We start from the raw sequence: 53,943 nt of genomic DNA on the forward strand, positions 1-53,943 counted from the left end.
AAGCCAAATCGGAAAAAACACGCGGTTTCTCCCTACTATTTCAGCGAGAAGCCGCTAGGGTGACGTAAAACCCATCCCGTTTTTTAACCTTAAGGTGCTTTGCCTTATTCAAAGCGATAAGACAAGGTGGCGCCGCCACCCCAGTTGCGCCCCGGCGCCGGCTCGAAATAGCGGCCGTTGCCTTCGTTGACGATCACCGAACCGACGTATCGGCGATCGAAAACATTGTCCACCCGGCTGAACACGTCCAGCGCCCAGCGGTCCCAGGTAAAGCGATAGCCGGCGTTTACGCCGGCCACGGTGTAAGCGGGGGCCTGCGCGCTGTTGGCGTCATTGGCCTGAATGTCGCTCATGTAGCGCAGTTCCGCGCCGGCGTGCCAGCCTTCCGGCGGCGCAAACGCCAGCGAGGCGTAGCCCATGTTGCGGGCGATGCCCGGCAGGCGATTGCCGGCGGGGGGGCAGCCGGCTTTGCCGCACATTTCGCTGCGGTAGGTGGCGTCCAGCAGCGTCCAGGCCATATGCAGCCGCCAGTCCAGCGCAAACTCCTGATCCAGCGCCAGCTCCAGGCCGCGCCGCCGGGTTTTGCCGGCGTTGGCGTAGCTGGTGCGTCCGCCGCTGCTTTCTGCCACCACCAGCTCGTTGTCGGTATCGGTCTGGAACAGCGCAGCGCTCACCAGGCCGTTGCCGAGGCGCAGTTTGCTGCCCAGTTCGACGGTGTCGCTGGTGGATGGCTGCAGGCCGATATTGAGGCCCGCCTGGCCGTCGGGGCGGTAGGAGAGTTCGTTGATGGTCGGGGTTTCAAAGCCGCGGCCGGCGGAGAGATAAACGTTCCACGCCGGGTTGATCTTGTAGTTGAGCGAGCCCATCGGCAGCCACTGGTGGTAGCGTTTGCTGCCGCTGTCGTCGCCGTTGCGCGGCGTGATGTAGTAATCGGTCGAGTCGAAGCTGACCGTGCTGTAGCGCAGGCCGGCGTCCAGCGTCCAGTGTGGCGTCAGTTGCCAGGAGGTTTGCAGGTAAGGATCCAGGTTCCAGATGCGGTTCTTCTCGTTGCGCCGCTGGTCGCCTTTCTCGCCGTAGTCCACTGTGCCGTCTCGCAGAATAAAGTTTTCGAACCCCTGGCGGCGTTCGGTCATGGTTTCATAATCCAGACCGCCGATCAGTGTTACCGGTAACGATGCGAGAGTATCCTCATGCTTCCAGCGAGTGTCAATGCCCTGATATTTTCTTTCCAGCACGATCACCCCGCCGGCGTGGGTGGGGTTGAGCTGCGGCCCCATCGGGATCGATTGGTACTGCGTGGTGTGGCGTTCGCCGTGGTAAGCGGTCAGCGTCAGTTCGTCGCGCTCGCTCATCTGGCGCTGATAGCGCAGGCCGGCCTGGGTTTGATCGAGCGATTTGCGGGTGTTGTATTGATCCGCGCGCGGCGCCTGGCGCGGGTTTTCCTTCCATTCCGCTTCGGTCAGGCCGCCCGGATCGCCGGCGTCAATCGAGACGCTGTTGAACATCAGCGTCAGGGTGCTGACGTCGTCCAGCCGCACGCCGAGCTTGCCGTTGCCGAGGTTTTTCCGCGCGGCGCTGTGATCGCGGTAGCCCTGAGTGGTGAAGCGGGTACCCGAAATGGCGTAGTTGACGTCGCCGGCCTGGGTGCCGTCGCCGGTGGCGCCGGTCGCTTTCACCCCGTAGCGCCAGGTGTTGTCGCTGCCGAAATAGCCGCCGGCCTCCAGCGTAGGCGGCTGGGTGCCGGTAATCGTATCAACATTGATCACCCCGCCCGAGGCGTTGCCGTACAGCGCGGAATAGGGGCCGCGCAGCACCTCGATGCGTTCGACGGAATTGATGTCGATGTTGGAGGTTTGTCCCTGGCCGTCGGGCATGGTGGCGGGAATGCCGTCGACGTACATGCGCACGCCGCGCACGCCGAACATCGAACGGCTGCCGAACCCGCGTATCGACAGCTGCAGATCCTGCGCATAGTTTTGCCGGTTTTGAAGCTGCAGGCCCGGCACGCTGCCGAGGTTTTCCGACAGGTTAATCTGCGGGGCGGCGTTGCGCAGGTCCTGGCCGTCGATCACGCTGACGGACACCGGCGATCCCAGCTCGGTCAATCCGGTGGGTTGCGCCATCACCACCAGGGTGTCGCTTTTCTCTTTATTATTTTCTGCCGCCAGCGCCTGGCTGGCAAACATGGGATGTAGCAATAGCATTGCAGCCGGGGTCAGCACGGCGCTTTTCTTATTGGTCATGGGATAAATCTGCCACTGGTATTGAAAGGGAATCGCAGGTCGATTCAGAGTTAGCCATCTGTCGCTCCATCTACATGACGCTAAACGAAAAGGGTAAGGCATCCTGACATCAGTATAGAGTATCTCGGGCAGGAACGTTCCCGCAAAAACGCTGGTCCCAGCAACGGTTAACGGATTCATGAGCCTGGTTCATAAGCTCAAGCGTATTTTGCCCCATAGTCATGGCGGCAGCCGCCTTTTACAGTCACCACACCGGAGCGGCGCCGCGTCAGGCGGAGCCGGTATCATTCAGTGGGAGAGTGAAGATGCAAACACGCAAGTTAGGGCGAGAAGGGCTGGAAGTATCGGCGTTGGGTCTGGGCTGTATGGGGCTGAGTTTTGGCTACGGCCCGGCCACCGACAAACGGCAGGCGATCGATCTGATCCGCGCCGCGGTTGACGAGGGCGTGACGTTCTTCGATACCGCCGAGATTTATGGTCCGTTCACCAACGAGGAATTGTTGGGCGAAGCGCTGGCGCCGGTGCGCGATCGGGTCGTCATCGCCACCAAGTTCGGTTTCGATCTGCCGCAGCCGGCGGGGCAACAGGTGTTGAACAGCCGTCCGGAGCATATTCGCCGGGCGGTGGAAGGTTCGTTGAAGCGCCTGCGGGTAGAGACGATCGATTTGCTGTATCAACATCGCGTCGATCCCGAAGTGCCTATCGAGGAGGTGGCCGGTACGGTGCAGCAACTGATTCGCGAAGGGAAAGTGAAGTACTTCGGCTTGTCGGAAGCCGGAGCGCAAACCATCCGGCGAGCCCATGCGGTGCAGCCGATTACGGCGCTGCAAAGCGAATATTCGCTATGGTGGCGCGAGCCGGAGCGTGAAATCTTGCCGACGCTGGCGGAACTGGGCATCGGTCTGGTGCCGTTCAGCCCGCTCGGCAAGGGCTTTCTCACCGGCGCCATCACCGAAGACACCGCCTTTGACAGCGGCGATTTTCGCAACCTGGTGCCGCGCTTCAGCGCCGAAGCGCGCCGGGCCAATCAGGCGCTGGTGAGCGTGCTGGGGCAGATAGCGCAGCGCAAGGGCGTGACGTCGGCGCAGATCGCCTTGGCCTGGCTGTTGGCGCAACAGCCGTGGATCGTGCCAATCCCGGGAACCACCAAGCGTCATCGGCTGCAAGAGAACCTCGCGGCGGCGTCGGTGGTGTTGGCGGCGGACGAACTGGGCGAGATTGAGCGCGCGCTCTCCGCTATCGACGTGATCGGCGATCGTTACCCGGCGCATCTGCAGAAAAACGTCGGGCGTTAAGCCCCGCGCCGCAACGCCTCAATCAGCAGCGCAAAGGCGGTGGTGTGTTGCCTGCGGCTTGGATAATAGAGGTAATAACCGGGAAACGGCGGGCACCAGTCGTCCAGCGCCATCTGCAACCGCCCGTCGGCCAACGGCTCGGCGACGCTGTCTTCCGGCACAAAGGCGATACCGAGGCCGAGCTGCGCAGCGTCGATCCGCTGGCGCAGGCTGTTGAAGGTCAGTTGCCCCTCCACACGTACTTTGATCTCCCGGCCATCGCGGGCAAATTCCCAGGCGTACAGCCCGCCGAGGGTGGGCAAACGCATGTTGATGCAACGGTGGTTTTGCAATGCCTGCGGCGTGGCGGGGAGGCCGTGACGGGCGAAATAGGCGGGTGAGGCGACGGCCACCATGCGCATGTCCGGCCCGATGCGCACCGCGATCATGTCCTTCGCCACCTGTTCCCCCAGCCGGATGCCGGCGTCGAAACGCCCGACGACGATGTCGGCCAGACTATTGTCGACGGTGATTTCCACGTTGATGTCCGGGTAATCGATGAGGAAAGTGCGCAGCACCGGCCACAGCACCGCATCCACCGCATGTTCGCCGGCGGTAATGCGGATGTTGCCGGCCGGGCGATCGCGCATTTCACCCAGCGCGTTCAGCGCGTTTTCTATCTCCGCAAAGCGCGGACCGATGCTGTTTAGCAGCCGCTCACCGGCCTCGGTAGGGGCGACACTGCGGGTGGTGCGCGTGAGCAAGCGCAGCGCCAGGCGCTCTTCCAGCCCGCGTATAGCGTGGCTGAGCGCCGATTGGGAAACGCCAAGCTGCGCCGCCGCTTTGGTGAAGCTGCGTTCTCTGGCCACCATCAGGAAAGCGATCAGGTCGTTAACGTTTTCTTTCAACATATCGGCACCGAAGAGCAAGGTTAGGGCGCGGCCGCGCGTAGATTTATGAATTTAGCTCATAGCTCCTTGCGCATTTTACCCGCTAGTCGGCGGAAAAGCATGGCGCTATCTTGGCATCACTCACTTATGACTATCAGCGCCGGTTGTGAGAGCCGGCGCGGAGGATAAAACAGATGAAAATACAACGCAGCGGTTCGATCCCATCACAGCGCGGTTCGGCGGATTATTTTACCGGGCAGGTGCGCATCGACGCGCCGTTCGCTGGCGAAGCGCCGGCCAGAGTGGGCGGCGCAACCGTCACCTTTGAGCCCGGCGCCCGCACGGCCTGGCATACGCATCCGCTCGGCCAGACGCTGATCGTCACTCAGGGACGCGGTTGGATCCAGATGTGGGGCGAGGCCACGCAGGAAATGCACCCCGGCGATATCGTCTGGATCCCGGCTGGCGTCAAACACTGGCACGGTGCGACGCCGGACACCGCCATGACTCATATCGCCATCGCCGAAGCGCTGGACGGCACTCCGGTGACCTGGCTGGAGCCGGTCAGCGAGGCGGAGTACCGGCAATAACGGCGCTCAGGACCTGCGGTTCTGTTCGCAGAACCGCAGGCGGTTGCCGAACGGATCGGTGAGGTTCAGTTCCTTGCCCCAATCGACAATCTCCAGGCCCGGCCGTGCATAGCGGTAGTTTTTGGCCGTGAGCTCCCGGTGCAGCGCATCGATGTCCTGCATCGGAATGAAAATGGCGGCGCCGGGCGTGCTGTCGCCGTAGTGTTCGCTCAGGTGCAGCGTCAGCCCGGCGCGGGCAATCTGCATGTACAGCGGCAGGTCTTCGCTGAAACGGTGCTCCCATTCCAGCGTGAAACCGAGAAAATCCAGGTAAAACTCTTTGGCCTTGTCGACCGAAAAGATACGCAGGATCGGAATGGCGGGCGAGAAGGCGATCATCGTTGACCTCATTGTCGCGTTAGCGGCAGCCGATGTGGATATCGACCGCGTCGGGGCCGGTATAGGCTTCGAAGTCGGTCAGGAAGCGGCGTTCGATCTCAGGGTGTTGTTCGAAGTAGGCCCAGATGCGCTGCCAGCTTGCGATGACCGCCGCCGGCATCGCGCCACGGGCGGGGAAGACCAGATAGCGGCCGGGTTGGATGTGTAAACCGCTCTGTGCCTCACTGCCGGCGGTGACGTCAAACGGCCCGCTGGCGTCGGAAGCGTAATTGGAATAGACCCCGTATACCGGCAGGGCGGGTGAGGTAGCGAAAAAATCCGACCACAGCGCGGGAATCTTTGCCGTTTCGGCTTGGGTTTCGTTCTGGTTGGTGGTTCTGACCGTTTGGCCGGCGACGTAAAAGCCGGGCAGATGTACCGAGATGGGCCGCATAGAGACAATCCCTTTTAACCGCACAAAGATGCCTAACCTAAAGATAGCAAACGCCAGACAGAACCCCCGCAGGTGCGGGGGCCGAACGCATCAGGCATCCACGCCGCCAAGGCATAGGTATTTGATTTCGAGATAGTCCTCGATGCCGTACTTCGATCCTTCGCGGCCCAAACCGGAGTGTTTCATGCCGCCGAACGGCGCCACCTCGGTGGAGATCAACCCTTCGTTGATGCCGACGATACCGTACTCCAGCGCTTCGGCCACGCGCATCACCCGGCCGATGTCTCGGCTGTAGAAGTAAGCGGCCAGGCCGAACGGCGTGTCGTTGGCCATCTCGACGGCGTCGGCCTCCTGGCTGAAGCGGATCAGGGGCGCCACCGGGCCGAAGGTTTCCTCGCGGAAGATTTTTGCCGTGCGCGGCACGTCGGTCAGGATGGTTGGGGTGAAGAAATTGCCGCCCAGCGCGTCAGGCTTGCCGCCCAGCAGCACCGAGGCGCCGTGCTCGACGGCGTCGGCGATATGCTCGCGCACTTTCTCCACCGCGTCCGGGTTAATCAACGGGCCGATGGTGACGCCGTCATCCAGGCCGTTGCCGACTTTCAGCTTGGCGACGGCGGCTTTCAGTTTGGCGGCGAAGGCGTCGTACACGCCGTCCTGCACCAGAAAACGGTTGGTGCAGACGCAGGTCTGGCCGGCATTGCGGTATTTCGAGGCGACCGCGCCGGCCACGGCGGCGTCCAGATCGGCGTCGTCGAACACGATAAACGGCGCGTTGCCGCCCAGCTCCATGCTGGTTTTCTTGATGGTGGGCGCACACTGGGCCAGCAGCTGCGCGCCGACTTCGGTGCTGCCGGTGAAGGAGAGTTTACGCACGTCCGGGTTGGCGGTGAGCTCGCCGCCGATGCCTTTGCTGGGGCCGGTGATCACGTTGCATACCCCGGCGGGCAGCCCGGCGCGCTCCGCCAGCACGGCGATCGCCAGCGCCGAGAACGGGGTCTGGCTGGCGGGGCGGATCACCCCGGTGCAGCCCGCCGCCCAGCCGGGGCCGGCTTTGCGGGTGATCATCGCCGCCGGGAAGTTCCACGGGGTGATGGCGGCGAACACGCCGATCGGCTCTTTCTGCACGATGATGCGGCGGCCCGTCTGGGGCTGCGGAATGGTGTCGCCGTAGACCCGCTTGCCTTCCTCGGCGAACCATTCGATAAAGGAGGCGGCATAGGCGATCTCACCGCGGCTTTCAGCCAGCGGTTTACCCTGTTCCGCCGTCATGATGCGCGCCAGATCCTCCTGATTTTCCATCATCAGCTCAAACAGCCGCCGCAGTTTGCCGGCGCGCTCTTTGGCGGTCAGCGCACGCCAGGCGGGCAGCGCCTTCTTGGCGGCGGCGATGGCGCGCGCGGTTTCTTCGGCGCCGAAGGCCGGCACATGGCCAACCAGCTCGCCGTTGGCGGGGTTATGGATGGCGATCGCGTGGCCTGCTTTGGCCGGCAACCATTGCCCGTCGATGTAATTGGCCTCGCGGAACAGCGTGGGGTCCTTGAGGGTAGCGCAGATGCTGGTGCTCATGAGTCTCTTCCTTCTTTGCTGAGTTCAACAGAGTGGTCTATCCCATACGGCTACCCTTTACCCTAGCAAATTTTGCCGCCGCCGTTTGCCCGCGCGGCAACAGGATGATCGTTTTCTTTATGCGCACCTTCTGTACAAAAAATATCCTCCGCCGGGCCGATACTGAAAGAGCAGGCATATGACCCTTTTCGATGTAATTAAAAGGAGTGTGCGAATGATGAAATCAGTGGACAGACATCTCGCGGCCTACGGCAGCGAAATGGATTTTTTGGCGTCGAGCATCGCTCTGATGGAATGGCAAGGGCGGCAGATTGACGCCGGGCAGGTGGCCGGCAATATGTCGGAGCAGCAAAGCCGCCTGTTCTTTGCGCGGTTGAATTATTTTCGTCAGCTTTATCAGGCCGCATCGGCGGCCGAACACAGCCTGTAATTTCCGATCCAGCCCCGCCGCCGCGGGGCTTTTCATTTCAGCGCTGCCACACCCCGGTCGCCAGCGTCGCCGGCGAATACTCCAGATTGCGCCCCCGCCACGGCAACGCTGCCGTAAAACGCCAGGCGCGACGAACGTCAAACCGCCAATAGCGTTCTGCGCCTTCAACGGCGGGATGCCCCTCCGCTTGCCAGAGGATCTGCGTTTCCCCCTGCAGATGCATCACGTCGCCGCGTTCAAAATCGATGAACAGCAGCGCCGCCCGCGGTTCGGCCAGCAGATTGCCCAGCGTGTTCATATAGCGGTTGCCGCGAAAGTCCGGCATCCACAGCGTGTCACCTTCCAGGTGGATAAAGCCGGGGCGGCCGCCGCGATGAGAAATATCGACGCCGCCCTGCGTCAGTGCCAGGTGCGCGCAGCTGGCAACGAAGCTGGTATCCGCGGCGCGGATCAGCGCCTGTGCCGCCGCATCCAGCGAGGCTAAATGCTCAACCGGCTGTGGCCGGCTGTCCACCGGGTAGAGTTCGCGGCGCTGAATGTACTGCGGGCAGTTACCGAAGCTTTGTTGAACGACGATCTCCACCCGGTTTTTGTCGGTGCGGCCGACGGTGCCGTTGGCGCGGTTGCGCCGCCGGTTGCTGAAGTCGAGCCCGAGCGCGCCGATCGGTTTGCCGGGCAGCAACAGCGCCTGGGCGGGATCGTCGCTGCGACGCGGCGCGCTGATGCGTAAATGCGTGTCGTCCGGCGCGCGTAAAAATCCGGGCGGGCCGGTGAACAGGGTGGCGATCGGCCAGCCTTGTTCATCCAGCGTGGCGACGAACAGGTAGGGCAGCGCGGCGAAAAACGCGCGGTGCTGATCCGGCATCGCGGGATAGATGCCGCCGCCTACGCCGCCAAACCCGGCCAGCGTCTGCGCGCGCAGCTCGTCGGGATGGAACAGTTGCGGAATCATGGCGTCAGCTCCCCGCCGGCGCCGGCAGGGCCGGCATGGCGAAGAAACCGGGAAGCGCCGCGATGCGCACCGTCCAGCGGCGTATCGCAGGGTAAGGCGCCAGCGAAATGCCGCCTTCGGCCGCGACCGCCACGTAGCTGTGGCAGGCCAGATCGGCGATGGTCAGGTGTTCGGTGGCCAGGTAGTCGCGCTCGCTCAGGTGCTGTTCCATCTGCGGCAGGAAACGATCGCTGATCGCCCGCGCTGCCTGATAATCCTCCGGCACGGCGAATTGGGCGATCAGTCGGCAAGAGGCCGGGCCGTAGCGAACTTCACCGGCGGCTTTGGAAAGCCAGGCTTGCACTCGCGCCGCCGCGGCCGGCTGTTCCGGCAGCCAGTGGCTGTCCGGCGCATAGCGTTTCACCAGATAGACCAGAATGGCGTTGCTGTCGGCCAGCGTCAGATCGCCGTCCTGCAAGACCGGGATCTGGCCTAACGGGTTGAGCCGGCGAAAGGCTGCGCTCTGCCGCACCTCCGCCGAGGCTTCGACCCATTCATAGGGCAGCGCCAGCATGCGCAGCAGCAACGCTACGCGGTGAACGTGGCCGGAAAGCGGGGTGCCGTAGAGAGTGATGGCGGACATGGCGTTTCTCCTCAGTGCTTTTTGTCAGCATACTCTTGCGCTGAGTGAGCGGAATACGGCAATGTGGAAATTGATAATTTCACTTTTCGGAAGAATCTATGGATCGGCTAGACGAGTTGGCCATCTTCGTGGCGGTGGTGCAGCAGGGCAGCCTGGCGGCGGCCGGGCGCAAACTGCGGCGTTCGGCGCCGGCGATCACCCGGGCGATCGCCGCACTGGAACAGCGTTTTGGCACCCGGCTGGTGGAGCGCACCACCCGACGGCTGGCCCCCACCGAAGCGGGTATGCGGCTGTTGGAACGCGCGCAACAGCTGCTGCAGGATTATCAGGCGGTGGTGCAGGATACCGCAGAAGCGCAGCTGAGCGGCTTGCTGCGCGTTACCTCGCCGGTGCAGTTCGGCCGCCGGTACGTGGCGCCGGTGGTGATGGCATTTCTCGATGACTACCCGCAGATGCAGATCGAAATGGTGTTGAACGATCGCAATCTCGATCTGATTGACGAAGGGTTGGATATCGCGGTGCGCATCGGTCATCTGCAGGACTCTTCCCGCGTGGCGCGGCGGCTGGGGCAGGTCAGCCGGGTGACGGTCGCCAGCCCGGATTACCTGGCGCGCTGCGGTGAACCGCGATCGCCGGCGCAGCTGGCGGAGCACGCCACCATCGTCGGCACCCAGCGGCCGTCGCTGCGCGAATGGCGCTTCGGCCCGCAGGAAAACGGCGAACGGGTGCGATTGGCTCCCCGACTGTTGCTCAACGACGTGGAAGCGCAACTGCTGGCGGTGCGCGCCGGCAAGGGCATCGCCCGGTTGCTCTCTTATCAGGTAGCGGACGATTTGGCCGCCGGTATGCTGGTGCGGCTGTTGACGGATCATGAGCCGTTGCCAATGCCGGTACAGCTGGTGGCGCAGCAGGCGCAACGCATGCCGCTGAAGGTGCGCGCCTTTTGGGATTATGCATTTGAACGGCTCAGCGCCTTGCCGCAAATTCAGCCGGACTGGCGGGGGAAATAAACGCAAAAAGTTTCATGGGTTAAACTTTTTCATTATTCATCAGGTTTTATTTTACCGGGCGCGCATTGCTGGTGCGCCCGTCTTGACAATATTTTTGGCGATGCTAATAGTTAATTTACATCTTAAATAATAAACGAAGTTTAATATATGAAACCACTTGCGGGGAGTTATGACAACGGCGCCACGGTGGATAATGAAGCGGCTATTTTGACTTCATTTCAAACTCGCAGCGCGGCTGTTTATAAACAGACGCGCCATGAAAATAATATTGCTTATGGCAACGGCGAACGTGAAACATTTGATTGGCTCTATTCTGCAAAGCAGCACCAGGGGACGTTAATTTTTATTCACGGCGGCTATTGGCAATTCTGCGATAAGGCGGATTTTGCCTTTATCGCCGCCGAACCGTTGGCGTTGGGTTTTGACGTGGTGCTGGTGGAATATGCGCTCGCGCCGGCGGTGGATCTTGACGAAATATGCCGCCAGATCGGGGGGGCGTTGAATGCCATTCAGCGCCGCCTGCCGCCGCACTATGCCCATCCGGTTTATCTGTGCGGCCATTCTGCCGGCGGGCATCTGGCGGCGTTCTGGCAGCAGCATGCGTTGGTGGATGCTGTCTTTCCCATCAGCGGCCTGTTCGAGCTGGCGCCGCTGCAACAAAGCTATGTCAATCGGGCGCTGCAGCTGAGTGCGCGGCAAATTGAAACGCTCAGCCCGGCGCGCCGCCTGCCGACGCGCGGCAAGCCGCTTACGCTGTATTACGGCGCATTGGAGCTGCCGGAACTGAGAGGTCAGTCGCAACACTATCATGCGGCGCTGCGTCAACGCGGGCTGCCGGCCGACCTGGTCGCGGTACCCGGCGCCAATCATTTTACCATTCTGGATGCGTTGTTCGCCGCCGACGGCGCGCTGCTTCGCCAACTTAACCACCACGGGAACCACTGACATGCGCGAGATCGTAGAAACCGGGCTGCCGGAGATCGGCCAGCCTTTTTCCTGGGCCACCCGGGGCGGCGGCATGCTGTTTACCGCTCACGGCCCGGTGCGGGCGGACGGCAGCATCGACACCGGCGCGCCGGAGCGACAGATTACGCTGACCTTCGATAATCTGGCGCAGACGCTGAAGGCGGCGGGCAGCCACAGCGATAAGGTTCTGCAGGTGATCGTGTATCTCACCGACGTCAATGACGTTAAATTACTCGATGATATTTACCGGAAATACTTTAATTATCCTTATCCCAATCGCTCCACGGTCATTGTCGAAAAATTGGTGGTGCCGGGAATGAAAATAGAAATTACCGTCAGCGCCATCGCCTGATTTAATTTCTTCTTAAGTCAGTCTTAATATTAATTCAATAACGAGTTAAGGATGAGTCATGTTTAAACAGATTACACCTTCCGCCGCCGATCCTATTATGTCGCTCATGGAAGCCTATTTGCAGGATCCCAATCCGAAAAAAGTGAATTTAGGCATTGGGCTGTATTACGACCGACAGGGGAATATTCCGCTGATGCAGGCGGTTGAGGCCGCTGAGCAGCGGTTGCTGGCGCTGCGTCGCCCGCACGGTTATCCGCCGATCGAAGGTTCGCCGCAGTTCGCTCGCCAGGTGCAGACGCTGCTGTTTGGTGAGCAACAGGCGGCCGAGATCGCCACGGTGCAGACCGTCGGCGGCTCCGGCGCGTTGAAGCTGGCGGCGGATTTTTTGCGCCACTTTCTGGCGCGCGGTGAAATTTGGGTGTCCGATCCCACCTGGGCCAATCACTGGGCGATTTTCGAAGGCGCCGGGCTGCGGGTGAATACCTATCCCTACTTTGATGAAGCGGCGGGCGGCCTGCGTTTCGCCGCCATGCTCGACGCGTTGGACAGCCTGCCGCCCGGCAGCGTGGTCCTGTTGCATCCTTGTTGCCATAACCCGACTGGCACCGATCTGACGGCGGAGCAGTGGCGCGCCACGCTCGCCGTGCTGCAGCGGCGTAACCTGCTGCCGCTGTTCGACATCGCCTATCAGGGCTTCGGCGACGGGCTGGAGGAGGACTGCTTTGCGTTGCGCGAAGCGCTGAAAACCGATCTGCCATTTTTGGTCTGCAACTCGTTTTCCAAAAACGTCGCGCTGTACGGCCAGCGTCTGGGCGCGCTGTCGGTGCGCTGCGCCGATGCGGAAAACGCCGTCAACGTCAAAGGGGCGTTAAAAACGCTGATCCGCCGCAGCTACTCCTGCCCGCCGACGCACGGCAGCCAGATCGTGGAAGCCCTGCTCGGTGACGCCGAACTCGGCCGGCTTTGGCGCAATGAGCTGGCGGAAATGCGCTCGCGCATCAAGCAAATGCGTGAACAGCTGGCCGCCGGCCTGGCGCAGGGCGGTTCTTCGCTGGATCATCGGCGCATACGCGATCAGCGCGGCATGTTCAGCTATACCGGCCTGAACGAAGCGCAGCTGCAGACTCTGCGACAGCGCTACGCCATCTATCTGGTCTCACCCGGCCGCATGTGCTTGCCGGGGCTCAATCCCGGCAACATTGACTACGTGACCGCCGCCATTCTCGACGTCACCCGTACCGCCTAACTCCGCCCGGGAGCACAGCCATGCCACAGATGAATGATTTTGAGCATATCGCCCGCCGTCAGGGCGGGTTGAACAAGCATCTTACCGCCGGACAGATGTCGATGCTGGCGATCGGCGGCGCCATCGGCACCGGGCTGTTTCTTGGCAGCGCCTACGCCATTCAGATGGCGGGGCCGTCGGTATTGTTGAGCTACCTGATCGGCGGCGTCATTGCGCTGCTGCTGATGGGGAGCCTGGCGGAAATGACCTCCGAACACCCGACGCCCGGCTCGTTCGGCGATTACGCTGAATTCTATCTCGGCCCGTTGTTCGGTTTTCTGGTGCGTTATTCTTACTGGTCCTGCGTGGTGTTGGCGGTGGGCACCGAAGTCACCGCCATCGGCATGTACATGCAGTTCTGGTTCCCGGCGACGCCGACCTGGCCGTGGGTGCTGCTGTTCTCGGCGGCGGTGATCGTTGTTAACGTGATCGGCGTGAAATCGTTCGGCCAGGTGGAATACGCGCTGTCCACCGTCAAAGTGACGGCGATCGTGGCGTTTATTCTGATCGGCATCGGCATTCTGGCATTCTCGGGCAACCCGGCCTACGGCCTGCGCAACCTGACCGCCGGCGGCTTCATGCCGTTTGGCGTCAAGGGCATGTGGTTCGCCGTGATCGTGTCCATCTTCAGCTACCTGAGCATTGAAATGATCGCGGTGGCCGCCGGCGAGGCCAAGAATCCGGTGATTGCGGTGAAGGCGGCGTTCAAGGGCACCATCGTGCGGCTGTTCATCTTCTACATGCTGTCGATCGCCCTGATGCTGGCCATCGTGCCCTGGCGCCAGTCCGGCACCGGCGAAAGCCCGTTCCTGATGGCGATGAACGTGATCCATCTGCCCGCCGCCGCCGGTATTTTCAACTTTATCGTGCTGGTGGCGGCGCTGTCGGCAATGAACAGCCAGCTGTATATCACCACTCGCATGATGTTCTCGCTGTCGCGCGCCGGGCAGGCGCCGGCGGCGTTGGGGCGCGTCAGCCGGCGCGGTATTCCGGTCAATGCACTGGCGATGTCGTGTATCGGTATCGTGGTGTCTATCGTGCTGAGCCTGGTGGCGCCGGAAACCTCGTTCGCCGCCATGATGTCTATCTCGGTGTATGGCGCCTGCTTTACCTGGCTGATGATTTTCGTCACCCACCTGTTCTTCCGCCGCCGGCATCGGCAGACCCACCTGAAATTTCGCATGTGGGGCTTTCCCTATACCACCTTGCTGGGCGCCGGGCTGATGGCGGCGTTGATGATCTCGACCGCGTTTACCGAATTTTTCCGCATGACGTTGTGGTTCGGTATTCCGTTCACCCTGTTGCTGGTGGTGGCTTATCACTTCCAGAGCCGCCGCGCGGCTGAGCCGTCGCCGCTCAAGGCGCCGGAAGTGAAGTAATGCGGGGGAGGGGCTGAGGCGCGCCTTCAGCCCTTGTGACTACAGCTGGCTTTTCGGGATCAGGTGGTCGCCGAAACTCAGGCGTTGGCGGCCCGGCTCGATTTCGGCCAGCGGCGCCACTTCGTGCAGCGAGGATTTGCAGCGCTGCACCAGATCCTGATACTCGCGGGTGCCGGCGATCTTCCAGGCCAGCTCCTGTTCGGTCAGATCGCGCAGCACGCGCGCCGGGCTGCCGACCACCAGCTTGTTGGCTTCGATCACCGCCGCGGCTTTGACGAACGCCATCGCGCCGACGATGGTGTTCTCGCCGATCTCCGCACCGTCCATCACCACCGCGTTCATGCCCACCATCGCGTTGCGGCGAATGCGGCAGCCGTGCAGGATGGCGCCGTGGCCGATATGACCGTCTTCTTCCACCACCGTGTCCTGCTGCGGGAAGCCGTGCATCACGCAGTTGTCCTGAATGTTGGCGCCGTCGCAGATCACCAGGCGGCCAAAATCGCCGCGCAGGCTGGCGTTCGGGCCGATATACACGTGCTTGCCGACGATCACGTCGCCGATCAGCACCGCGGTCGGGTGCACGTAACTGCTGGGGTCAACGACCGGCGTCAGGCCGTCAATCTGATACACAGGCATAGCGTGAGTTCCTTAATATGCAGGGTCGCGCGGCAGGCCGCCGAAGCGCCGATAGTAGCCGGCGGCCGGCGCGGGCAGGGCGCCGATGGTGGTCTCCGCCAGCGCGCTGACGTATTCCGTCGCGGCGCGATCGACCTGCTGATAGAGATTGATGCACAGGTTGCGGGCGATCTGGCCCTCCCACTGCGCGGGCAGCAGCGCGTCCGGCAGCAACGGATCTTTCAACACCACGCGACGGAAGAAGTGAATCAATAATAGCTTAATCTGGAAGCAGCGCAGCGGCGTCAGCGCCGCCGGGTCGACTTCGCGCAGCAGCGCCATCAGCGGCCGGAAGGAGACGATAAACTCGTGATAGCCGGCCGCCACGTCGCTGAGCGACCAACAGTCGGCCACCAGTTTCTGCAGGGTTTGCTCGGAGCGGTTATAGGGGTAATCGGCGCGAAAGTAGATCACCTGCTCGCTGGCGTTCAGTTCGCCGAGCAGCGCCGTCACGTCGGTTTGCGCATGGGTGGGGGCGGCCATCAGATTGTTGGCGATTTGCCCGAACCCGAGCCAGCCCAGCTCTTTTTTCAGCCGCGCACGCGCGTTTTTTTCGGCGCATTCCAGCAGCAACAGCTCCCACTTGCCGTCCCAAGCGGGCTGCTCGCGCAGATAGATCTTCGATTCGGCGTGGCGGAACTGGCGCATTCCCTGCTCGGTCACGCGGTAGAAGCTGCGGCGGCCGATTTTCTCCACCGCCAGCCAACCTTCTTTTTGCAGGCGGAACACCGAGGTGCGCACGAAACGATCGCCGAAACCGAAGGCCTCCAGCAGCGCGCTCAGGCTGCCGAGCCACACTTCGCCGCCGCGGTGGCTGAGCGCGTCGCCGTACAGCGAAATGATCAGCGACGTGCCGCTGATCGGCTGGGCGTCGACGGCATGGCGAATGAACTCATCCAGTTTATGTTCCATATTTTTCCATGGGTTAGCCTTCGATGAGCCACAACATTAACATAATTTGGGGCGGCGTCATCCGTGACGCCGTGCGCCTCAGCGCGGCCGCAGATCGACCACGCGCTGCGCCTTGCCTTCCGAGCGCGGAATATCGCCGCAGTTGGCGATGCTGACGTCGGTGCTGACGCCCACGATCGATTTAATGTGATGGCGCAGCTGGTGGCAGATATCGCAACGCTGCTGATGGCTGAGGCTGAGCGCCGATTCTTTCAGCTCGACGCGCACCGCCAGCGTGTCCAGATGCCCGCTGCGGCTGACCTGCAGTTGATAGTGCGGCGACAGCTGCTCGAACTGCATGATCTGTTCTTCCACCTGCGACGGGAAGACGTTGACGCCGCGGATGATCAGCATGTCGTCGGAGCGGCCGGTGATCTTGCCCATGCGGCGCATCTGGCGCGCGTCGCCCGGCAGCAGCCGGGTGAGATCGCGGGTGCGGTAGCGGATCACCGGCAGCGCCTCTTTGGTCAGGGTGGTGAACACCAGTTCGCCGTGTTCGCCGTCCGGCAGGGCGATGCCGGTCTCCGGACAGATGATCTCCGGCAGGAAGTGGTCTTCCCAGATGGTGGGGCCGCCGCCGCTTTCCAGACACTCCATCGCCACGCCCGGCCCCATCACTTCCGACAGGCCGTAAATATCCAGCGCCTTGATGCCCATGCGGGTTTCGATTTCGTGGCGCAGGGCTTCGGTCCAGGGTTCGGCGCCGAACACGCCGAGCCGCAGCGAGCAGCCGCGTGCGTCGCCGCCCATTTTGCGTTCCAGTTCGTCGATCAGCGTCAGGCAATAGGACGGCGTCACCATGATGATGTCGGGTTTGAAGTCGAGGATCAGCTGCGCCTGGCGTTCCGTCTGGCCGCCGGACATCGGGATCACCGTCGCGCCGAGCCGCTCCGCGCCGTAGTGCGCGCCCAGGCCGCCGGTGAACAGGCCGTAGCCGTAGGCGACGTGCACCTTGTCTTTGGCGGTGGCGCCGCCGGCGCGCAGGCAGCGGGCGACGATATCGGCCCAATTATCGATGTCGCGCTGGGTGTAACCGACCACCGTCGGGCGGCCGGTGGTACCCGAGGAGGCGTGGATGCGCACCACCTGCTCCATCGGCACTGCGAAGGTGTCGAACGGGTAGTTGTCGCGCAGATCCTGCTTGGTGGTGTAGGGGAAGCGCGCCAGATCGCTCAGCTGTTTGAGATCGTCGGGGTGTACGCCGGCCTGGTCGAATTTGCGTTTGTACATCGGCACATTGTCGTAGGCGTGGTGCAGCGTCCACTTCAGACGCGCCAACTGCAACGCTTCAATCTCATCGCGCGAGGCGAATTCGATCGTTTCGAGGGGCTGTGGATTTATTGTCATGGTTAGCCTCAGGGGTCAGACACGCTCAATGATCATGGCGATGCCTTGGCCGACGCCGATGCACATGGTGCAAAGCGCATAGCGGCCGGCTCGCCGTTCCAGTTCAAACAGGGCGGCCAGCGCCAGGCGCGCGCCGCTCATGCCCAGCGGGTGCCCCAGAGCGATCGCGCCGCCGTTGGGGTTAACCTGCGGGGCATCGTCCGGCAGGCCAAGCTGGCGCATCACCGCCAACGCCTGGGCGGCGAACGCTTCGTTCAGTTCGATGACGTCCATCTGCGCCAGGCTCAGCCCGGCGATCTCCAGCACCTTGCGGGTGGCCGGCAGCGGGCCGATGCCCATCAGGCGCGGCTCCACGCCGCAGGTGGCGGTGGCAAGGATGCGCGCGCGCGGCGTCAGCCCCTGGCGCGCCGCCATCGCTTCGGAGGCGACGATCAGCGCCGCCGCGCCGTCGTTCAGGCCCGAGGCGTTGCCGGCGGTGACGCTGCCGGGCTGACGGAACGGGGTTTTCAGCGCCTGCAGCTGCTCGAAGGTGGTGTCGGCGCGCGGGTGTTCATCCTGGCTGAACAGGGTGACCGCGCCTTTTTTACCGGTGAGGCTGACCGGGGCTATCTCCTGCGCCAGGTGGCCCAGCGCCTGCGCCCGGGCGGCGCGCTGCTGGCTGCGCAGCGCAAAGGCGTCCTGATCGGCGCGGCTGATATTGAACTGCGCCGCGACGTTTTCGGCGGTCTCCGGCATCGAATCGGTGCCGAACTCGGCCTGCATCCGCGGATTGACGAAGCGCCAGCCGAGGGTGGTGTCGTACAGCTGCGCCTGGCGGCTGAAGGCGCTGTCGGCCTTGCCCATCACCAGCGGCGCGCGGGTCATCGATTCCGCGCCGCCGGCCAGCAGCAGCCCGGCGTCGCCGGCCCTGATGCTGCGCGCCGCCATCGCCAGCGCATCCAGGCCCGAACCGCACAGGCGGTTCACCGTAGTGCCGGAAACGCCGACCGGCAATCCGGCCAGCAGCAGCGCCATGCGCGCCAGATTGCGGTTGTCTTCCCCGGCCTGGTTGGCGCAGCCGAGGATCACATCGTCCAGCTGCGCCCAATCCACCTGTGGATAGCGCTCCAGCAGCACGCGCAGCGGCAGGGCGGCGAGGTCGTCGGCGCGCACCTGGGCCAGCGCGCCGCCATAGCGGCCGATCGGGGTGCGCACGCCGTCGCAGATAAATGCCTGATTCATGCCCGATCTCCTAAAATGCTGTGACCGAGGCGGTGCGCGCGGCCACGGAACCAGGCGACGGTTTTGCCCAGTTGGTTAACGATCTCGACGTCGTACAGCCCGGTGGCTTTGCCCTGGTGGCGCACCGCCGCGCTGGCGGTGAGGCGATCGCCGGCCAGCGCCGGGCGGACGAAGTCGATGCTGCAGCCGGAGGCCACCGCCGCCAACCCCTGGCTGTTGCAGGCGTAGGCGAAGGCGGTGTCCGCCAGGCTGAACAGCTGGCCGCCGTGGCAGGTCTGGTGGCCATTGAGCATCTGCGGGCCGACGGTCATGCTGACCTGAGCGTACCCGGCGTCGACGGCGTCGATATGCATCCCCATCGCCTGAGCGCAGGTATCTTGCTGGAACATCTGTTCGGCGCAGCGCTGAGCCAGCGCGCGCGGCGTATTGGCGTTCATCGTTCGGCTCCTGAGAAAGAGGCGGGGGAAGCGTAGCGGCGCAGCAGCGGCATCGGGCGATAGCGCGCTTCGCCGTAATAGCGTTGCAGGTTTTCCAGCGTTGTCAGAATGTGGCACCAGCCGAGTGCGGCGCCCCAGGCCAGCGGGCCGCGCGGATAGTTGACACCGCGCAGCATCGCCAGATCGGTATCTTCGGCGCCGGCGACGCCTTTGTTCACCACGTCGAGCGCTTCGTTGGCCAGCATGGCCAGAGTGCGCATCGTCAGCAGGCCGGGATAATCCGGCAGTTGAATGACCTGCTTGCCGAGGGACTGCAGCTGGCGAATCGCGTTGGCATTGTGTTGCGCGCCGTTTTGCGCCGCGCAGCTGATGGCGATGGCGGAGGCATGCGCATAGTCGGCACAGAGATCGAACAGCACCACGGGCGTTCCACGTTCGTCGGCCAGTTGGCCGGCGGTTTTACCATTGGTTAACATCAGTGTAACGTCGTCGATCGTGAGGTACGGGCTGGTCTGGCCAGGTTGTTTGATCGCCCCCGCATTTTCGATCAACAGTTCCGCCAAATCGGCCAGCGAAGACCAGTCGCCGTGCAGCGTGACGCGTTGCGGCGGCGCGGCCTGCGCCGGCGGCGCAAAGGCGATCATCTCTGCGACGGGGCGTTGCGCGTCGTAGCGGTAGAAGCCGCGGCCGGATTTGCGGCCGAGATGTCCGGCGGCCACCAGCTCCTGCTGCACCAGTGAGGGGGTGAAGCGCGGATCCTGGTAGAAGGCCTGATACACCGAGTCTGTCACGGCGTAATTGACGTCCTGGCCGATCAGATCGGTCAACTGCAGCGGGCCCATGGCGAAACCGCCGGCGTCGCGCATTACCGCATCCAGGGTGGCGGCGTCGGCCACCCGTTCCTCCAGTGCGCGCAAGGTTTCGGCGTAGAACGGCCGCGCCACGCGGTTGACGATGAATCCCGGCGTCGAACGACACACGACGCTCTGCTTACCCCAGCGCTGCGCCAGGGCTTGCAGCGCGGCGAGGGTCTCGGCCCCGGTCTCCAGACCGCTGACGATCTCCACCAGCTTCATCAGCGGCGCCGGGTTGAAGAAGTGCAGCCCGGCCATGCGCTGTGGGTGTTGCAAGGCGCCGGCGATGGCGGTGATCGACAGCGAAGAAGTATTGCTGGCGAACAGCGCCGTGGGCGAGCAGATCGCTTCCAGATCGCGGAACAGGCTCTGCTTGATCGCCAGATTTTCCGCCACCGCTTCAATCACCAGCGCGCTGTCGGCCAGTTGCTCGAGCGAATCGGCGCGTTCGAGACGCGCCAGCAGCGCCTCGGTGGTGTTTGCGTCGGCCTTGCCGCCGTCGACCCGCTGCCGCAGGCGGCGAGCGAGTTCGTCGATCGCGCGCTGGGCGGCGGCGGGGGCGATATCGAACAGCCGCACCGGGTGACCGGCGGCGGCGGCCACCTGCGCAATGCCGATGCCCATGGTGCCGGCGCCGATCACTGCCACCTGGCCGTTAAGAAGGGGCGCGTTCATGGCTATTTCCCGCTGAAGTTTGGCGTGCGTTTGGCGAAGAACGCGCTGACGCCTTCGCGATAGTCGTCGCTGCGGCCCCCCAATCGCTGCAGATCGCGTTCCAGATCGAGCTGTTGATCGAGGCTGTTGGTGGCCGAACTGTAGATGGCTTTCTTGATTAGCCCCAGACCGTAAGTCGGCTGGGTGGCCAGATGGCGCGCCAGCGTTTGCGTGCGGTCGGCCAATTCATCCGCCGGCACCACCTGCCAGATCATGCCCCACTCCAGCGCCTGTTGGGCGCTGATTTTGTCGCCCAGCATGGCCATGCCCATCGCGCGGGCGTGGCCGGCCAGCCGCGGCAGGAACCAGCTGCCGCCGGAATCCGGCACCAGACCCAGGCGGCAGAACGACTGAATAAAGCCGGCGTTGTCGGCGGCGATGACGATGTCGCACGCCAGAGCCAGCGCGGCGCCGGCGCCGGCCGCCACGCCGTTGACTGCGCATACCACCGGTTTCGGCAGGGCGGTCAGGCGGCGGATCAGGGGGTTGTAGAAACGTTCGACCGACAGGCCGAGATCCGGCGCCTGTTGATCGGCGCTGACGTTGCGATCGTTGAGATCCTGCCCGGCGCAGAAACCGCGCCCGGCACCGGCGATCAGCAGGCAGCGCACGCTGTCGTCGCGCTCGGCTTGCGTCAGCGCTTCGCTCAGCTGGCGATGCATCTCGTCGTTAAAGCTGTTGAGCCGATCCGGCCGGTTGAGGGTCAGCGTCAACACGCCGGCGTCGAGATGGCTGAGAATCAATGCGTTATCCATAAATCAGCGCCCCTGATAGTTTGGCGTACGTTTTTCGAAAAAGGCGGCGATGCCTTCGCGGCGATCGTCGGTGGCGGCCAGGGTGACAAATTGCTGACGCTCCATCGCCAGCCCCTGGCTAAGGCCGATTTCCTCGGCCTGTTTCAGCGCCTGTTTGGCGGCGCGCAGCGCCAGCGGCGCCTGGCGGCTGATGCGATCGGCAATCTGCTGCGTGCGCTCCAGCGTCAGGGCATCGACACATACTTCGCTGATCAGGCCGGCCTGCAGCGCGGTGCGGGCGTCGATGGCTTCGCCGGTCAGCACCATCTGGCTGGCGCGCGCCTTGCCGACGCAGCGGATCAGGCGCTGGGTGCCCCCGGCGCCCGGCATCAGGCCGAGGGTGATCTCCGGCAGGCCGAAGCGGGCGCTTTCGCCGCCGATGACGATGTCGCAGGCCAGCGCCAGCTCGCAGCCGGCGCCCAGGGCATAACCGTTCACCGCCGCCAGCAGCGGTTTGCTGAACTGCGCCAGCCGCTGCCACAGCTGCGGACGGCGATCCGCCAGCGTGGCCGGCAGATCCTGCTGTTGCAGTTCGCGCAGATCGGCGCCGGCGGCGAAGAAGCGCGCCGCGCCGGCGATCACCACGGCGCCCACGCCGCTGTCGGCGTCGGCCTGCTCCAGCCGGGCAACCAGCTGTTCCAGACACGGCGTGCTCAGGGCGTTACGCGCCTCCGGGCGATGCAGCGTCAGCGTGACCACGCGGTGTTGCTGCTGATGCAAAATAAAGGGGGTGTCCATCGCGGCTCCTAGACGTCGAAGTCCAACACCACGCCGTCGCCTTTCGGCCACGACTGGCAGCTCAATACATAGCCCGCCGCCAACTGATCCGGCTCCAGGCTGTAGTTGACGCCCATCTCCACCTGGCCGGCCTTGAGACGGCATTTGCAGGTGGCGCACACGCCGCCTTTGCAGGCGTAGGGCAGATCGGCGCCCTGGCGCAGCGCGGCATCGAGAATGCTGTCGTCCTGTTCGCCGACCTCGATATCCAACCGGCGGCCGTCGAGCAGGATCGCCACCCGGGTGGCGTTGCGATCGCCGCTGTGGCGCGGGCGGGTGACCAGGCCGCTGGTGTTGAAGCGTTCGCTGTGGATGTGATTGGCCGGTACGCCGGCCTGCTCCAGCACGGTCTGCGCGTCGTCCATCATCGATTCCGGCCCGCAGATAAAGGCGTGGTCATAGTCGCGGAAATCCAGCAGCGCGCCGCCGATCGCCGCCAGGCGTTCACGGTCGATGCGGCCTCTGAGCAGCGGGCTGTCGAGGCTCTCTTGGCTGAACAGGTACAGCGGCTGAAAACGCTGCGGGTAGCGGTTTTTCAGATCCGACAGCGCCTCTTTGAACATCATCGAACGGCTGTTGCGGTTGCCGTAGATCAGGGTGAACCTGCTGCCCGGTTCGAACTGCAGCGTTGCCTTGATGATCGACAGCATCGGTGTGATGCCGGAGCCGGCGGCGATCGCCAGGTAGTTGCCGCGGCGCTCCGCCTGCGGCTGATAGCCGAAGCGCCCCTGCGGCACCATCACTTCCAGCGCATCGCCGACTTTCAGCATGCGGTTGACGAAGCCGGAGAAACGGCCCTGATCAATCGCTTTTACGCCGATCTGCAGCAGGCCTTCCTGCGGCGAACTGCAGATGGAATAGCAACGCCGCAGTTCTTCGCCGTTGACTAGCGCCTTGAGCGTCAGGTGCTGGCCGGGGGTATAGCGGTATTGGTTTTGCAGCTCTTCGGGCACCCGCAGGGTGATGGCTACGGCGTCCGGCGTTTCGCGCTCGATGGCGGCGACGCTCAGGCGATGAAAGACCGTCATGGTGTCAGCGCTCCTATATGCATTTGAAATAGTCGAACGGTTCCCGGCAGTCGCAACAGCGGTACAGCGCTTTACAGGCGGTGGAGCCGAACTCGCTGATCTTCTCGCTGTGGGTGCTGCCGCAGCGCGGGCAGGCTACCGGGCCGTGGGCATGCGGCCGATCGCAGGTGTGGCCCTGCGGCGGCGCTACGCCGTATTGCCGCAGCCGCTCGCGGGCGTCGGCGTTCATCCAATCAGTGGTCCAGGCCGGGCTGAGACGGATGTCCACCTGCACCGGGCTGAAGCCGGCGGCCGTCAGCCGCTGCTCAATGGCGTTGAGCAGAAATTCGGTGGCCGGGCAGCCGGAATAGGTTGGGGTGAAGGTCACGCGCCAGCCGCTGCCGTCGCGGGCCACGTCGCGCACCATGCCCAAATCGGTGATGGACAGCACCGGCAGCTCGGGATCGCTGATCTGTTGCAGACAGTGCCAAATCTGCGGGATTTCAGCGGGTTGCAAACGAGTGACGTTCATCGCAGCCTCCTACCATTGGCCGTTTGGATAGGCGCGTTGCAGGAACTGCATCTCCGCCAGCAGCGGGCCGAGGTGTTCACTGTGTCGGCCTTGTTTGCCGCCGTGCCGGAACGCCTGCTCGGCGGGCAGCGTCAACGTCGCCTGGCGCAGCGTCTCCTCCACCTGCGCTTGCCAGGGAGCCTGCAGCTGGCGCGGATCGACGGCGATGCCCTGTTCCGCCAGCTCAAGCTCCAGCGCGTCGGCGTGGAACAGCTCGGCGGTGAAGCGCCACAGGTTATCCAGCGACTGCTGGATCTTGCGGTGGCTGATGTCGTTGCCGTCGCCGAGGCGGATCATCCAGCCGCGGCTGAAGCGCAGGTGGTAATCGGCCTCCTTCAATGACTTGGCGGCGATGGCGGCGATCTGCGCATCGCCGCTGCGGCTCAACGCCTGATGCAGCTGCACGTGGTAGACGTCGAGCAGGAACTGGCGCACCAACGTGTCGTTGAAACCGCCGTTCGGCTGTTCCGCCAGCAACAGGTTATGAAACTGGCGTTCGTCGCGGCCGAAGGCCAGGCTGTCTTCGCTGCAGGGCGGCCCGGCCAGTTCGGCGGCGTAGCTCAGGAAGTTGCGCGCCTGGCCGAGCAGATCGAGCCCGATGTTGGCCAACGCCAGATCGATTTCCAGCTCGGGCGCGTGGCCGCACCAGGCGCACAGACGCTGGGCGAGGATCAAAGGCGTGTCGCCCTGGCGGAGCAAATAGCTGATGCGCGGATCGTTAACCGTCATGGTCGCCTCTACATGTTCTTGATGCCGTCGGGAATGGTGTAAAACGTCGGATGACGGTAGATCTTGTCTTCGGACGGATCGAAGAAGGCGCCGCGGTCTTCCGGCTGCGAGGCGATCAGATGGCGGGATTGCACCACCCAAATCGAGCAGCCTTCATTACGGCGCGTGTAGGCGTCGCGGGCGTTTTCCAGCGCCATTTGGTCGTCGGCGGCGTGCAGGCTGCCGACGTGGCGATGCGCCAGCCCTTGTTTGCTGCGGATAAACACTTCATACAGCGGCCATTCAACGTGGCTCATGATCTCGGTTCCTTATGTTGGCTATGCGGCGGAAGCGGCGTTTTTCGCGGCGTGGGCCATGGCGCCGTCACGCACCCAGGCGCCGTCTTCCCAGGCGCGGCGTTTGGCCTGCAGGCGTTCGTGGTTGCATTGGCCACGCCCTTTGATCACCTCATGCAGCTCGCTCCAGTCGATCTCGCCGAAGCGATAGTGGCCGGCGGCGGCATCCCAGTGCAGATCCGGATCCGGCGCCGTCATGCCCAGCGCTTCCAGCTGCGGTACGGTGTTGTCGACGAACTTCTGCCGCAGCTCATCGTTGCTGTGGCGTTTGATCTTCCACGCCATGCTCTGGGCGCTGTGGGGGGAGTCGGCGTCGCTCGGGCCGAACATCATCAGCACCGGCCACCAGAAGCGATCGATGGCGTCCTGCAGCATGGCGCGCTGCGTGTCGCTGCCGTTGGCCATCGCCATTACCGCCTCATAGCCCTGGCGCTGGTGGAAGCTTTCCTCTTTGCAGATCTTCACCATCGCCCGCGCATAGGGGCCGTAGGACGCGCGGCACAGCGCCACCTGGTTGACGATGGCGGCGCCGTCAACCAGCCAGCCGATCACGCCGATATCCGCCCAGTTGAGCGTGGGGTAATTGAAGATAGAGGAGTACTTCATCTTGCCGTCGAGCATCTTTTGGTAGATGTCCTGGCGCGAACAGCCGAGGGTCTCGGCGGCGCTGTAGAGGTACAGACCGTGGCCGGCCTCATCCTGCACTTTGGCCAGCAGCACCGCCTTGCGGCGCAGCGTGGGGGCGCGCGTCAGCCAGTTGGCTTCCGGCAGCATGCCGATGACTTCCGAGTGGGCGTGTTGGCCGATTTGCCGAATCAGGTTCTGACGATAGGCGTCCGGCATCCAGTCTTTGGCCTCAATGGCGATATCCGCCGCGATCTTGTCGTCGAAATGCTGCTGATACTGTGCGTCAGTTGTCATGCTTGCCTCTTGGTGATTCGTATTTTTCACATTAAATATAAAAATGTGAATCACTTTAACTAACCATAAGGCTACAAACTGATAACAAAAAGATCAAACGAGATTTATGTGGTTTTGCGAGCTCACTCACAAGTGTTTGTGTTAATTTTTTGATTTTATTTAATAAATAAAAGCAATGACTCCGTGTTAACGCCGGAAAATCGGCTTGAAAGCGCTTCTTGTTCTCTTTTTGTTAAAATTGAGTTTGGCGTCGACTGGCATTTATGTGATACGTAATTAAGCTGTATGGTGAAAATTTATGAATTCCGGAGGGCACATGCAGCAGTTACACAGTTATCTTTCTGGCGCCTGGGTGTACGGGCAGGGAGAGACGCGCGAGATCCGTCACGCCGTGACCGGCGAAGCGTTGTACCAGGTCTGCTCCGACGGCCTGCCGTTAGCGGCGAGCCTGAGCTATGCGCGCAGCCACGGCGGCCCGGCGCTGGCGCACATGACATTCCAGCAGCGCGCCCAGATGCTGAAAGCGGTGGCGAAACACCTGCTGGCGCATAAAGAGGCGCTGTATCAGATTTCCTATCAAACCGGCGCGACGCGCGGCGACGGCTGGGTCGATATCGAAGGCGGCATCGCCACGCTGTTCGCCTATGCCGGCATGGCCGGCCGCGATCTGCCGGATGATACGCTGTGGCCGGAAGATGAGCTGATCCCGCTGTCGAAGCAGGCGCAGTTCGCCGCCCGCCACGTATTGACCTCGCGCCCCGGCGTGGCGCTGCATATCAACGCCTTCAACTTCCCTTGCTGGGGCATGCTGGAAAAACTGGCGCCGACCTGGCTGGCGGGCATGCCGGCCATCATCAAGCCGGCCACCGCCACCGCGCAACTGACGCAGGCGATGGTCAGGCTGATTGTCGACAGCGGGCTGGTGCCGGAAGGGGCGCTGCAGTTGGTATGCGGCGGCGTCGGCGACATGTTTGCGCACCTGGATTACCAGGATGCGGTGACCTTTACCGGCTCGGCGCAGACCGGGCAGCGGCTGCGGGCGCATCCGCGCCTGTTGGAAAAATCGATCGCGTTCACCATGGAGGCGGATTCGCTCAACTGCTGCGTGCTGGCGGAAGACGTGACGCCGGAGATGCCGGAATTTGCGCTGTTTATCAAAGAAGTGTGCCGTGAAATGACTGCCAAGGCGGGGCAGAAATGCACCGCGATCCGCCGCATCATCGTGCCGGCGGCGCAGGTGGCGGCGGTACGTCAGGCCTTGTTGCAGCGTCTGGCGGGAGTGACGGTGGGCGACCCGCAGTTGGAGCAGGTGCGCATGGGGGCGCTGGTCAGCCACGAGCAGCGTGATGATGTGCAAAGCAAGGTGGAGTTCCTGCTGCGCAACGGCTGCGAACCGCTGTGCGGCGCGTCGCTGGATAAGCTGGAAGTCATGGGCGACGGCGCGCGCGGCGGGGCGTTTTATCCGCCGACCCTGCTGTATTGCGCCGATCCGTTCACCCATCAGGCGGTGCACGGCACTGAGGCCTTCGGCCCGGTGGCGACGCTGATGCCGTATGCGGATACCGAGCAGGTGATCGCGTTGGCGTTGCTGGGGCAGGGCAGCCTGGCGGGATCGCTGGTGACCGCCGATCCGGCATTGGCCAAGCGATTCATTCGCGCGGCGGCGTGCGCCCATGGCCGCATGTTGATTTTGGATGAACAGGCGGCGGCGGAGTCCACCGGCCACGGTTCGCCGCTGCCGATGCTGGTGCACGGCGGCCCGGGGCGCGCCGGCGGCGGTGAAGAGCTGGGTGGACTGCGCGCGGTGAAGCACTATATGCAGCGCACGGCGATCCAGGGCAGCCCGGCGATGCTGGCGGCCATCGGCGGCGAATGGGTGCGCGGCGCGCCGGTCGCCGAACACCCGGTGCACCCGTTCCGGAAATACTTCGAGCAGCTGCAGCTGGGCGACAGCCTGTTGACCGCGCGCCGCACAGTGACCGAAGCGGATATCGTCAACTTCGCCTGCCTGAGCGGCGACCACTTTTACGCGCACATGGACAAGATCGGCGCTGCCGATTCGCTGTTCGGCGAGCGGGTGGCGCACGGTTACTTTGTGGTGTCCGCCGCGGCTGGGCTGTTTGTCGACGCCGCCGTCGGGCCGGTGATCGCCAACTATGGCATGGAGAATCTGCGCTTTATCGAACCGGTGAAGATCGGCGACACCATTCAGGTGCGGCTGACCTGCAAAAAGAAAATCCGCAAGCCGCAAAAAACCGCCGAAGATCGGCCGCACGGCGTGGTGGTGTGGGATGTTCAGGTGTTGAATCAGGAGCAGCAACCGGTGGCGCTGTACAGCATCCTGACGCTGGTGGCGCGCCAGCAAGGGGACTTCGAGGCATAATGCGCGTTTCGCCGCCGCCGGCATCCCGGCGGCGGCGAGTCATTCAGATCAGCGGCTGCCCGCGCAGCTGTTCCAACACTTTCAGCGGCGAACGCTGCGGATCCTGCATCTTGTTCACCGGCAACAGGAAGGTCTGTTCCAACATAAACTGGCCGCCCATCGCGGCGTGCGGCGTTTGATCCGAGAAGCAAATCCAGCTGCTGCCTGGCGGGAATTCCAGCGCCAGCTGCGGACCCCGTTGCTGATAATCACCGTCGGCCTTCATGGCGTCATGCAACTGCAGCATCAGGTGGTCATAATGGCTGCGCCGGGTTTTGGTGATGCGCACCTGGTGCTGCAGCCAGCTGCTGAAGGCGGAATAGCGCGCGAGGCGCGGCATAAAGCGTTGCGCAAGTTCAGGAAACGGCTCGCCGACGCGCCATTGGCGACGCTCGCCGTGCGGGTTGATGTTGGTGAAAATGCGCAGAATGCGTTCGCCGTAGTTCGGGCGCGACGGGAAAGCGTCAACGTGCAGGCGGCTGTCGTCTTTGCGCCAGGAACTGGTCGCCCGCCAGGCGGAAACCGGGTGCAAACGCAGGCTGCCGGTGGGGTGGTGCAGCGCCTCCTGATACTCGGGCAACAGCCCGGCGATCAGCTGGCGGCAAGATTGATAATAGCGCTCCAGCAGTTGCTGAACCTGTTGCCGGCGTTCCGCGACGGCGACGCCGCTCAGCTTGCCGGACAGCGGTTGATAGCTGATGTTTTTGCGCTTCGGATCGACCAACGTCGGATCCAGCAGCGGCATTTCCTGCTCAGATAGAGTGAAGGCCAGCTCGGGCAGAAACAGCACCTTGCCCTGTTCCAGTTCGCTGACCGCGCTGGATGCTTCCGCTGCCGCCCATTGTCGCAACGGCAGCGTCAGGACGGCCTGTTCACGCATAATATCGCCAGTAGGCATGAGATCTCCTCGCAAATCTATATCGCTTTATTCCCGCTTTCAGGTTGCCGCGTGGTTGGCTGCACTGGCTTGCGCCGTGGCTGGCTGGAGCGGCGTCAACAGGCCGCCCAATTGCAACGTGAAATTTGTGGGTTCTATTATGGATGTATCAGCAGGGCGCAGTGCGCCGAAGCGTGCGATGGCTTCCTGATATAGAGAATAGTCCTGATAAGAGTATCACCGGCAATACCAATGAAAAGTAAACGAGGGCTAAACGGAGCTACGTGTAGGCACGAATAATCAAAAATGGCACGAATTGTCTGCGGAATGGTGAGTTTCTTATCTCATTGAATTTTAATAGAAATAAATATTGCGCTTATTATTGGCGTTATTTTATCCAGAGCACAGGGTAAACCGGGGAAATAATGTTGCGGAGGGGAATTATTTCATTTGGGTTAGTAATAAATCGGGCCGCCAAATTTTGGTGGCCCGATTAATGATTAAGCGCCGTAAATGCAGTTTTTGCCTTTTTTCTTGGCCTGATACAACGCACTGTCCGCCTCATTGATAAAGCTGATCGGCGTATCGTTATACATATGCGGCACTTTGGCGCAGATACCGATGCTGATGGTGACGATGCCGTGCGGATTACCCTGATGCGGAATTTTCAGATCGCGCACCGCGCTGATGACGCGTTCGGCGAAAATCAGTGCGCCCTGGACGTCGGTATCCGGCAGGATAATCCCCATCTCTTCGCCGCCGTAACGCGCCAGAACGTCGTTGCTGCGGCACGCCAACCCTTTGAGCGTTTGGCCGATCTGCTGCAGGCATTGGTCACCGGCGACGTGGCCATAGCTGTCGTTGTACTGTTTGAAATAGTCGATATCCAGCATCAGCAGCGCCACGCTGCGGTAGTTGCGCGAAGCCCGCGCCAGCTCGTTCTTCAGCGCGATATCAAACTGGCGGCGGTTGGCCAGCCCGGTCAGGCCGTCCAGCAGCGCCAGCTCTTCGAGCATCTGGTTGATGCTGGTCAACTGATCGCGGGTACGCATCAGCTCAGCTTCGGTTTGCATGCTGTGCTTGATTTGCCGCAGCAGCACCATGCCCATCGCCAACAGGATCACCAGCAGCGAGAGGCCGCCGGCGGCGAACAGCCCGGCGTCGGTGCGCCAGTCCGCCAGCGCGTCGCGTTTCGACAGCCCGGCGGCGATCACCAGCGGAAAGCGGTTGACCCGCGAATAGCCGTAGATGCGCTCTACTTTATCGTACAGCGAGGTGATGGTGGCGTTACCGAATTCCGAATGCGGCAAAATTTCGCTGAACAGCACGCCCTTGGCGATGTTTTTACCGATCGACGCCGCCGAGTAAGGGCGGCGGTAAAGGATGGTGCCATCCGCCAGCAGCAGGTTCAGTGAGGCGTCGGTGTTGAGGGCGAAACTGTCGTAAAACTGGCGGAAATAATCGATGTACAACGTCGCCAGCACCACGCCGCCAAAGCTGCCGTCCGGGTTGTTGAAACGCCGCGAAACGGGAATGATCAGATCGCCGGTGGTGCGGCTGCGGATCACCTTGCCGATGTACAGGCCGCCGTCGTCGCGGTTTTGATGGTATATGAAGTAATCGCGATCGGCATTGTTGGCGTTCTTGATGAATTTGCCCGAGGAGGTCGCCAGCCAGCGGCCGCGCGCATCGTAGAGAAACAGCCCATGCAGCTGCGGCAGGTTGCCGACCTGCGTTTGCATCACCCGCTGCAGCCGGGTCAATTGCGAGGGCCCCAATCCGTCGTTCTGGAGACGTTCGGTCAGATCGAGCAGATTGCCGTCCACCTGCATGAAAGTATCGTCGGCATGCTGCGCCAGCGAGCGGGCGAGGTTGGCGGATTCATGCTCGGCGCTGCGCAGATCGCGCTGGTGTGCGTTCCAGATTTGCCAGCTGTTAAAGAGGATCAGCGTGGCGGCAACGATGATGACAAACACGCCGGCCTGAAATAATAATGGGGAGCTTTTAACGCTGCGCGCCGGCACGGCATCCTGTATGGGTTGCTGCTGAGTCATGTCACCCTTGTTGTGTGATTACTATTCAGTTTGAGTTAAGAGCAATCTTATATTTTATGCATAAATGCGCCAGACCTCTAGCCTTTAACGAGGCGATAAGGCGAAAGGTCGATCGCAGCCCGCATCAGCGGCGGTGTGAGCACCTCGGAGTGAAAGAGCAATGTCTGATTACATCATTATCGCTTTACTGACGCTGGCGGTGTATTACCCCCTTACGCTGGGAACGCTGGCGGTGATGATGTACTTCGCCTGGCGCCGCCGCCGGTCGCCCTATTGGCGGTTGGGATTGGCGCTGTTGGCGCTGCTGTTCGTGCTGTTCGCCAAAGCGGCGTATGACTGGCACCGCTACAGCTAGCGGCGCCATGCGGGGTTATTCGACGTTGATCATCCAGTTGACGCCGAATTTGTCGGTCAGCATGCCAAAACCTTTGGCCCAGAAGGTGGCTTGGTAAGGCATCGTCACCTGGCCGCCCTGCGCCAGATTGTCGAACAGTTTGCGTCCTTGTTCCGCATCGCTGGGATTCAGCGACAGCGAGAAACCTTTGTGGGAAGCACCGCCGCTGTCATCTTGCGGACAGCCGTCGGAGGCCATCAGTACGCCGTCGCCGATCAGCAGGCGCGCATGCATGATCGCTTCAGGATTGACGTCCTCCGGCCCGCCTTGGCGGGCTTCTTCGGGCATGTCTTTGAAGCGCATGACCATTTCAATTTTGGCATTCAACTGCTGTACATAGAAGTTAATCGCTTGCTCACAGTTGCCGCTGAAGAACAAATAGGGTTGTACCAGCATGACATTGACCTCGGTTGTGGCCCGACAGGCAACGACCGGCCCTCGGGCGGGAAGAAATGATTGCTGGCGGCAATAATTGCCGTCGGTGACTTATTAGTGTAGTCCCCCTGACGTAGAATGCTCGTGCGAGGTGAGCGCCTTCGCCGCCGGTAGGACGGGCAAAGGCGTGAACGCGGTTAATACAGCGACGGCTCGCCGGGTGGGCGGGTTTTAAAGCGGCGGTGCAACCACATGTATTGATCGGGCGCCAGCAGCACCTGTTCTTCCACCACGCGGTTCATCATGGCCGCCGCGCGCGTTTCATCATCCAGCGGGAAGTCCGTCAACGGCGGCTGCACGATCAGCTCATAGCCCTGAGCGTTTGGCAGGCGGCGCGGCACGAAAGGCACGATCGACGGCCGCCCCATGCGCGCCAGGATAAAGGTGCCGGTGGTCGTGGCGGCATTTTCCACGGCGAAGAACGGTGTGAATACGCTACTTTGCGGCCCATAATCGTGATCCGGCGCGTACCACAGGATTTCGCCCTGTTTCAGGTTGCGGATCATGCCTTTGATATCTTTACGATCGATCATGAATTTATTCGAGCGCAGCCGGCCGCGGGTCTGTACCCATTCCATCAGCTTGTTGTTGTGCGGGCGGTGCACGCCGATGCCGGGGTTTTGCATGCCGAAAATGCGCGCGCCCAGTTCCAGCGTCAGGAAATGCAGACCGATCAGCAGAACGCCTTTGCCTTCCTGACGCGCCAACCGCATGTTTTCCATGCCGCTCACCTTGAACCAGCGGGCGATGCGCCAGTCGGGCCAGAACCAGGCCATGCCGACTTCGAACAGCCCCATGCCGACGGACTCAAAATTTTTGACGATCAGCGCCTCGCGCTCGGCGGCGGGCATCGCGGGGAAGCAGAGTTCTAAATTGCGGCGCGCTATTTTTACCCGGCGTTTCATTAGGCGCATGGCTATTCTGCCAAGGGCGTGTCCGAGCCGATAAATGAGCGGGTAGGGCAGTAATACCAAGAGATAGAGTATTCCCAGTCCTATCCACAACAACCAATAACGAGGGCGCAAGAATTCGCGCTCAAAGCGTTGGTTAGAAAGCATTTTCCTGTTATTCCTTTTCTTTCCCAATGGGACCTTAACCCAAATTTCCATAAGGAAGATGATAGAATATTTTGTGCTAAACAGGATTTTCCATTAATGCTTTTTTTACGCTTTATTTAAACGCAGGCGAAAAACGAAGCGAAATAGGATTTTTACCGAGGGAGGAGGGGATATTTTCCGCTATTTCAACCGGCTGGCGAAATTGAAAAATAAAGACACAATTAAGCGCATCGCAAAAGTGACAACGGCTATGTAACCTCAATGAAACAGTAACGCCGCGGAACCGTCCCAAGCGGCGGCCAGTGCGTACAGTAGCGCGAGGATCAGGACAACGGGGGCATTGAACATTGGCGTTTCCTCCAGGAGGATGTGTTTAAAGTTTAGCCTTGCAAGATGACAGCGGGATGAAATCAGATCGTTTTTTGTATGGTGAAATTCAGACGGACGGAAATGGGTAAACCGCTGATTTTTTACTATAGTCATAGTGTGAAGTTGTGCGTTTGCCGCCGGACGCCTCCGCATTGAGCGGCAGCGGGCAGATTGCCCAGAGCAAGATCGCGGAGCGGACGGCGCCTGGCGCGAAACATGTGACGAAATTCTCAGAGAGTTGGTCTGTAAGGGTTTGACATGTCATATGAAAATGACGATCTAAACGGTGTTGAGCAACCGAGCGACTACGTGAAAACCACCGCCTGCGAAGTGAGCAGTGGTGTAAAAGCAGCGCTCGAGCAATCATGTGCCTGCCTTAAGGATAACCCTTGGGCGGGGATAGGCGCCGGCGCCGTCGTGGGCCTGGTAATAGGATTTCTGTTAGGCAAAAGGTAATAGGGAGAGTAAAGATGGGCATCATTTCCTGGATCATTTTTGGTTTAATCGCCGGTATCCTGGCCAAGTGGATTATGCCGGGCAAAGACGGCGGCGGCTTTATTGTGACCGTTATATTGGGGATCGTGGGCGCCGTCGTCGGCGGCTATATCAGCACCTTCTTCGGTATGGGCCGCGTTGACGGTTTTAACCTGGGCAGCTTTGTGGTGGCGGTAATCGGTGCTCTGGTGGTGCTTTTTGTCTACAGGAAGATCAAAGGCTAAGCAGCCGTTGCTCAACAGGGTCGCCGCGGCGGCCCTTTTTCGTGAAATCAATCCGGCGGTGCGGCGCGGGCCGTACCCGCTGAAAGGGGAATATCATGGGTCTGTTCGATAGCGTATTGGGTAACATTCTGGGCGGCGGCGCCAACGGTGGTAAAGGTATCGACTACATCGCCATTATGCAGTGGGTCGAGCAACAAGGCGGCCTGCAGGCCATTTTGGACAAGTTCCGTCAGGGGCAGTTCGGCGATATCGTCGGTTCCTGGCTCGGCAATGGTGAAAATCAGTCGATTACCGGCGACCATGTGCAGCAGGCGTTGGGTAGCGACGCCATCAACCAACTGGCTGAAAAGCTGGGCATCGATCCGGCACAGGCGTCCAGCACCATTGCACAGTTCTTGCCAACGGTCGCGGATGCCGCCTCACCAAACGGTGAAGTTCAGCAAGACAGCAACGAGCTGGGCGATATGGTCGGTAAACTGTTCAAATAATGATTAGGCTCCCGGCGCCTGGCCGGGAGCCTTCACTCCGCTAATTCCCTCGATCGCCGTCAACGCCTGCTGCAGATGCGCCACCCAGGCGCGCACTTTCTCCGGAATAAAACGTAAGGCGGGATAGACCGCGTGCAGCTCCATGGGCGGGTAGCGGTATTCCGGCAAAACGGGCACCAGCGCCCCCGTCGCCAGCTGCTCGGCGATTAACGGCCGTTGGGCGCCGCCGATACCGGCTCCAGCCTCAATGGCGGCCAGCAGCGATAGCGTATTGTTGGCGCGGAACGTGGGCCGCACTGCAACCATCTCGGGGCCGTGCGGCCCGAACAGAGTGAGCGTATCGCCGTCGTTCAAACCGCTGTAACGAATGTGCGCATGTTTAGCCAGCTCCGCCGGCGAACGGGGCGTGCCATGTTTGTCCAGATAGGCCGGTGACGCCACCAGCAGGCGTTGCAGCTCGCCCAAACGTTTCGCCACCATGCCGGGCGCATGCAGTTCACCGAAACGCAGCGCTACGTCGATGCCTTCGCCGATCACGTCGGCGCGACGATCGTCCAGCAGCAGCTCGATGGCGAGGCTCGGATGACGTTGCTGGAAAGCGATGGCCAGCGGCGTGACGTGCAACTGCCCGAACCCGGTTGGGGCATGAATGCGCAGATTGCCCTGTAACTGGTGGCGCTGGCCGCGCAGCGCTTCTTCCGCTTCGTCGACCGCCGCCAGAATCGGTTTGAGGCGCTGATAATAACTGCTGCCGGCATCGGTCAGGGTGACCGCCCGGGTGCTGCGAAACAGCAGTTGGGCCCCGAGTTGCTGCTCCAGGCCGGCGATTTGCTGACTGACCGCCGGCTGCGTCAAACGCAGATCGCGAGCGGCGGCCGACAGGCTGCCCAGCTCCGCCACCCGCATAAAGGTTTTCATGGCGTTCAGCTTATCCATGTCGATCTTGCCTCTAGATTTTTCTTATAAGTGTTAGTGGAAAGTCTCTTCTACCGCAAGCATTACTAATCAATGACACTCAGGGCATCGATAACCCGAGGAGTGACAAGATGAATGCAAAGCGGCAGGCATTGGTGATCGGCGCCAATGGCGTGATTGGGCGCCGATTGATTGAGGAACTGGCCGGACAGGGCTGGCAAGTGGTGGGGGTCTCGCGGCGGGGTGGGCAACCGGCGCCGGGGGTGCGCCACCTTCAGGTTGATCTGCTGGATGCGGCGGCGACGCGCGACGCGCTGCGGCCGCTGAGCGCGATTAGCCACGTTTTCTATGCCGCCTATCAGGATGCGCCGGACTGGGCGGGGCTGGTGGCGCCGAACCTGCAGATGCTGCAACACGTCGTCGAGGAGCTGGAGCCGGTCGCGCCGGCGTTGGAACATATCAGCCTGATGCAGGGCTATAAGGTGTATGGCGCGCATTTGGGGCCGTTTAAAACGCCGGCGCGCGAAAGCGACGCCGGGCATATGCCGCCGGAGTTTAACGTGGCGCAGCAGCAGTATCTGGCGCAGCGGCAGGCCGGTAAGCGCTGGCGTTGGAGCGCCATCCGTCCAAGCGTGGTGGGGGGCTTCTCCCTCGGCAATCCGATGAATCTGGCGTTAAGCATCGCGGTTTACGCCTCGATCAGCAAAGCGCTCGGGCTGCCGTTGCGCTTCCCGGGTAAACCGGGCGCTTACCACAGCCTGCTGGAAATGACCGACGCCGGGCTGTTGGCGCGCGCCACGCTGTGGGCGGCGACCGAGCCGGCGGCGGCCAATCAGGCGTTTAATATCAACAACGGCGATCTGTTTCGCTGGAGCGAGATGTGGCCGAAAATCGCCGCTTACTTTGGTCTGGAATGTGCGCCGCCGCTGCCGATGCCGCTGGAGAGCATGATGGCGGACAAAGCGTCGCTGTGGCGGGAGTTGGCGCAGCGGCACCAATTGGCCGAACCGGACTATCGCGCGGTGGCCGGCTGGCGTTTCGCCGATTTCGTCTTTTCCTGGGACTATGACATGTTCGCGGATGGCAGCAAGGCGCGGCGCTTCGGTTTCCACCAGTTTGTCGAAACCGAAGCCATGTTTTTCTCGCTGTTCGATGAGTTCCGCCGCCGCGGCATCATTCCCTGAGTGCGGCATCGGTTTCCCCGCAGCACCGGCCGCGGGGAATAGGCTCAGAACGTCAGCATGATCTTGCCGATGTGCTCGCTGGACTCCATCAGCGTATGCGCGGCCGCGGCCTGCTCAAGCGGGAAGGTTTTAAAAATTTGCGGTTTCAGCACGCCGCGCTCCAGCAGCGGCCAAACCTTTTCGCGCAGATCGGCGGCAATCTGCGCTTTGTCCGCCACGCTACGCGAACGTAACGTCGACCCGGTATGGGTCAGGCGTTTCAGCAGCAGCGGCATCAGATTGAGCTCTTTCACCACGCCGTTTTGCGTGCCGATTTGCACGATGCGGCCTTCCATCGCTGCGGCCTGATAGTTTTTGGCGACATAATCGCCGGCGATCAGGTCGACGATGACGTCGGCGCCTTTACCGTTGGTGGCGTCTTTGGTGCGTGCGACAAAGTCTTCGCTGCGGTAATTAATCGCCACGTCGGCGCCCAGCGCCAGGCTGGCCTGACGTTTCTCTTCGGAGCCGACGGTGGTGATCACCTGGGCGCAGAAGGCCTTTGCCAGCATGGTGGCGACCGTGCCGATGCCGGAGGTGCCGCCATGGATCAACACGGTTTCGCCGGCTTTGAGATGACCGCGCTGGAACACGTTGACCCAGACGGTGAAGAAGGTTTCCGGCAGCGCGGCGGCCTCGGTCAGGCTCAGCCCCGCCGGCACCGGCAACGCATTGCTTTCATGCACGGTGCAGTATTCCGCATAGCCACCGCCGGCGATAAGGGCGCAAACCCGATCGCCGAGCGCGAAGTGGGTCACGCCTTCACCGATGGCCACCACTTCGCCGGCAATTTCCAGGCCGGGGATATCCGAGGCGCCGGGCGGCGGGGCATAGTTCCCCTGGCGCTGCAGCACGTCGGGGCGGTTAACGCCGGCGGCGGCGATTTTCACCAGCAGTTCGCCCGCTTGCGGAACGGGCACCGGGCGTTCGGTAACGACCAGAACGTCGGGAGCGCCCGGTTGGCTGATTTCAATCGCTTTCATCGTGTCGGGCAGCGCTGCATTTGTTGACATGGTTACTCTCCTCATCGTGGCGGACGTGATTATCAGGCGGAACGTCCGCAATAAAGTCTGCTGTTAGCTTAGCGAAATCGAATGAGGCGCGCGTGGTTGAATAGAGCGGTTTTGCGAGGAAGGGGCGAAGCCGCCGCGATGGGCGGCAGGGCATTAATCGTTAGGCGGGATGCGGAACCCTTTCAACGAGACGATGAAGTGTTCTTTTCCTTTGGAGATTTTGGCGCCTTTATCGCACCACAGGCTGGCAAGCTGGAAGAAGTCGTCGCTGCCGATATCGTAGGCCAGTTCGATTTTCTTGGCGGTGCCGGCGCGGATGAGTTTTTCTGCTTCCTGATGGTTTGCAGCTTTAATTATGGTCATGGGCGAAATCCTTGGTGTTAAGCCAGAGCGGATAAACGCGAATCATCATATGGCCATAATGTGACAATTTTGTGATGAAAGCATGACAGCCCGCGAAGGCGCGGCGTGCGATGTGCCGGGCCTTCGCGGTGAAAGCGCATTGTCGGTTACCGATCGTGCGGGCGGACGAGTGTGCTTTTTTTCTGAGATTTTAAATGCTTGTAGAGGGCGAAGCCCGCAATGCCGGCCAAGACGGCCAGGAGGGCAAGGGATCCTGTGGCCATGAACGTTACCTCCGAATAAGAATGGCAAGGAGGCGTATTTGTGACATTCATCACTTTGTGGGGCAATGAGAGCAATCTGTAATCGGAAGACGCTTTGAGGGATAGGCCCCAAAAAAAAAGCGCCTATAGGGAGGCGCATAAAGATTTGCAACACAGCTTGTTGTGTTCAACACCAGGAGGAGTGGTGAACTGAGGCATATTCTATGCAGCGGCAAAGGAGGCTGATATAGGCATTACTCCGAAAGCGCCACTACCACTCATAGCCCAACTGGATGTTGTAATCGGGATCCTGATTGGTGGAATAAGGATCAGACTGGCGACGGCGATCGGTTTTCTTCACCGGGCCTTCATACGCGGGATAAGGTTTGGCGCGCGGTTTGCTGCAGCCAGGATGATCGCACTCAATATCGACGCGAAAACCGCTTTTATCTCTCGCCTCTGTCCAGGCGATCGGCGGTTTTCCCGTTTTGGGGGCCGGCTCAGAGGGGGCAGGCGGCTTGGGCGCGGGAGCCATGCTGGGGTCGGGGGCTTGATAATTGAGCTCCAGTGCACTCTGCGGAGCGCTGTAAGCGGCAAAGGCCAGCAGGGCGGCGGTACTGACAGCCGGTAATGTAAGCCATCTCGGCATGGTGAATCTCCCTGAATGATTTCGTCAGGCAACTATAAAACAGCAGAACGAGAATTACTATCATTTGCCTTGGGCGTTATGGGCGAGTCAGGCGGCGGCCCTATCGGCAGACAGGGTCAATTCCTGTGCGTTTAGCCGAGATTAGCGCCCCATTGCGGCGAAAAAGGTTGCTATTGCCGCTCGCTCATGAGTTAATGATGTCGGCCTGTGGTACAGACCTATTTATGCACGACATTTTGAGTAAAGTAGTTCAAATTTAAAGCGTTATCCCGGATAGCCCTTCTCTGACGAATTTCCTTTCCAGTGCCTCCATAAGTAACTGATGACCGGCTACCTCGCCCATGGCGGCTTACATTTATTATTGAAGGAAATTAGACATGTCTAACATGATCAAAGGTCAAGTGAAGTGGTTCAACGAAGCTAAAGGTTTTGGTTTCATCACCCCAGCAGACGGCAGCAAAGACGTATTCGTACACTTCTCTGCTATCCAGGATCAAGGCTTCAAGACCCTGGCTGAAGGCCAGAACGTACAGTTCTCTATCGAGAACGGTGCGAAAGGTCCATCTGCGGCTAACGTTACCGCTATCTAATTGGCGCCTGGCGCTGATTGAGAAAAACCCGCCGCGGCGGGTTTTTTTATGCCTGCAATTCAGCGGTGCGCAAAAAAAAGCCCGCAAGTCTGCGGGCAAAAGTTCCTTGTTACTTCTTCATTTGCGAGCGCTTCTCTGGGGGGGAAACGCCTGAAGACAGGCTACGCGAGACCGGCTTAAGATTCTGCGGCCAAACCGTTAAGAAAGTGAAAATCCAGGCGGCTGCTACGCTGATAGCAGAGGCCGGCAGGGCTGGAGCGGTGTCCATCACCTCCGGTTTTGTAATACACTGACGGCAATCGCAAATAATGGAGAAGGGTATGCAGGTTAACGATCGAGTGACGGTAAAAACAGACGGCGGCCCGCGGCGTGAAGGCGTCATTCTGGCCGTAGAGGTGTTCAACGAAGGCACCATGTACCTGGTTTCTCTTGACGACTACCCGGCGGGCGTCTGGTTTTTTAATGAAATCGACAGCCGTGACGGCACGTTTGTGGAGCCCTGTCGCGAGCACGGGCAGTAACTTAGGCTAATCTCATTAATTTGCTAATGAAATTGTCCATTTTGAGATTATTTCATTGCGGTAAGATTTTTTTTATCGACGGCAAAAAAATACCCGTTGCGCTAGCGGGGGATAACGCAGCAGGTATTTTTTTGTGGTTCCAGCGGCGGCTATCCAGATGACATTATCACCGGGTATTTAACGGCTGGTAAAACAGAGCGGGGGCGTTCTCTGTGGTTCAGCGGCTATTGACGAATATTCCACTGGTCAATGTATCGGTCAAACGAACAACGTGATAAATGATCTGCTTGTTGTGCGTTTTTATTTTCCGCTTGATGTTTCCCTTGTGGGAAGAGACCGTTTTGGCCTTTATTTGCATCTGGTCTGATATCTGGATGGTGCCTTGACCGGACATCCACATGCGTAACATGTTTGATTCAGTCTGGCTCAGCGTTACCGGCGTTTGATCCAGAGAGGATTTCTCCGTACGCAGAGACGTTCTCTCGAGATAGTGACTAAGTAGCTGATTCATAGTCTCTGGCTTGATGGATTTTGACGATATGATGACGTTCTTGCGAACATATAAATAATCGTCGAAATGTACGTTGGTAATGGCCATGAAGATGAAGAATAACGTATCCGGGTGCAGTGAAATGACCCGTTTTATTCGCTCGGTGGCGTTTGCTTCGTGGATGAAGCAGTCCTCGTTAATAAACACCAGGCTCGGATTCAACTTGCTGCATTTTTCATGCAGGCTGTCAATGTCCTCGATGGCATTAATATGGCGCTTCTTCACGCCATGCGAAGTCAGATAGTCGGTTAACCCCAATCTGGTATAGCTACATGAATCCATGATAATCGTTGGCATATCGCACCCCCACTTAAATCCGTTTTACTGCGGTAATATGAGAAAAAGCCTAAAAAGCCGAAAGGCAAAATGGAGCAATAATTCAGTGTAGCGAGTGTTCTATCAATAAACACGGCGTCACTCAATGATATTTTCATACTAAACTTATTAATTGCATGAATCTATAAGTTTGGCTTAAGTCAGAGCGATCTGCTGCTCGTCCAGCTTCGGCATGTTGAGCCTGATCTGCGCTTGGCGCCCGTGCCTGTCTGCATTGCTTGCCGCGAATCTGTTCATCATGTCACGAAACAAAATTTTAGTTTGCTAGGAAAAGTCTTAAAAAAAATTCATGTGTCGTTTTTTTGACGTCTTTCAGCGCATTTTTTGAGTGGGCGAAAAACGCTCTCTCTGGTGTTTTTCGTTTTTTTTATTTAAAAATCATTAAGTTATGGTGTTTTTCTGCTTTCTATGCTAATGATTAGCACTTCTTTTTTTATCATAACGGCAAACGAAAGTTAACATTATGGCCGGAATGTGTAGCTTATTTGTTGCTATAAATCACCGTTTTACAATGAGTTATCTGGATATTTATTTTACATGAAATAGTTTTCGTGAATGTTTAACGGTGATTCAGTGATTTCTCTAAACTATCATCCTGCGGCCCGATCCGCAGGGGAGGAATGGCAGGTCGGAGTTGTCTCTGGCTCGCGTTGGTTTTAACTTGCCTCTCCACCTTTCAAAAACAGGATGTCGCGGTGAGACGGAATCAGTATGGGCAGCCGATAGGCGAAGCCCTCCCTCATTGGCAGCCGGCAGGCATGCCCGGGCACTCGCCGCTACAAGGGCGGTTTTGCCGCCTCGAACCGCTTAACCTCGCGCGCTGGGGGGAGGCGCTTTATCAGGCTTATCAATCCGCCGAGGACGGTCGCGACTGGACTTATCTGTTTTGGGAACGGCCGCAGTCGCGCGCAGATTTCCAGCGTTATCTTCAGGCTCAGGCGTCCAGCGCTGACAGAAACACGATGGTAGTGATCGATCAGTCAAACGGGTGCGCGGTGGGAAGCTGCGCTTTTTTGCGCATCGATCCTGCCAACGGCGTGGCCGAACTGGGCACCATCAACTGGTCGCCGCTGATGAAGCGCAGCGCGCTGGGCAGCGAGGCGATTTTCCTGATGCTGCGGCATCTGTTCGACGATCTTGGCTACCGGCGCTGCGAATGGAAATGCGATAGCCTCAATCTGCCTTCACGCCAGGCCGCCGAGCGCTTGGGTTTCCGCTATGAAGGCACGTTCCGCCAGGCCGTCGTCGTCAAAGGACGCACGCGCGACACCGACTGGCTGTCGATCGTCGACGGGGAATGGCCGGCGCGGCGCGCGGCGTTTGCCGCCTGGCTGTCGCCGGATAACATCGGCGATGACGGGCGGCAAGAACGGCGTTTGCAGGCCTTCCAACTCGGGTAATACGCCGCGCGCGCTAGGCCGTTTCCGCCAGGCAATGGCGCAGCGAGTCCAACGCCAGCCGGATGTCCTGTTCCTCCGTCATCCAGTTGACCAGCGCGGCGCGGATCCCCGGCTGACCGTTATAGCGCGTAGGGGTGCAGCGCACCACGCCGTGCCGGCTCAGGCGCTCGAGAAAGCGATCGCGCGCCGCCTCGCTGTCGCCCAGTGGATGGCTGAGTGCGAAGCACACCACGTTCAAATTCACCGGCGCCAGCAGCTGGAAACTGTCATCGGCTGCCAGCGCCGCCCCCAGCGCCTGCGCCAATCGGACGTTGCGCTCGACGATATCCCGTATGCCGCTGCGGCCATAGGCTTTCAGCGTCAGCCAAAGCGGCAGGGCGCGGAAGCGGCGCGAATTTTCCGGCGTCAAATGCAGATAGTTGTCTGGCCGCAATGTCGGTGCTTCCAGGTAGGCCGAATGGTTCTGAAATACCTGCATTTGCAGATCCAAATGGCGGGTAAATTGGATCGCGCTGTCATAAGGCACGTTCAGCCATTTGTGCGCGTCGACAGTGATGGAATCGGCATGCTGCCAGCCCTCAAGTCTTGGAGCGTAGAGCGGCGAGCAGGCCGCCACGCCGCCAAATGCCGCATCGACATGCAGCCAAAACGGATAACGCTCCCGCAGCGCCAGCAGACGCGGCAGGTCGTCGAAAGCGACGGTGTTGACCGTACCGGCGCTGGCCAGTACCAACGTTGGCTGGCCGGCGCCGGCGGCGAGCTGCCGTTCCAGTGCTTCCATATCCATGGCTTCAGACTCCGGCAGGCTGGCGACGGTCGTCAGCGCCTCGCGGCCGATACCGAGCATGCTGAGCGCCTTCACGCTGCTGGAATGTGGATTGGCCGACAATACCCGGATGGAACCCAGCGCCGCCAGGCCCTGTTGGGCGATATCCACGCCGTGCTGTTGTCCCAGCCACTGCCGGCCAATGGCCAGCCCGGTGAAATTGGCCATGGTCGCGCCGCTGACCAGGCTGCCGCTGAACGTTTCCGGCAGGCCCAGCAGGGATTTCAACTGCGTCACGGCCGCCAGCTCGATCGTGGCTGCGATGGTATCATGGCTGAGCAAGCTATTTTGGTCTGTCACGCTAACCAGCCAGTCCGCTGCGACCGCCGCCGGGGTGCCGCCGCCGGTGACGAAGCCGAAATAACGCGGGCCGGCGCTGGCGGAAATGCCGGCCTGATAACGTTGCCAAAAACGCTCCAGCGCCGCCAGGGCGCCTTCGCCGTTTTCATCTAGTCGATCGTCGCCCGGTTGCAGCTGCTGATGCTCGAGCGGCGGGCAGACCGAGCGTTGCTGCAGCCCGGTCAGGAAATCTTCCGCCAACTGGCGGGTGTGGTCGAGGATCTGCGGAAACTGCGCGAGATCCTGTTGTAAACGTGGGTGCATGGTGGCTCCGAAAGCGTCAGGGATGATGGGGTAAACATAGAACATTTGCCTGCCGGTCAAAATCGATGAAAAATAACCTTTTTGGATAGCCTGGTTAACCAATGATGAATGAACGCATTCCCCTGCATGTCTTGCCGACCTTTGCGATCGCCGCCAGGTTGGAAAATTTGCGCGCTACGGCGGAACAGGTGCATTTGACGCACGGTGCGGTCAGCCAGCAAATTCAGCTGCTGGAGCAGGCGGTCGGCTATCCGCTGTTTGAACGGCGCGGGCGCGGCGTGCGCCTGAATGCGGCCGGGAAAGAGATGCTGGCGGCGGTGGAACCGGCGCTGCAGGCGCTGCAGCAGGGCGTCGCCCGCGCCCGGCGTGCGGCGACAAGCCAGACGCTGCGCATCAGCGTGTTGCCGTCTTTTGCCCATTATTGGCTGTTGCCGCGTCTGCCTGCTTTTCATGAGGCCTGCGCCGATATTGCGCTGGATATCGATGCGTCGCTGGCGCTGCAGGATCTGTCGCAGCGAGGGTTCGATGCGGCGATCCGCATCGGCAGCGGTCAATGGGCGGGGCTGCAGGCGCAGCGTATCGCGTCGGGTGACGTGCTGCCTGTCGCTTCGCCGGATATGGCGCGAGAATGGGGGGCGGCGTTCGAGAACGGTGGCGATATTCCGTTGCTCGAGCACGACGTCAGTCCCTGGCGCGACTGGTTCAACGCGCAGGGGCGGCCGTTATGCGGGCGGCAACAGGCGTTATTCAACGATGCCGGATTGTTGATTCGCGCGGCGGAGCAAGGGTTTGGCATCGCGTTGGCGAAAAAGCTGCTGGTCCAGGATGCTCTCGACGCGGGGAGACTGGTGGCGTTGGCCGCGCCCCGTCGTCTGAGCGATGACGACGTTTATCTGGTGTGGCCGCAGACCGCCGGGTTGACGCCGGCGGTCACCCGCTTGCTGCAGTGGCTGCAGCAACAGTTGGCGGCGATTTAGCGGCGTAGCCATTCCGGTTGCGAGGTGCCGAGCGTAGTCGCCGGCAGCGCCCATTGCAGCGCCGTGCCCTGCAGGCTTAACGGGGCGCGCAGGCGTTGCGCGGCCCCCCAGTAAGTCAATTCCGTTTCCGGGTTCTCGTCGGCGGTTCCGGCCGGTGCCAGCGGTTCCGGCCGGTAGTCTGCCGAACAGGGATGCGCCAGCAGCAACTGCGCCGTGCGCGCCAGCGACAGCCGCGCGTGGTAGCCGGTGCCGCGGCTCAGGCGCTGCGCCATACCGGTCAGCACCGCCGCCGCCATCAAATAGCCGGTGGCGTGATCCAGCGCCTGTACCGGCAACGGCACCGGCAAACTGGCGCTGCGCCAAACCATGCCCGCCTCCGCCAACCCGCAGCTCATCTGTACCAGGCTGTCGAAACCGCGCCGGGTGCGCCACGGCCCGCTCCAGCCGTAGGCATTCAGGCAGACGTCTATCAGGCCCGGCGCCAGCGCGCGTCTTTCCTCCACGCCATAGCCCAACTTCTCCAGCGCACCGGCACGGTAGCCGTGCACGATCACGTCGGTGTTTCTCAGCAGATGTTCAAACGTATGGCGATCGTGCGCATTGGTCAGGTTGAGGCGCGCGCTGCGTTTGCCCAGCATGACTTCATGTTCAACGCCGGGCTCATCCCAACCGTAGGGATCGATGCGCAGCACGTCGGCGCCCAAACCGGCAAGAAAACGCGTGGCGATCGGCCCGGCGAGAATGCGCGTCAGGTCCAGCACCCGCACGCCGTGCAGCGGCCGGGCGACGGGTAGCGCCCAGCACGGCGGTGGCGCTTCCGGCTGCAGCGAGGCGTGGATCAGCGGTTCGAGCGCCACGCTTTTGCCCTGAATATGTTGTCGCCACGCGGCCGCCGAGCGCATTTGGGCCGCGCAGCCGCCGGCCTCGATCACCGCTTCCTCCAGCTCGCTTTTTTTCCAGCCCAGCACGCGTTCCGCCAGCGTGCCTTTATCCGATGCCGAACCCAGCACCTGCTCCACCGCTCGCCGATGGTGCGGCGCATTGGTATGCAGGCGTATCCAGCCATCCGCCGTCGCATAGTCGCCGGCCAGTGCATCCCAGGCCGCAGGCAGCGTCCACCCCAGCGGACGCAGCGTCCAGCCGAACCAGAGCGAGGCCAGGCGTTGATCGATCCAGACCTGCGGCGCGTCGGCCGCCTCGCGGCGAAGCAACTCGGCGCAGGCCAAACCGGCGGCGCCCCAGGCGGCGGTAGCCAATTCGGTCACGGGAAACGCCGAAGGCAATGCGCCGGTGCCGCTTACGGTTAGCCGGTCGGCGGGGGCGGGGCGCTGCCCCAGGCTTTGCCAAATTTCGTCGAGCAGAGTGTGGATCAGAGGCGTCATCGGCCACTCCTTGCGGGTCGTCGGAAATATAGCCTAGCGTAGCCCACTGCCGGCGACCTTGCTAAGGCGCAACGTCGAACGTGCGGCCGTCGGCCAGTGTGGCGCGCAGGCTGTGGGCCGCGATGCCGGCGAAAGGCTGCGCGCTGAAATTGGCGGTCAGCGCTTTGTCCCATAGGGCCTGATGCAGCGGCCGGAAGGCGGCGTCGGCGTCCAATGTCGCCATCTTCTATTTGTGACATCGAAATATCATCGCCGTATTCCAGTTTATTTTTCGTTTAATAAATTAGCCTTTACTTCATTATCCGACGTCACTATACTCAGCCAAAATTTCGGTGGAGAAACCCAATTGGACAGTTGTAGTTGTAATAAAACAAATAAGGCAAGCTGACCAATTCTCTTCTGATTTGTTGCTTGCCGTTATCGGCGGGCAGCACCCCTCTCCAGTTATTTCTGAGCTGTGCATACCCGAGTAATAAACGTTTCCTGATGCCTGACGGTTTCAGGTGAATCGAGTTGGACGTTATTATGGTATTTTGCAGCCACAGCCTTTTCCCTCCAGGCACGACACGCTGATTCGCTGATTTATTTTCAGCGCGCTTTCGCGTGTGCTAAACAGCACATGATTTTATCTCCTTCGGTTATTAAGGGGACAGTCATGGCGATGACTCCTTTCGTTTTAAATTTATTGCTGGCGATGTGTCTGGGCGCGGTCATTGGCGCCGAACGCCAGTGGCGCCAGCGCATGGCCGGCCTGCGCACCAATGCGCTGGTAGCGACCGGTGCGGCGGTCTTTATTCTCAGCTCCATGTCCACCGATCCGGCCAGCGCCGGCCGGGTGGCCGCGCAGATCGTATCCGGTATTGGTTTCCTCGGCGCCGGCGTTATCATGCGTGAAGGGCTGAACATTCGCGGCCTCAACACTGCCGCCACGCTGTGGTGTTCGGCGGGGATTGGCGTCCTGTGCGGCCTGGGCCAGCATTGGGATGCGGTGGTCGCTACGCTGGTGATCCTGTGCGCCAATATCCTGCTGCGCGAAGCCGCGCAGCGCATCAATCTGCAGCCGCATCAGCAGGTGACCGATCTGGAACTGTGCTACCGCATTCAGGTGACCTGCGGCGAGCAGGACGAAATTCTGGTGCGCACCCTGATCCTGCAGGCGCTGAACGGCGTCGCCTTGCGGCTGCAATCCTTGCGCAGCGCCGATATTTCCAGTCCGGGGCAATTGGAAGTGTGCGCGGAAATTACCGCCACCCCGGCCGCGCAAAAAGAAATCGAAGGTATTGTTTGCCGCGTCAGTCTGGAAAAAAGCGTGAGTGCCGTTCGCTGGCGCGTCGCGTCCGAATTACCGGTCTGAATAATAATATAAATATTGATTAACTTGATTATATGTTCGGTTTTATTCATGAGCACCTTGAATAACGTGGGGCATTAAGGAGGCGTTATGGACGATGACCCCGGAAGGGAAATGATTCTTGCGTGGCTGACAGGGTAATTCCGCCATTTAGTCACGCTAATTAAAAATTCCACTCTGCGCAGAGCCACCTGTTTATCGGGCGGGATATCCCTGTGCGTAGAACGAAAATAAGAGAATAGCGTTATGACTCAGATTAATGAAAGAATGCGTCGCCGTGATAAAGATGCGGCGGCCTACGCCATTGCGCAAGAGGCGACCAACAGCATCGCCCAAACGCTGGCGAACCTGAAGTGCAACCGCAACGGCTTGACCCAGGACGACGCCGATGAGCGGCTGGAGCAGTTCGGCGCCAACCAGGTCGCCCACGACAAGGCACCGCATGCCTTGATTCAGCTGATCAAGGCCTTCAACAACCCGTTTATCTTCGTACTGATGGTGCTGGCTGCGATCAGTTTCTTTACCGATTATTGGCTGCCGCGCCAGAACGGTGAAGAAACTGAACTCACCGGCGTCATTATCATTCTGACCATGGTCACGCTGAGCGGGCTGCTGCGTTTTTGGCAGGAATACCGCACCAACAAAGCGGCGGAAGCGTTGAAGTCGATGGTGCGCACCACCGCCACGGTGCTGCGCCGCAGCAGCTACAGCGCGCATCCGCTGACGCTGGAAGTGCCGATCCGTGAACTGGTGCCGGGGGATATCATTCAGCTCTCCGCCGGTGACATGGTGCCGGCCGACGTGCGTCTTATCGCCTCGCGCGATCTGTTCATCAGCCAGGCGATTTTGACCGGCGAAGCGATCCCGATCGAGAAATACGATGCCATGGGCAACGTGGCGCAGAAGTCGAGCGAAGGGGAAGTATCCAGCGAGAATGCGCTGCTTGAGCTGTCCAATATCTGCCTGATGGGCACCAACGTCGCCAGCGGCACCGCCACGGCGGTGGTGGTGGCGACCGGCGGGCGCACTTACTTCGGCTCGCTGGCCAAGTCGATCGTCGGTTCGCGGGCGCAAACCGCGTTCGATCGCGGGGTGAACAGCGTCAGCTGGCTGCTGATTCGCTTCATGCTGGTGATGGTGCCGGTGGTGTTGCTGATCAACGGTTTCACCAAAGGCGACTGGAGCGAGGCGGCGCTGTTCGCACTGGCGGTGGCGGTCGGTCTGACGCCGGAAATGTTGCCGATGATCGTCAGCTCCAACCTGGCGAAAGGGGCGATCGCCATGTCGCGCCGCAAGGTGGTGGTGAAGCGCCTGAACGCCATTCAGAACTTCGGCGCCATGGACGTGCTCTGCACCGACAAGACCGGCACGCTGACCCAGGATCGCATCATTCTCGAGCACCACATCGACGTCACTGGCGCCAGAGATAACGAGGTGCTGCACCTGGCCTGGCTGAACAGCTTCCATCAGAGCGGCATGAAGAACCTGATGGATCAGGCGGTGATCCGCTTTGGCCGCGGCAAACCGGGGATTGAAGCCCTGGGGCGTTTCAGCAAGGTGGATGAGCTGCCGTTCGATTTCGTGCGCCGCCGTTTGTCGATCGTGGTGGCGGACGAAAATGGCAAGCAGCAGCTGATCTGTAAGGGCGCGGTAGAGGAGATGCTTGAGATCGCCACCCACGTGCGCGAAGGCGACAAAACGCTGGAACTGGACGACGCGCGCCGTGCGGCGCTGCAGGCGTTGGCTCGCGAGTATAACGAAGACGGTTTCCGCGTGCTGGTGCTGGCGACGCGCGAACTGGATGCGAAGCGCCCGGCCGAACCGTTGAGCGTGGCCGACGAGCGCGACATGGTGGTGCAAGGGTTACTGACTTTCCTCGATCCGCCGAAGGAGAGCGCGCAGCAGGCGATCGCCGCGCTGCAGGAAAACGGTGTGACGGTGAAGGTGCTGACCGGCGACAACCCGGTGATCACCTGTAAGATTTGCCGCGATGTCGGCCTGGAGCCGGGCGAGCCGCTCTCCGGGCTGCAGATTGAACAGATGGATGACGAAGAGCTGGCGCGCGAAGTGGAACAGCGTACGGTCTTCACCAAGCTGACGCCGCTGCAGAAATCGCGGGTGCTGAAAATGTTGCAGAGCAACGGCCATACCGTCGGCTTCCTCGGCGACGGCATCAACGATGCGCCGGCGCTGCGCGACGCCGACGTCGGCATCTCGGTCGACACCGGCACCGACATCGCCAAGGAATCGGCGGACATCATCCTGTTGGAAAAGAACCTGATGGTGCTGGAAGAGGGGGTGATCAAAGGGCGCGAAACCTTCGGCAATATCATCAAGTACCTGAACATGACCGCCAGCTCCAACTTCGGCAACGTGTTCTCGGTGCTGGTGGCGAGCGCTTTCATCCCGTTCCTGCCGATGCTGGCGATCCACCTGTTGATTCAAAACCTGATGTACGACATTTCCCAGCTGTCGCTGCCGTGGGACAAGATGGACAAAGAGTTCCTGCGCAAGCCGCGCAAGTGGGATTCCAAAAACATCGGGCGCTTTATGCTGTGGATTGGGCCGACCTCGTCGATCTTCGATATTACGACCTATGCGCTGATGTGGTACGTCTTCGCCGCCAACAGCGTAGAACACCAGGCGCTGTTCCAGTCCGGCTGGTTCATTGAGGGGCTGCTGTCGCAAACGCTGGTGGTGCATATGCTGCGCACCCAGAAGATCCCGTTCATTCAGAGCACCGCGGCGCTGCCGGTGTTGCTGACCACCGGGTTGGTGATGGCGCTCGGCATCTACATTCCGTTCTCGCCGCTCGGCGCCCTGGTTGGCCTGCAGCCGCTGCCGTGGGAATACTTCCCGTGGTTGGCCGCTACGCTGGTCAGCTACTGCGTGGTCGCCCAGTTGATGAAGCGTTTCTATATCCGCCGCTTCGGCGAGTGGCTGTAAGCCGCCTCGGCGTTCGCTCCAGGGGCGAAATTCTTCGCCCCTGCACCGCTACAGCAGTTTGTTGACCAGCAGGCCGAGCATGATGGTCAGCGTGAAGGAAAACAACGTGCCGAGCAGCACATACTCGGTACGCATCTTATCGTCGCTCTGGCGCAGATCGCCGAAACGGAAGATAGATTTGGCCGCCAGCAAAAAGCCGATCGCCGGGATTTGCCCCAGCAGCACAAAGGTCAGGATCAGCGTTCTCTCCAGATAGCCAATCTGTTTGCCCGCGCGCAGCAGCGAGTCGTTGTCGGCCTTGGCCGAAGGCGGCATTTGCGGCGTCCAGTGCGCCAGCAGTTGCCCGATCAGCAGGCTCATCGGCAGATAAATCAGGCTGTAGGCCACCAGCACCAGCCCGGTTTGCCAACGCCCCAGCTGCCGCCCCAGCGCGGCGAGCAGTTCACCGGCGTTCGGCGTTAGCCCCAGCCACAGCAAGGCGATCACCGCCAGATGCAATCCCTGATCGAGCAGGAAACTGCGGGCCGGGCTCAGGCGGTTCATCGCGGTGACTTTCAGCAAATCGATCAGGTAGTGGCTGACGGCGATGACCAGCAGGCTGGCCAGCACCTGCAGTGAAGAAAGCCCGCCATGCAGCAGGCCGAAACCGGCCACCGCCCAGGCGGCCAGCACCCCGTGCAGCAACGCGTGCAACACCAGAAAACGCGAACGCGCGCGATGCCGAATTTTATCTTCCACCCAACTCAGCGGCTGCAGCGGAAAATCCGCCAGCAGATGGAAGAGCAACAGCCAGGCCAGCAAAGGCGCATAGGTCAGATCCATGGTCAGACGATCCTGTTAATGGCGTGAATAAACCGCATGATTTCCTCGTAGGCCGCGCGTTTCAGCGCGGCGGAGACCGTGGAGGCGGCTTTTTGCAGCTGGTCCGCCACGGCGGCGCCGCTGTCGGCGAACATTCTCGCCTGAACGATGCGCGCTTCGGCCTGTGACAGACGGCCAATCACATGATCTAACATCGGCAGCAGATCGCTGACAATGGCGTTTGTCCGATCGTTGTCGGTTTTCAGAGCCAGCCGGCAATTTTTTGCCATGGCGTCCAGCGCGCTGCCAGAGTTGATAAAGGCGCTGCCGTAACCGGCGGCGTCGGGCCGTTGGCTGCCCAGCCCGACGGCGATGCGCGCATCCCAGTGCGCGGCGCCCATCGCTCGCAGCGCGAGGCGAATGTACACCGCCAGCAACAGCCCGTCCTCCGGGGCGGCCTGCGCCTGGAAGGCATCGCCGCGAAAGATTTCCACCTGATGCAGCCGCCCGTCACGCCGCAGTCGATCGAGCAGGTTATGCAGCCCATTGAGGTAGTTGACGGTGTCTGATCGGCGGGAATCGACCAGATCGCCGCTGATTACGCTGATTGGCGTCGGCATGGCGCGTTCCATTGTTTGTGGAGAGATAACTATAAATTCGCACCTGGATACGAATATGTCAATAATTCGCCTCTTGATGCGAATTTACGGGGTTTTCGCCTGTGGGGACGAAACGAGGCAGGATGAGGAACGGGGAATGAACGGCCGGGAATGCGCGGGCCTGTCAGGCTCGCCACCGGCGGCGTAGAGGGAAAATGGCCGGCAACCGGCTGTTCAGAAGCTTTTAACCAGCACGTCACGCGGCATTTCGCTGCCGTGTTTCAGCAGATGCTCAAACGATCGCTCGCTGCTTTTCAGCTGCTGCAAAAATTCCTGCGGCGACAGATCGTGTTTTTTGCCGCTCATGTAAGCCAGCGCCAGTTCTTTTGCCTGATAGCGGGAGAAGTTGTACATGGTGTCCTCGATACGGTGAATGTCAGTGCTCACGATTGTAGCGAAAGAGCACATAATGAACAGCGGCTTTGGCGTATGGAATCGATAGCCGAAACTTAACTTGCAGGCTGCAACAGCTCATCGCACAGGCGCTTGATCACCTGAGCTTGCGGCAGGCCGTTGTGCAACATCTGGCGGATATGCTCCGAATCGCTGATGCCCTGGCGGACATGGCGCTCGACGGCCTGCAGCAGGGCACGATCCTCCCGTCGCTCGGCAAAACCGCTCAGCGCTTCGAGAGTGTGCAGGATGTGGGCGGTCAGGCTGCTGCGGCGCAGCGTCGCGGGATCGACGTATTCGGCGGCAAAGCCGCTGCGATAGGCGTTGATCTTGTTGTAATTGGTGAAGGCATCGTATTCCGGCGCGATCGGCGAACGGCGCTGCAACAGAAAATCGGCCAGCAGGCGGCAGTAACCGACCAGCAGCACGGCGTGGGAGATCCGCAGCGGCGTATCGCAGATGCGGATCTCCACCGTGCCCAGCTCCGGTTTTGGCCGCGCATCCCAGTAAATATCCTTGACGCTTTCAATCACGCCGGCGGCATTCAACCGTTCGTAGTAGGCGTTGAATTCATGCCAGCTGTAGATGTGTTCCAGGCATCCGTAGTTGGGGAAGGAGTTCTGAGCGCTGAAGCGGGAACTGGCAAAGCGCGTGTCGACGCCCTGATACAGCGGCGACGAGGCGCTGAGCGCGATCAGCTGCGGAAAGTAGGGCGTCAGCGCATGGCACAGGTACATCGCCTCGTCCCCGTCGTTGACGCCGAGGTGAATGTGTTGGCCGAACACGCAGGCCAGCTTGGAGAGATAGCCAAAACGGCTGGCCAGCTGCCTGTAGCGCGCGTTGTCGCTGATGACCTGCTTGCGCCAGTCGTTGCTCAGGTGGCGGCCACCGCCGCAGACGTCACAGCCCAGGCGCTGCGCGCAGCGCCGGACGGTATGGGTCAGGGCGCGCAGCTCGGTGTGCAGCTCATCGAGATCGCGGTGCACCGAGCTGTTCAGCTCCACCATCGATTTGGTGAGCTCATGCTTGACGCGCCGGCGGTCGCCGACCGCGCTGACCACCCGATCGGCTCGATCCGTAAGATCGTAGTGCTCGGCATCGACCAGCTGTAGCTCTATTTCGGTGCCGATGGAGAGCCTTTCCGAACGTTTGAATGTGAGCGGCATGGTACCTCCTTCCTGCAAGAACGGCATAAAGATAAGTATATGTCTCGGTGAGGAGGGCAACGTTTTGCATTTTATATTTGTTTTTTCGAATGTGAAGCTGGTATCTTCACGAGCGAGCTGTGATGAAGAGAAAGGTTAACGGGAGTGTGACATGCCGTCATTGACGCCGCTGAAACTGTTTAAAAACCTGTCTGACGAGACGCGCCTGACCTTGGTGCTGCTGTTGCGCCACGCCGGTGAACTGTGCGTGTGCGAGTTGTCGGGCGCACTGGCGCTGCCGCAACCCAAGATTTCAAGGCATCTGGCGATGCTGCGTGAAAGCGGGCTGCTGCTCGATCGGCGCGATGGTAAATGGATACATTATCGCCTGTCGCCGCATATGCCGGCCTGGGCGGCGGCGATTATTGAGCAGGCTTATCAGTGCCGGCCAGAACAGATGTCGGAGTTAGCGCAACGCGTGGCGAAAGGTTGTCCGTAACGGTAAAAAATTTACGCGAACACATATGAAAAATCGAATA

General features: G+C 60.9%; 57 protein-coding genes. 21 read left to right on the forward strand and 36 right to left on the reverse strand.

Going from position 1 to position 53,943, the window contains the following annotated elements:
* Positions 1–104: 104 nt before the first annotated feature.
* Positions 105–2,243 carry a TonB-dependent receptor PqqU gene (gene pqqU / locus CRO23_RS08590; RefSeq protein ID WP_176519319.1) on the reverse strand — a complete coding sequence of 713 codons (2,139 nt, stop codon included), beginning with the start codon at positions 2,241–2,243 and terminating at the stop codon, positions 105–107.
* A gap of 305 nt (positions 2,244–2,548) precedes the next feature.
* Here pqqU and CRO23_RS08595 point away from each other — a divergent pair, with 305 nt between their 5' ends.
* Positions 2,549–3,538 (forward strand): aldo/keto reductase, encoded by a 990-nt coding sequence (locus CRO23_RS08595; RefSeq protein WP_015378370.1) that lies wholly within the window; start codon positions 2,549–2,551, stop codon positions 3,536–3,538.
* Here the strand turns inward: CRO23_RS08595 and CRO23_RS08600 are convergent.
* On the reverse strand, positions 3,535–4,428 hold the full coding sequence (locus tag CRO23_RS08600) for a LysR family transcriptional regulator (RefSeq protein WP_016927175.1): 894 nt from the start codon (positions 4,426–4,428) through the stop codon (positions 3,535–3,537). The two genes, CRO23_RS08595 and CRO23_RS08600, sit on opposite strands and share 4 nt — an antisense overlap.
* A 173-nt stretch (positions 4,429–4,601) precedes the next feature.
* On the opposite strand from CRO23_RS08600, the gene CRO23_RS08605 reads away from it, so the two are divergent.
* A complete protein-coding gene (locus CRO23_RS08605) occupies positions 4,602–4,997 on the forward strand; it encodes a (R)-mandelonitrile lyase (protein WP_016927176.1) in 396 nt (131 codons plus the stop codon).
* 6 nt (positions 4,998–5,003) lie between these two features.
* On the opposite strand, the gene CRO23_RS08610 is transcribed toward CRO23_RS08605, so the two are convergent.
* From CRO23_RS08610 to gabD, 3 genes are all read right to left on the reverse strand, one after another.
* Positions 5,004–5,372, reverse strand: a complete 369-nt coding sequence (locus CRO23_RS08610) for a glyoxalase/bleomycin resistance/extradiol dioxygenase family protein (protein ID WP_025159860.1) — start codon at positions 5,370–5,372, stop codon at positions 5,004–5,006.
* Positions 5,373–5,394: 22 nt separating this feature from the next.
* Entirely contained in the window at positions 5,395–5,808 is a 414-nt protein-coding gene (locus CRO23_RS08615) for a GyrI-like domain-containing protein (protein WP_016927177.1), read from the reverse strand.
* A gap of 90 nt (positions 5,809–5,898) precedes the next feature.
* The gene (gene gabD / locus CRO23_RS08620; RefSeq protein ID WP_097101765.1) at positions 5,899–7,374 is read right to left on the reverse strand and encodes an NADP-dependent succinate-semialdehyde dehydrogenase; all 1,476 of its coding nucleotides are present in this window, start codon (positions 7,372–7,374) and stop codon (positions 5,899–5,901) included.
* 214 nt (positions 7,375–7,588) lie between these two features.
* Here gabD and CRO23_RS08625 point away from each other — a divergent pair, with 214 nt between their 5' ends.
* Complete coding sequence (locus CRO23_RS08625) at positions 7,589–7,804, forward strand: glycogen synthase (RefSeq protein WP_004935234.1); 216 nt, start codon at positions 7,589–7,591, stop codon at positions 7,802–7,804.
* Positions 7,805–7,841: 37 nt separating this feature from the next.
* Here CRO23_RS08625 and CRO23_RS08630 read toward each other — a convergent pair whose 3' ends face one another.
* Together CRO23_RS08630 and CRO23_RS08635 are read right to left on the reverse strand one after the other, a co-directional pair.
* Complete coding sequence (locus tag CRO23_RS08630; RefSeq protein ID WP_097101767.1) at positions 7,842–8,756, reverse strand: pyridoxamine 5'-phosphate oxidase family protein; 915 nt, start codon at positions 8,754–8,756, stop codon at positions 7,842–7,844.
* Between the two features lie 4 nt (positions 8,757–8,760).
* Positions 8,761–9,378 (reverse strand): glutathione S-transferase family protein, encoded by a 618-nt coding sequence (locus tag CRO23_RS08635; protein WP_097101768.1) that lies wholly within the window; start codon positions 9,376–9,378, stop codon positions 8,761–8,763.
* A 98-nt stretch (positions 9,379–9,476) separates the two neighbouring features.
* Between CRO23_RS08635 and CRO23_RS08640 the strand changes: the two genes are divergently transcribed.
* The 5 genes from CRO23_RS08640 to CRO23_RS08660 all read left to right on the forward strand — a co-directional run bounded on the left by CRO23_RS08640 (position 9,477) and on the right by CRO23_RS08660 (position 14,370).
* A complete protein-coding gene (locus tag CRO23_RS08640; protein ID WP_097101770.1) occupies positions 9,477–10,388 on the forward strand; it encodes a LysR family transcriptional regulator in 912 nt (303 codons plus the stop codon).
* Between the two features lie 147 nt (positions 10,389–10,535).
* Positions 10,536–11,333 carry an alpha/beta hydrolase gene (locus CRO23_RS08645; protein WP_097101772.1) on the forward strand — a complete coding sequence of 266 codons (798 nt, stop codon included), beginning with the start codon at positions 10,536–10,538 and terminating at the stop codon, positions 11,331–11,333.
* A 1-nt stretch (position 11,334) separates the two neighbouring features.
* Entirely contained in the window at positions 11,335–11,706 is a 372-nt protein-coding gene (locus CRO23_RS08650) for a RidA family protein (RefSeq protein WP_033639957.1), read from the forward strand.
* A 58-nt stretch (positions 11,707–11,764) separates the two neighbouring features.
* On the forward strand, positions 11,765–12,952 hold the full coding sequence (locus tag CRO23_RS08655) for an amino acid aminotransferase (protein ID WP_097101774.1): 1,188 nt from the start codon (positions 11,765–11,767) through the stop codon (positions 12,950–12,952).
* A gap of 20 nt (positions 12,953–12,972) precedes the next feature.
* The gene (locus tag CRO23_RS08660) at positions 12,973–14,370 is read left to right on the forward strand and encodes an amino acid permease (protein WP_016927185.1); all 1,398 of its coding nucleotides are present in this window, start codon (positions 12,973–12,975) and stop codon (positions 14,368–14,370) included.
* 39 nt (positions 14,371–14,409) lie between these two features.
* Here the strand turns inward: CRO23_RS08660 and paaY are convergent, their stop codons facing one another.
* The 13 genes from paaY to paaA all read right to left on the reverse strand — a co-directional run bounded on the left by paaY (position 14,410) and on the right by paaA (position 25,703).
* Positions 14,410–15,006 (reverse strand): phenylacetic acid degradation protein PaaY, encoded by a 597-nt coding sequence (paaY, locus tag CRO23_RS08665; RefSeq protein WP_016927186.1) that lies wholly within the window; start codon positions 15,004–15,006, stop codon positions 14,410–14,412.
* A 12-nt stretch (positions 15,007–15,018) separates the two neighbouring features.
* A complete protein-coding gene (paaX, locus tag CRO23_RS08670) occupies positions 15,019–15,957 on the reverse strand; it encodes a phenylacetic acid degradation operon negative regulatory protein PaaX (RefSeq protein WP_097101775.1) in 939 nt (312 codons plus the stop codon).
* Between the two features lie 78 nt (positions 15,958–16,035).
* Entirely contained in the window at positions 16,036–17,343 is a 1,308-nt protein-coding gene (gene paaK, locus CRO23_RS08675; RefSeq protein WP_016927188.1) for a phenylacetate--CoA ligase PaaK, read from the reverse strand.
* 15 nt (positions 17,344–17,358) lie between these two features.
* The gene (gene pcaF / locus CRO23_RS08680; protein ID WP_097101777.1) at positions 17,359–18,564 is read right to left on the reverse strand and encodes a 3-oxoadipyl-CoA thiolase; all 1,206 of its coding nucleotides are present in this window, start codon (positions 18,562–18,564) and stop codon (positions 17,359–17,361) included.
* Positions 18,561–19,001 (reverse strand): hydroxyphenylacetyl-CoA thioesterase PaaI, encoded by a 441-nt coding sequence (gene paaI, locus CRO23_RS08685; RefSeq protein ID WP_079449876.1) that lies wholly within the window; start codon positions 18,999–19,001, stop codon positions 18,561–18,563. The genes pcaF and paaI overlap by 4 nt, the downstream gene beginning before the upstream one ends.
* Positions 18,998–20,530: a 3-hydroxyacyl-CoA dehydrogenase gene (locus CRO23_RS08690; RefSeq protein WP_097101778.1), complete on the reverse strand. Its 1,533-nt coding sequence runs from the start codon at positions 20,528–20,530 to the stop codon at positions 18,998–19,000. The genes paaI and CRO23_RS08690 overlap by 4 nt, the downstream gene beginning before the upstream one ends.
* Positions 20,531–20,532: 2 nt before the next feature.
* Entirely contained in the window at positions 20,533–21,324 is a 792-nt protein-coding gene (gene paaG, locus CRO23_RS08695) for a 2-(1,2-epoxy-1,2-dihydrophenyl)acetyl-CoA isomerase PaaG (RefSeq protein ID WP_097101779.1), read from the reverse strand.
* Positions 21,325–21,327: 3 nt separating this feature from the next.
* On the reverse strand, positions 21,328–22,101 hold the full coding sequence (gene paaF, locus CRO23_RS08700) for a 2,3-dehydroadipyl-CoA hydratase PaaF (RefSeq protein WP_033639967.1): 774 nt from the start codon (positions 22,099–22,101) through the stop codon (positions 21,328–21,330).
* An 8-nt stretch (positions 22,102–22,109) separates the two neighbouring features.
* Positions 22,110–23,168: a 1,2-phenylacetyl-CoA epoxidase subunit PaaE gene (paaE, locus tag CRO23_RS08705; RefSeq protein ID WP_097101781.1), complete on the reverse strand. Its 1,059-nt coding sequence runs from the start codon at positions 23,166–23,168 to the stop codon at positions 22,110–22,112.
* A gap of 13 nt (positions 23,169–23,181) precedes the next feature.
* On the reverse strand, positions 23,182–23,679 hold the full coding sequence (paaD, locus tag CRO23_RS08710) for a 1,2-phenylacetyl-CoA epoxidase subunit PaaD (protein ID WP_060444593.1): 498 nt from the start codon (positions 23,677–23,679) through the stop codon (positions 23,182–23,184).
* Positions 23,680–23,688: 9 nt separating this feature from the next.
* Positions 23,689–24,447 (reverse strand): 1,2-phenylacetyl-CoA epoxidase subunit PaaC, encoded by a 759-nt coding sequence (gene paaC, locus CRO23_RS08715; RefSeq protein ID WP_016927195.1) that lies wholly within the window; start codon positions 24,445–24,447, stop codon positions 23,689–23,691.
* A gap of 8 nt (positions 24,448–24,455) precedes the next feature.
* Positions 24,456–24,743, reverse strand: coding sequence for a 1,2-phenylacetyl-CoA epoxidase subunit PaaB (gene paaB, locus CRO23_RS08720; protein WP_004935173.1), 288 nt, complete (start codon positions 24,741–24,743; stop codon positions 24,456–24,458).
* Between the two features lie 21 nt (positions 24,744–24,764).
* Positions 24,765–25,703, reverse strand: coding sequence for a 1,2-phenylacetyl-CoA epoxidase subunit PaaA (gene paaA, locus CRO23_RS08725; RefSeq protein WP_015378348.1), 939 nt, complete (start codon positions 25,701–25,703; stop codon positions 24,765–24,767).
* 316 nt (positions 25,704–26,019) lie between these two features.
* On the opposite strand from paaA, the gene paaZ reads away from it, so the two are divergent.
* The gene (paaZ, locus tag CRO23_RS08730) at positions 26,020–28,086 is read left to right on the forward strand and encodes a phenylacetic acid degradation bifunctional protein PaaZ (protein WP_097101783.1); all 2,067 of its coding nucleotides are present in this window, start codon (positions 26,020–26,022) and stop codon (positions 28,084–28,086) included.
* 43 nt (positions 28,087–28,129) lie between these two features.
* On the opposite strand, the gene CRO23_RS08735 is transcribed toward paaZ, so the two are convergent.
* Positions 28,130–29,023: a Kdo hydroxylase family protein gene (locus tag CRO23_RS08735; RefSeq protein ID WP_028128136.1), complete on the reverse strand. Its 894-nt coding sequence runs from the start codon at positions 29,021–29,023 to the stop codon at positions 28,130–28,132.
* A gap of 479 nt (positions 29,024–29,502) precedes the next feature.
* The gene (locus tag CRO23_RS08740; protein WP_097101785.1) at positions 29,503–31,056 is read right to left on the reverse strand and encodes a sensor domain-containing diguanylate cyclase; all 1,554 of its coding nucleotides are present in this window, start codon (positions 31,054–31,056) and stop codon (positions 29,503–29,505) included.
* Positions 31,057–31,216: 160 nt separating this feature from the next.
* Between CRO23_RS08740 and CRO23_RS08745 the strand changes: the two genes are divergently transcribed.
* A complete protein-coding gene (locus tag CRO23_RS08745; protein WP_049240706.1) occupies positions 31,217–31,411 on the forward strand; it encodes a hypothetical protein in 195 nt (64 codons plus the stop codon).
* 15 nt (positions 31,412–31,426) lie between these two features.
* On the opposite strand, the gene yjdN is transcribed toward CRO23_RS08745, so the two are convergent.
* Positions 31,427–31,846 (reverse strand): VOC family metalloprotein YjdN, encoded by a 420-nt coding sequence (gene yjdN, locus CRO23_RS08750; protein WP_016927200.1) that lies wholly within the window; start codon positions 31,844–31,846, stop codon positions 31,427–31,429.
* A gap of 176 nt (positions 31,847–32,022) precedes the next feature.
* On the reverse strand, positions 32,023–32,943 hold the full coding sequence (locus tag CRO23_RS08755; protein ID WP_097101787.1) for a Kdo(2)-lipid IV(A) acyltransferase: 921 nt from the start codon (positions 32,941–32,943) through the stop codon (positions 32,023–32,025).
* Positions 32,944–33,570: 627 nt separating this feature from the next.
* Here CRO23_RS08755 and CRO23_RS25240 point away from each other — a divergent pair.
* The 3 genes from CRO23_RS25240 (at position 33,571) to CRO23_RS08770 (ending at position 34,519) form a co-directional block, all read left to right on the forward strand.
* Positions 33,571–33,768: a glycine zipper domain-containing protein gene (locus CRO23_RS25240; RefSeq protein ID WP_004935148.1), complete on the forward strand. Its 198-nt coding sequence runs from the start codon at positions 33,571–33,573 to the stop codon at positions 33,766–33,768.
* Between the two features lie 14 nt (positions 33,769–33,782).
* A complete protein-coding gene (locus CRO23_RS08765) occupies positions 33,783–34,031 on the forward strand; it encodes a GlsB/YeaQ/YmgE family stress response membrane protein (protein ID WP_004935146.1) in 249 nt (82 codons plus the stop codon).
* 95 nt (positions 34,032–34,126) lie between these two features.
* Positions 34,127–34,519: a YidB family protein gene (locus CRO23_RS08770; protein ID WP_016927203.1), complete on the forward strand. Its 393-nt coding sequence runs from the start codon at positions 34,127–34,129 to the stop codon at positions 34,517–34,519.
* Positions 34,520–34,522: 3 nt separating this feature from the next.
* Here CRO23_RS08770 and CRO23_RS08775 read toward each other — a convergent pair whose 3' ends face one another.
* Positions 34,523–35,455, reverse strand: coding sequence for a LysR family transcriptional regulator (locus tag CRO23_RS08775; RefSeq protein WP_097101788.1), 933 nt, complete (start codon positions 35,453–35,455; stop codon positions 34,523–34,525).
* A gap of 110 nt (positions 35,456–35,565) precedes the next feature.
* Here CRO23_RS08775 and CRO23_RS08780 point away from each other — a divergent pair, with 110 nt between their 5' ends.
* Entirely contained in the window at positions 35,566–36,618 is a 1,053-nt protein-coding gene (locus CRO23_RS08780) for an SDR family oxidoreductase (protein WP_049300287.1), read from the forward strand.
* Positions 36,619–36,662: 44 nt separating this feature from the next.
* Here CRO23_RS08780 and CRO23_RS08785 read toward each other — a convergent pair whose 3' ends face one another.
* The 3 genes from CRO23_RS08785 to CRO23_RS08795 form a co-directional block, all read right to left on the reverse strand.
* Positions 36,663–37,670: an NAD(P)H-quinone oxidoreductase gene (locus CRO23_RS08785; RefSeq protein ID WP_028128134.1), complete on the reverse strand. Its 1,008-nt coding sequence runs from the start codon at positions 37,668–37,670 to the stop codon at positions 36,663–36,665.
* 153 nt (positions 37,671–37,823) lie between these two features.
* A complete protein-coding gene (locus CRO23_RS08790) occupies positions 37,824–38,033 on the reverse strand; it encodes a hypothetical protein (protein ID WP_004935132.1) in 210 nt (69 codons plus the stop codon).
* A 513-nt stretch (positions 38,034–38,546) separates the two neighbouring features.
* A complete protein-coding gene (locus CRO23_RS08795; protein ID WP_028128133.1) occupies positions 38,547–38,924 on the reverse strand; it encodes a hypothetical protein in 378 nt (125 codons plus the stop codon).
* A 377-nt stretch (positions 38,925–39,301) separates the two neighbouring features.
* Between CRO23_RS08795 and cspE the strand changes: the two genes are divergently transcribed.
* Together cspE and dsrB are read left to right on the forward strand one after the other, a co-directional pair.
* The gene (gene cspE / locus CRO23_RS08800) at positions 39,302–39,514 is read left to right on the forward strand and encodes a transcription antiterminator/RNA stability regulator CspE (RefSeq protein ID WP_004935122.1); all 213 of its coding nucleotides are present in this window, start codon (positions 39,302–39,304) and stop codon (positions 39,512–39,514) included.
* Between the two features lie 320 nt (positions 39,515–39,834).
* Positions 39,835–40,035 carry a protein DsrB gene (dsrB, locus tag CRO23_RS08805; protein ID WP_004935117.1) on the forward strand — a complete coding sequence of 67 codons (201 nt, stop codon included), beginning with the start codon at positions 39,835–39,837 and terminating at the stop codon, positions 40,033–40,035.
* Between the two features lie 217 nt (positions 40,036–40,252).
* Here the strand turns inward: dsrB and rcsA are convergent, their stop codons facing one another.
* Complete coding sequence (gene rcsA, locus CRO23_RS08810) at positions 40,253–40,882, reverse strand: transcriptional regulator RcsA (protein ID WP_004935115.1); 630 nt, start codon at positions 40,880–40,882, stop codon at positions 40,253–40,255.
* Positions 40,883–41,679: 797 nt separating this feature from the next.
* Here rcsA and CRO23_RS08815 point away from each other — a divergent pair.
* Entirely contained in the window at positions 41,680–42,321 is a 642-nt protein-coding gene (locus tag CRO23_RS08815; protein WP_097101791.1) for a GNAT family N-acetyltransferase, read from the forward strand.
* A 13-nt stretch (positions 42,322–42,334) separates the two neighbouring features.
* Here the strand turns inward: CRO23_RS08815 and CRO23_RS08820 are convergent, their stop codons facing one another.
* Positions 42,335–43,750: a pyridoxal phosphate-dependent decarboxylase family protein gene (locus tag CRO23_RS08820; protein WP_028128130.1), complete on the reverse strand. Its 1,416-nt coding sequence runs from the start codon at positions 43,748–43,750 to the stop codon at positions 42,335–42,337.
* 101 nt (positions 43,751–43,851) lie between these two features.
* On the opposite strand from CRO23_RS08820, the gene CRO23_RS08825 reads away from it, so the two are divergent.
* Complete coding sequence (locus CRO23_RS08825; RefSeq protein ID WP_016927211.1) at positions 43,852–44,727, forward strand: LysR substrate-binding domain-containing protein; 876 nt, start codon at positions 43,852–43,854, stop codon at positions 44,725–44,727.
* On the opposite strand, the gene CRO23_RS08830 is transcribed toward CRO23_RS08825, so the two are convergent.
* Positions 44,724–46,109 (reverse strand): CoA transferase, encoded by a 1,386-nt coding sequence (locus CRO23_RS08830; protein ID WP_097101793.1) that lies wholly within the window; start codon positions 46,107–46,109, stop codon positions 44,724–44,726. The genes CRO23_RS08825 and CRO23_RS08830 overlap by 4 nt on opposite strands.
* Before the next feature lie 61 nt (positions 46,110–46,170).
* Entirely contained in the window at positions 46,171–46,332 is a 162-nt protein-coding gene (locus tag CRO23_RS25045; protein WP_176519320.1) for a hypothetical protein, read from the reverse strand.
* A gap of 432 nt (positions 46,333–46,764) precedes the next feature.
* On the opposite strand from CRO23_RS25045, the gene CRO23_RS08835 reads away from it, so the two are divergent.
* Together CRO23_RS08835 and mgtA are read left to right on the forward strand one after the other, a co-directional pair.
* Positions 46,765–47,463, forward strand: a complete 699-nt coding sequence (locus tag CRO23_RS08835; RefSeq protein WP_097101794.1) for an MgtC family protein — start codon at positions 46,765–46,767, stop codon at positions 47,461–47,463.
* Between the two features lie 243 nt (positions 47,464–47,706).
* A complete protein-coding gene (gene mgtA / locus CRO23_RS08840; protein ID WP_028128126.1) occupies positions 47,707–50,406 on the forward strand; it encodes a magnesium-translocating P-type ATPase in 2,700 nt (899 codons plus the stop codon).
* 48 nt (positions 50,407–50,454) lie between these two features.
* Here mgtA and CRO23_RS08845 read toward each other — a convergent pair whose 3' ends face one another.
* From CRO23_RS08845 to CRO23_RS08860, 4 genes are all read right to left on the reverse strand, one after another.
* Complete coding sequence (locus CRO23_RS08845; RefSeq protein WP_097101796.1) at positions 50,455–51,228, reverse strand: DUF3307 domain-containing protein; 774 nt, start codon at positions 51,226–51,228, stop codon at positions 50,455–50,457.
* Positions 51,229–51,230: 2 nt separating this feature from the next.
* Complete coding sequence (locus tag CRO23_RS08850; protein WP_015378329.1) at positions 51,231–51,827, reverse strand: hypothetical protein; 597 nt, start codon at positions 51,825–51,827, stop codon at positions 51,231–51,233.
* A 213-nt stretch (positions 51,828–52,040) separates the two neighbouring features.
* The gene (locus tag CRO23_RS08855) at positions 52,041–52,220 is read right to left on the reverse strand and encodes a hypothetical protein (protein ID WP_004935085.1); all 180 of its coding nucleotides are present in this window, start codon (positions 52,218–52,220) and stop codon (positions 52,041–52,043) included.
* Positions 52,221–52,315: 95 nt separating this feature from the next.
* The gene (locus tag CRO23_RS08860; protein ID WP_016927218.1) at positions 52,316–53,425 is read right to left on the reverse strand and encodes a YbdK family carboxylate-amine ligase; all 1,110 of its coding nucleotides are present in this window, start codon (positions 53,423–53,425) and stop codon (positions 52,316–52,318) included.
* Positions 53,426–53,576: 151 nt separating this feature from the next.
* On the opposite strand from CRO23_RS08860, the gene CRO23_RS08865 reads away from it, so the two are divergent.
* Positions 53,577–53,903, forward strand: coding sequence for a metalloregulator ArsR/SmtB family transcription factor (locus CRO23_RS08865; RefSeq protein WP_016927219.1), 327 nt, complete (start codon positions 53,577–53,579; stop codon positions 53,901–53,903).
* The last annotated feature ends 40 nt before the right edge of the window (positions 53,904–53,943 follow it).

This window comes from Serratia sp. JKS296 (assembly GCF_900215445.1).
Classification (GTDB): Bacteria; Pseudomonadota; Gammaproteobacteria; order Enterobacterales; family Enterobacteriaceae; genus Serratia; species Serratia marcescens.

Bases quoted from the DNA above. Each gene is read 5' to 3' on its own strand.
- pqqU (WP_176519319.1), bottom strand. From the start codon at position 2,243: ATGACCAATAAGAAAAGCGCCGTGCTGACCCCGGCTGCAATGCTATTG.
- CRO23_RS08595 (WP_015378370.1), top strand. From the start codon at position 2,549: ATGCAAACACGCAAGTTAGGGCGAGAAGGGCTGGAAGTATCGGCGTTG.
- CRO23_RS08600 (WP_016927175.1), bottom strand. From the start codon at position 4,428: ATGTTGAAAGAAAACGTTAACGACCTGATCGCTTTCCTGATGGTGGCC.
- CRO23_RS08605 (WP_016927176.1), top strand. From the start codon at position 4,602: ATGAAAATACAACGCAGCGGTTCGATCCCATCACAGCGCGGTTCGGCG.
- CRO23_RS08615 (WP_016927177.1), bottom strand. From the start codon at position 5,808: ATGCGGCCCATCTCGGTACATCTGCCCGGCTTTTACGTCGCCGGCCAA.
- gabD (WP_097101765.1), bottom strand. From the start codon at position 7,374: ATGAGCACCAGCATCTGCGCTACCCTCAAGGACCCCACGCTGTTCCGC.
- CRO23_RS08625 (WP_004935234.1), top strand. From the start codon at position 7,589: ATGATGAAATCAGTGGACAGACATCTCGCGGCCTACGGCAGCGAAATG.
- CRO23_RS08630 (WP_097101767.1), bottom strand. From the start codon at position 8,756: ATGATTCCGCAACTGTTCCATCCCGACGAGCTGCGCGCGCAGACGCTG.
- CRO23_RS08635 (WP_097101768.1), bottom strand. From the start codon at position 9,378: ATGTCCGCCATCACTCTCTACGGCACCCCGCTTTCCGGCCACGTTCAC.
- CRO23_RS08640 (WP_097101770.1), top strand. From the start codon at position 9,477: ATGGATCGGCTAGACGAGTTGGCCATCTTCGTGGCGGTGGTGCAGCAG.
- CRO23_RS08645 (WP_097101772.1), top strand. From the start codon at position 10,536: ATGAAACCACTTGCGGGGAGTTATGACAACGGCGCCACGGTGGATAAT.
- CRO23_RS08650 (WP_033639957.1), top strand. From the start codon at position 11,335: ATGCGCGAGATCGTAGAAACCGGGCTGCCGGAGATCGGCCAGCCTTTT.
- CRO23_RS08655 (WP_097101774.1), top strand. From the start codon at position 11,765: ATGTTTAAACAGATTACACCTTCCGCCGCCGATCCTATTATGTCGCTC.
- CRO23_RS08660 (WP_016927185.1), top strand. From the start codon at position 12,973: ATGCCACAGATGAATGATTTTGAGCATATCGCCCGCCGTCAGGGCGGG.
- paaY (WP_016927186.1), bottom strand. From the start codon at position 15,006: ATGCCTGTGTATCAGATTGACGGCCTGACGCCGGTCGTTGACCCCAGC.
- paaX (WP_097101775.1), bottom strand. From the start codon at position 15,957: ATGGAACATAAACTGGATGAGTTCATTCGCCATGCCGTCGACGCCCAG.
- paaK (WP_016927188.1), bottom strand. From the start codon at position 17,343: ATGACAATAAATCCACAGCCCCTCGAAACGATCGAATTCGCCTCGCGC.
- pcaF (WP_097101777.1), bottom strand. From the start codon at position 18,564: ATGAATCAGGCATTTATCTGCGACGGCGTGCGCACCCCGATCGGCCGC.
- paaI (WP_079449876.1), bottom strand. From the start codon at position 19,001: ATGAACGCCAATACGCCGCGCGCGCTGGCTCAGCGCTGCGCCGAACAG.
- CRO23_RS08690 (WP_097101778.1), bottom strand. From the start codon at position 20,530: ATGAACGCGCCCCTTCTTAACGGCCAGGTGGCAGTGATCGGCGCCGGC.
- paaG (WP_097101779.1), bottom strand. From the start codon at position 21,324: ATGGATAACGCATTGATTCTCAGCCATCTCGACGCCGGCGTGTTGACG.
- paaF (WP_033639967.1), bottom strand. From the start codon at position 22,101: ATGGACACCCCCTTTATTTTGCATCAGCAGCAACACCGCGTGGTCACG.
- paaE (WP_097101781.1), bottom strand. From the start codon at position 23,168: ATGACGGTCTTTCATCGCCTGAGCGTCGCCGCCATCGAGCGCGAAACG.
- paaD (WP_060444593.1), bottom strand. From the start codon at position 23,679: ATGAACGTCACTCGTTTGCAACCCGCTGAAATCCCGCAGATTTGGCAC.
- paaC (WP_016927195.1), bottom strand. From the start codon at position 24,447: ATGACGGTTAACGATCCGCGCATCAGCTATTTGCTCCGCCAGGGCGAC.
- paaB (WP_004935173.1), bottom strand. From the start codon at position 24,743: ATGAGCCACGTTGAATGGCCGCTGTATGAAGTGTTTATCCGCAGCAAA.
- paaA (WP_015378348.1), bottom strand. From the start codon at position 25,703: ATGACAACTGACGCACAGTATCAGCAGCATTTCGACGACAAGATCGCG.
- paaZ (WP_097101783.1), top strand. From the start codon at position 26,020: ATGCAGCAGTTACACAGTTATCTTTCTGGCGCCTGGGTGTACGGGCAG.
- CRO23_RS08735 (WP_028128136.1), bottom strand. From the start codon at position 29,023: ATGCCTACTGGCGATATTATGCGTGAACAGGCCGTCCTGACGCTGCCG.
- CRO23_RS08740 (WP_097101785.1), bottom strand. From the start codon at position 31,056: ATGACTCAGCAGCAACCCATACAGGATGCCGTGCCGGCGCGCAGCGTT.
- CRO23_RS08745 (WP_049240706.1), top strand. From the start codon at position 31,217: ATGTCTGATTACATCATTATCGCTTTACTGACGCTGGCGGTGTATTAC.
- yjdN (WP_016927200.1), bottom strand. From the start codon at position 31,846: ATGCTGGTACAACCCTATTTGTTCTTCAGCGGCAACTGTGAGCAAGCG.
- CRO23_RS08755 (WP_097101787.1), bottom strand. From the start codon at position 32,943: ATGCTTTCTAACCAACGCTTTGAGCGCGAATTCTTGCGCCCTCGTTAT.
- CRO23_RS25240 (WP_004935148.1), top strand. From the start codon at position 33,571: ATGTCATATGAAAATGACGATCTAAACGGTGTTGAGCAACCGAGCGAC.
- CRO23_RS08765 (WP_004935146.1), top strand. From the start codon at position 33,783: ATGGGCATCATTTCCTGGATCATTTTTGGTTTAATCGCCGGTATCCTG.
- CRO23_RS08770 (WP_016927203.1), top strand. From the start codon at position 34,127: ATGGGTCTGTTCGATAGCGTATTGGGTAACATTCTGGGCGGCGGCGCC.
- CRO23_RS08775 (WP_097101788.1), bottom strand. From the start codon at position 35,455: ATGGATAAGCTGAACGCCATGAAAACCTTTATGCGGGTGGCGGAGCTG.
- CRO23_RS08780 (WP_049300287.1), top strand. From the start codon at position 35,566: ATGAATGCAAAGCGGCAGGCATTGGTGATCGGCGCCAATGGCGTGATT.
- CRO23_RS08785 (WP_028128134.1), bottom strand. From the start codon at position 37,670: ATGTCAACAAATGCAGCGCTGCCCGACACGATGAAAGCGATTGAAATC.
- CRO23_RS08790 (WP_004935132.1), bottom strand. From the start codon at position 38,033: ATGACCATAATTAAAGCTGCAAACCATCAGGAAGCAGAAAAACTCATC.
- CRO23_RS08795 (WP_028128133.1), bottom strand. From the start codon at position 38,924: ATGCCGAGATGGCTTACATTACCGGCTGTCAGTACCGCCGCCCTGCTG.
- cspE (WP_004935122.1), top strand. From the start codon at position 39,302: ATGTCTAACATGATCAAAGGTCAAGTGAAGTGGTTCAACGAAGCTAAA.
- dsrB (WP_004935117.1), top strand. From the start codon at position 39,835: ATGCAGGTTAACGATCGAGTGACGGTAAAAACAGACGGCGGCCCGCGG.
- rcsA (WP_004935115.1), bottom strand. From the start codon at position 40,882: ATGCCAACGATTATCATGGATTCATGTAGCTATACCAGATTGGGGTTA.
- CRO23_RS08815 (WP_097101791.1), top strand. From the start codon at position 41,680: ATGCCCGGGCACTCGCCGCTACAAGGGCGGTTTTGCCGCCTCGAACCG.
- CRO23_RS08820 (WP_028128130.1), bottom strand. From the start codon at position 43,750: ATGCACCCACGTTTACAACAGGATCTCGCGCAGTTTCCGCAGATCCTC.
- CRO23_RS08825 (WP_016927211.1), top strand. From the start codon at position 43,852: ATGATGAATGAACGCATTCCCCTGCATGTCTTGCCGACCTTTGCGATC.
- CRO23_RS08830 (WP_097101793.1), bottom strand. From the start codon at position 46,109: ATGACGCCTCTGATCCACACTCTGCTCGACGAAATTTGGCAAAGCCTG.
- CRO23_RS25045 (WP_176519320.1), bottom strand. From the start codon at position 46,332: ATGGCGACATTGGACGCCGACGCCGCCTTCCGGCCGCTGCATCAGGCC.
- CRO23_RS08835 (WP_097101794.1), top strand. From the start codon at position 46,765: ATGGCGATGACTCCTTTCGTTTTAAATTTATTGCTGGCGATGTGTCTG.
- mgtA (WP_028128126.1), top strand. From the start codon at position 47,707: ATGACTCAGATTAATGAAAGAATGCGTCGCCGTGATAAAGATGCGGCG.
- CRO23_RS08845 (WP_097101796.1), bottom strand. From the start codon at position 51,228: ATGGATCTGACCTATGCGCCTTTGCTGGCCTGGCTGTTGCTCTTCCAT.
- CRO23_RS08850 (WP_015378329.1), bottom strand. From the start codon at position 51,827: ATGCCGACGCCAATCAGCGTAATCAGCGGCGATCTGGTCGATTCCCGC.
- CRO23_RS08855 (WP_004935085.1), bottom strand. From the start codon at position 52,220: ATGTACAACTTCTCCCGCTATCAGGCAAAAGAACTGGCGCTGGCTTAC.
- CRO23_RS08860 (WP_016927218.1), bottom strand. From the start codon at position 53,425: ATGCCGCTCACATTCAAACGTTCGGAAAGGCTCTCCATCGGCACCGAA.
- CRO23_RS08865 (WP_016927219.1), top strand. From the start codon at position 53,577: ATGCCGTCATTGACGCCGCTGAAACTGTTTAAAAACCTGTCTGACGAG.